At 66.2% G+C, this 48,121-nt stretch carries 41 protein-coding genes and 2 tRNA genes; 22 read left to right on the forward strand and 21 right to left on the reverse strand.

The annotated features are described in order from the left end of the window. The 5 genes from Q0W90_RS04215 to pknB all read left to right on the forward strand — a co-directional run. Positions 1–1,267: protein phosphatase 2C domain-containing protein (locus Q0W90_RS04215; protein ID WP_297773279.1), on the forward strand; the 1,267-nt coding region annotated here is incomplete at its 5' end. Beyond that, positions 1,264–2,673 (forward strand): FtsW/RodA/SpoVE family cell cycle protein, encoded by a 1,410-nt coding sequence (locus Q0W90_RS04220; RefSeq protein ID WP_297773283.1) that lies wholly within the window; start codon positions 1,264–1,266, stop codon positions 2,671–2,673. The genes Q0W90_RS04215 and Q0W90_RS04220, both read left to right, overlap by 4 nt. Then, entirely contained in the window at positions 2,670–4,148 is a 1,479-nt protein-coding gene (pbpA, locus tag Q0W90_RS04225; protein WP_297698741.1) for a D,D-transpeptidase PbpA, read from the forward strand. Before Q0W90_RS04220 ends, pbpA begins: the two co-directional genes overlap by 4 nt. Next, the gene (locus Q0W90_RS04230; protein WP_297595809.1) at positions 4,145–5,425 is read left to right on the forward strand and encodes a serine/threonine-protein kinase; all 1,281 of its coding nucleotides are present in this window, start codon (positions 4,145–4,147) and stop codon (positions 5,423–5,425) included. The genes pbpA and Q0W90_RS04230 overlap by 4 nt, the downstream gene beginning before the upstream one ends. Then, a complete protein-coding gene (gene pknB, locus Q0W90_RS04235; RefSeq protein WP_297595808.1) occupies positions 5,422–7,302 on the forward strand; it encodes a Stk1 family PASTA domain-containing Ser/Thr kinase in 1,881 nt (626 codons plus the stop codon). Before Q0W90_RS04230 ends, pknB begins: the two co-directional genes overlap by 4 nt. Here the strand turns inward: pknB and Q0W90_RS04240 are convergent. Then, positions 7,280–7,966 carry an aminodeoxychorismate/anthranilate synthase component II gene (locus Q0W90_RS04240; protein WP_297595807.1) on the reverse strand — a complete coding sequence of 229 codons (687 nt, stop codon included), beginning with the start codon at positions 7,964–7,966 and terminating at the stop codon, positions 7,280–7,282. The two genes, pknB and Q0W90_RS04240, sit on opposite strands and share 23 nt — an antisense overlap. Before the next feature lie 47 nt (positions 7,967–8,013). After that, complete coding sequence (locus Q0W90_RS04245) at positions 8,014–8,757, reverse strand: DUF881 domain-containing protein (RefSeq protein WP_297595806.1); 744 nt, start codon at positions 8,755–8,757, stop codon at positions 8,014–8,016. A gap of 129 nt (positions 8,758–8,886) precedes the next feature. On the opposite strand from Q0W90_RS04245, the gene crgA reads away from it, so the two are divergent. Continuing rightward, the gene (crgA, locus tag Q0W90_RS04250; protein ID WP_225329889.1) at positions 8,887–9,168 is read left to right on the forward strand and encodes a cell division protein CrgA; all 282 of its coding nucleotides are present in this window, start codon (positions 8,887–8,889) and stop codon (positions 9,166–9,168) included. A gap of 155 nt (positions 9,169–9,323) precedes the next feature. Continuing rightward, positions 9,324–9,749 carry a PH domain-containing protein gene (locus Q0W90_RS04255; RefSeq protein WP_297773286.1) on the forward strand — a complete coding sequence of 142 codons (426 nt, stop codon included), beginning with the start codon at positions 9,324–9,326 and terminating at the stop codon, positions 9,747–9,749. 22 nt (positions 9,750–9,771) lie between these two features. Here the strand turns inward: Q0W90_RS04255 and Q0W90_RS04260 are convergent, their stop codons facing one another. Next, positions 9,772–10,320: a peptidylprolyl isomerase gene (locus Q0W90_RS04260; protein WP_297595804.1), complete on the reverse strand. Its 549-nt coding sequence runs from the start codon at positions 10,318–10,320 to the stop codon at positions 9,772–9,774. Positions 10,321–10,492: 172 nt separating this feature from the next. Here Q0W90_RS04260 and cwsA point away from each other — a divergent pair, with 172 nt between their 5' ends. Next, complete coding sequence (cwsA, locus tag Q0W90_RS04265; protein ID WP_297595803.1) at positions 10,493–10,927, forward strand: cell wall synthesis protein CwsA; 435 nt, start codon at positions 10,493–10,495, stop codon at positions 10,925–10,927. A gap of 2 nt (positions 10,928–10,929) precedes the next feature. Here the strand turns inward: cwsA and Q0W90_RS04270 are convergent, their stop codons facing one another. Beyond that, a complete protein-coding gene (locus Q0W90_RS04270; protein ID WP_297595802.1) occupies positions 10,930–12,144 on the reverse strand; it encodes a cytochrome P450 in 1,215 nt (404 codons plus the stop codon). 195 nt (positions 12,145–12,339) lie between these two features. On the opposite strand from Q0W90_RS04270, the gene Q0W90_RS04275 reads away from it, so the two are divergent. Next, positions 12,340–12,894 (forward strand): TetR/AcrR family transcriptional regulator, encoded by a 555-nt coding sequence (locus Q0W90_RS04275; protein ID WP_297698744.1) that lies wholly within the window; start codon positions 12,340–12,342, stop codon positions 12,892–12,894. 24 nt (positions 12,895–12,918) lie between these two features. Here Q0W90_RS04275 and Q0W90_RS04280 read toward each other — a convergent pair. The 9 genes from Q0W90_RS04280 to dnaA form a co-directional block, all read right to left on the reverse strand. Beyond that, positions 12,919–12,991 (reverse strand) — tRNA-Ala (locus tag Q0W90_RS04280). Positions 12,992–13,139: 148 nt separating this feature from the next. Further along, positions 13,140–13,213: transfer RNA gene (locus Q0W90_RS04285), tRNA-Ile, on the reverse strand. Positions 13,214–13,283: 70 nt separating this feature from the next. After that, positions 13,284–14,168 carry a DUF3566 domain-containing protein gene (locus Q0W90_RS04290; protein ID WP_297595800.1) on the reverse strand — a complete coding sequence of 295 codons (885 nt, stop codon included), beginning with the start codon at positions 14,166–14,168 and terminating at the stop codon, positions 13,284–13,286. 144 nt (positions 14,169–14,312) lie between these two features. Then, positions 14,313–18,092 (reverse strand): intein-containing DNA gyrase subunit A, encoded by a 3,780-nt coding sequence (gene gyrA / locus Q0W90_RS04295; protein WP_297773288.1) that lies wholly within the window; start codon positions 18,090–18,092, stop codon positions 14,313–14,315. Between the two features lie 37 nt (positions 18,093–18,129). Beyond that, a complete protein-coding gene (gyrB, locus tag Q0W90_RS04300; RefSeq protein ID WP_297595530.1) occupies positions 18,130–20,163 on the reverse strand; it encodes a DNA topoisomerase (ATP-hydrolyzing) subunit B in 2,034 nt (677 codons plus the stop codon). 254 nt (positions 20,164–20,417) lie between these two features. Continuing rightward, complete coding sequence (locus Q0W90_RS04305; RefSeq protein ID WP_297595532.1) at positions 20,418–20,981, reverse strand: DUF721 family protein; 564 nt, start codon at positions 20,979–20,981, stop codon at positions 20,418–20,420. Continuing rightward, complete coding sequence (gene recF, locus Q0W90_RS04310; RefSeq protein ID WP_297595534.1) at positions 20,978–22,135, reverse strand: DNA replication/repair protein RecF; 1,158 nt, start codon at positions 22,133–22,135, stop codon at positions 20,978–20,980. Before recF ends, Q0W90_RS04305 begins: the two co-directional genes overlap by 4 nt. Next, on the reverse strand, positions 22,136–23,335 hold the full coding sequence (dnaN, locus tag Q0W90_RS04315) for a DNA polymerase III subunit beta (RefSeq protein WP_297773291.1): 1,200 nt from the start codon (positions 23,333–23,335) through the stop codon (positions 22,136–22,138). A gap of 534 nt (positions 23,336–23,869) precedes the next feature. Continuing rightward, positions 23,870–25,384 carry a chromosomal replication initiator protein DnaA gene (dnaA, locus tag Q0W90_RS04320; RefSeq protein ID WP_297698750.1) on the reverse strand — a complete coding sequence of 505 codons (1,515 nt, stop codon included), beginning with the start codon at positions 25,382–25,384 and terminating at the stop codon, positions 23,870–23,872. 602 nt (positions 25,385–25,986) lie between these two features. On the opposite strand from dnaA, the gene rpmH reads away from it, so the two are divergent. From rpmH to Q0W90_RS04365, 9 genes are all read left to right on the forward strand, one after another. Beyond that, entirely contained in the window at positions 25,987–26,130 is a 144-nt protein-coding gene (rpmH, locus tag Q0W90_RS04325) for a 50S ribosomal protein L34 (protein WP_003874369.1), read from the forward strand. 22 nt (positions 26,131–26,152) lie between these two features. Further along, a complete protein-coding gene (rnpA, locus tag Q0W90_RS04330) occupies positions 26,153–26,503 on the forward strand; it encodes a ribonuclease P protein component (protein WP_297595537.1) in 351 nt (116 codons plus the stop codon). Beyond that, entirely contained in the window at positions 26,500–26,850 is a 351-nt protein-coding gene (gene yidD, locus Q0W90_RS04335) for a membrane protein insertion efficiency factor YidD (RefSeq protein WP_297595538.1), read from the forward strand. The genes rnpA and yidD overlap by 4 nt, the downstream gene beginning before the upstream one ends. Further along, positions 26,831–27,922, forward strand: a complete 1,092-nt coding sequence (gene yidC / locus Q0W90_RS04340) for a membrane protein insertase YidC (RefSeq protein ID WP_297698754.1) — start codon at positions 26,831–26,833, stop codon at positions 27,920–27,922. The genes yidD and yidC overlap by 20 nt, the downstream gene beginning before the upstream one ends. Positions 27,923–28,004: 82 nt before the next feature. Further along, positions 28,005–28,571, forward strand: a complete 567-nt coding sequence (locus Q0W90_RS04345; RefSeq protein ID WP_297595540.1) for a R3H domain-containing nucleic acid-binding protein — start codon at positions 28,005–28,007, stop codon at positions 28,569–28,571. Positions 28,572–28,649: 78 nt separating this feature from the next. Continuing rightward, complete coding sequence (gene rsmG, locus Q0W90_RS04350) at positions 28,650–29,384, forward strand: 16S rRNA (guanine(527)-N(7))-methyltransferase RsmG (RefSeq protein WP_297773294.1); 735 nt, start codon at positions 28,650–28,652, stop codon at positions 29,382–29,384. Between the two features lie 20 nt (positions 29,385–29,404). Beyond that, positions 29,405–30,397 carry a ParA family protein gene (locus Q0W90_RS04355; protein WP_297773296.1) on the forward strand — a complete coding sequence of 331 codons (993 nt, stop codon included), beginning with the start codon at positions 29,405–29,407 and terminating at the stop codon, positions 30,395–30,397. 23 nt (positions 30,398–30,420) lie between these two features. Continuing rightward, complete coding sequence (locus tag Q0W90_RS04360) at positions 30,421–31,407, forward strand: ParB/RepB/Spo0J family partition protein (RefSeq protein ID WP_297595543.1); 987 nt, start codon at positions 30,421–30,423, stop codon at positions 31,405–31,407. 264 nt (positions 31,408–31,671) lie between these two features. Beyond that, on the forward strand, positions 31,672–32,436 hold the full coding sequence (locus Q0W90_RS04365; RefSeq protein ID WP_297595544.1) for an acetyltransferase: 765 nt from the start codon (positions 31,672–31,674) through the stop codon (positions 32,434–32,436). Here Q0W90_RS04365 and Q0W90_RS04370 read toward each other — a convergent pair. From Q0W90_RS04370 to Q0W90_RS04405, 8 genes are all read right to left on the reverse strand, one after another. After that, positions 32,433–33,653: an N-acetylmuramoyl-L-alanine amidase gene (locus tag Q0W90_RS04370; protein ID WP_297595545.1), complete on the reverse strand. Its 1,221-nt coding sequence runs from the start codon at positions 33,651–33,653 to the stop codon at positions 32,433–32,435. The genes Q0W90_RS04365 and Q0W90_RS04370 overlap by 4 nt on opposite strands. Before the next feature lie 132 nt (positions 33,654–33,785). After that, positions 33,786–34,139, reverse strand: coding sequence for a thioredoxin (gene trxA, locus Q0W90_RS04375; protein ID WP_297595546.1), 354 nt, complete (start codon positions 34,137–34,139; stop codon positions 33,786–33,788). Next, on the reverse strand, positions 34,136–35,146 hold the full coding sequence (trxB, locus tag Q0W90_RS04380) for a thioredoxin-disulfide reductase (protein WP_297595547.1): 1,011 nt from the start codon (positions 35,144–35,146) through the stop codon (positions 34,136–34,138). The genes trxA and trxB overlap by 4 nt, the downstream gene beginning before the upstream one ends. A gap of 103 nt (positions 35,147–35,249) precedes the next feature. Then, a complete protein-coding gene (locus tag Q0W90_RS04385) occupies positions 35,250–36,032 on the reverse strand; it encodes a hypothetical protein (protein ID WP_297773300.1) in 783 nt (260 codons plus the stop codon). Between the two features lie 60 nt (positions 36,033–36,092). Then, positions 36,093–36,680 carry an RNA polymerase sigma factor SigM gene (gene sigM, locus Q0W90_RS04390; protein ID WP_297595549.1) on the reverse strand — a complete coding sequence of 196 codons (588 nt, stop codon included), beginning with the start codon at positions 36,678–36,680 and terminating at the stop codon, positions 36,093–36,095. 79 nt (positions 36,681–36,759) lie between these two features. Beyond that, positions 36,760–40,341: a lipid II flippase MurJ gene (locus Q0W90_RS04395; RefSeq protein WP_297773315.1), complete on the reverse strand. Its 3,582-nt coding sequence runs from the start codon at positions 40,339–40,341 to the stop codon at positions 36,760–36,762. A gap of 65 nt (positions 40,342–40,406) precedes the next feature. Beyond that, positions 40,407–42,791 carry a hypothetical protein gene (locus tag Q0W90_RS04400; RefSeq protein WP_297773302.1) on the reverse strand — a complete coding sequence of 795 codons (2,385 nt, stop codon included), beginning with the start codon at positions 42,789–42,791 and terminating at the stop codon, positions 40,407–40,409. Next, positions 42,788–43,522, reverse strand: coding sequence for an NUDIX hydrolase (locus Q0W90_RS04405; protein WP_297773304.1), 735 nt, complete (start codon positions 43,520–43,522; stop codon positions 42,788–42,790). Before Q0W90_RS04405 ends, Q0W90_RS04400 begins: the two co-directional genes overlap by 4 nt. A gap of 196 nt (positions 43,523–43,718) precedes the next feature. On the opposite strand from Q0W90_RS04405, the gene Q0W90_RS04410 reads away from it, so the two are divergent. From Q0W90_RS04410 to Q0W90_RS04425, 4 genes are all read left to right on the forward strand, one after another. Continuing rightward, positions 43,719–45,161, forward strand: coding sequence for a CCA tRNA nucleotidyltransferase (locus tag Q0W90_RS04410; RefSeq protein ID WP_297595553.1), 1,443 nt, complete (start codon positions 43,719–43,721; stop codon positions 45,159–45,161). Positions 45,162–45,185: 24 nt separating this feature from the next. After that, positions 45,186–45,695: a pullulanase gene (locus Q0W90_RS04415; protein WP_297773307.1), complete on the forward strand. Its 510-nt coding sequence runs from the start codon at positions 45,186–45,188 to the stop codon at positions 45,693–45,695. 38 nt (positions 45,696–45,733) lie between these two features. Continuing rightward, the gene (locus tag Q0W90_RS04420) at positions 45,734–47,713 is read left to right on the forward strand and encodes an alpha/beta hydrolase (protein WP_297773309.1); all 1,980 of its coding nucleotides are present in this window, start codon (positions 45,734–45,736) and stop codon (positions 47,711–47,713) included. Between the two features lie 141 nt (positions 47,714–47,854). Continuing rightward, positions 47,855–48,121: DUF2563 family protein (locus Q0W90_RS04425; RefSeq protein WP_297773311.1), on the forward strand; the 267-nt coding region annotated here is incomplete at its 3' end.

Consider the following 48,121-nt stretch of genomic DNA (forward strand, 5'->3'; position numbering starts at 1 on the left):
CGCACAGGTCGAAGCGGAGCCGGAACTCGAGGGGATGGGCACCACGCTTACCGCAATCCTGTTCGCGGGCGACCGAATTGGATTGGTGCACATCGGCGATTCGCGTGGCTACCTGCTGCGCGACGGCGAACTGACCCAAATTACCAAGGACGACACGTTCGTTCAGACTCTGGTCGACGAAGGCCGGATCACCCGGGAAGAGGCCCACAGCCACCCACAGCGATCGTTGATCATGCGGGCGCTCACCGGCCACGAGGTCGAGCCGACGTTGACCATGCGAGAAGCGCGCGCCGGTGATCGCTATCTGCTTTGTTCCGACGGGCTATCGGACCCGGTGAGCGACGAGACCATCCTCGAGGCGTTGCAGATTCCCGACGTCGCCGAGGCCGCCTACCGTCTCATCGAATTGGCGCTGCGCGGTGGCGGTCCGGACAACGTCACCGTGGTCGTCGCCGACGTCGTGGACTACGACTACGGCCAGACCCAGCCGATCCTGGCCGGCGCGGTGTCAGGTGACGAGGATCAAATGACGCTGCCCAACACCTCGGCCGGGCGCGCATCGGCGATCAGACCGCGCGACGAGTCCGCCAAACGTGTTGCACCGCAACCGGAAACACCTCATCGGCCGCGGTGGTCTCGCCGACGGACGTTCGTCGTCGCCGCCTTGGCGGTGCTGCTGGTCTTCGCGGGCCTCACCGTCGGGTGGTGGGTCATCCAGCGCAACTATTACGTCGCCGAATACAGCGGCCGTGTCTCCATCGTTCGGGGGATCCAGGGAACGCTGCTGGGTGTTCCATTGCAACGGCCCTACCTAGTGGGCTGCATCAACGCCCGCAACGAGCTGTCGCTGGTCAGCTATGGGCAATCCGGCGGCCACTCCAATTGCCAACTGATAACGCTGCAAGACCTGCGCCGCCCCGGACAGGTCCAGGTCCAAACCGGGCTGCCGGGCGGCAGCCTGGACCAGGCCGAATCGCAGCTGCGCCAATTGTTGGCCGAATACCTGCTGCCGATCTGTCCGCCACCGCGTGCCACGTCGCCGCCCGGGTCGCCGTCCGCCGGTGGCGGAACACCCGAATCCAGCACCACCGCACCGCCAGCATCGCCCCCCACCAGCTCCACCAGCATCAGCCCCCCACCGAGCACGAGCGCCTCCAGCGGCCCCGCGAACTCATCACCGGCAGGTCCGAGCACCATGTCGCAAACGGTGACCGCACTCCCCGGGCCCCCCCTCCAACCGGGCATCGACTGCCGGACGGTGGCATGACAACACAGCTTCAGCCGCCAGTCGCGGTCAAGCCTCCTCTGCCTACCCGGCGCAACGCCGAGTTGTTGCTGCTGGGCTTCGCCGCGGTGATCACCGTCGCCGCGCTGCTGATAGTTGAGGCCAATCAAACCCGCGACCTGCACTGGAACGCGGTCAACTACGGTCTGGTGTTTCTCGTCGTGTTCGGGTCAGCGCACATGGCCATCAGGCGCTTCGCGCCCTATACCGATCCGCTGCTGTTGCCAATCGTGGCATTACTCAACGGACTTGGCCTGGTGATGATCCACCGGCTCGATCTGGTGACCAACCAGCTCAGCGGCCGCCACCACCCCAGCGCGACCCAGCAGATGCTGTGGACCCTGGTCGGTGTGGTGACCTTTGCGTTGGTGGTCACCTTCCTGAAAGACCATCGACAACTGGCGCGCTACGGCTACATCTGCGGACTCTTCGGTCTGATCTTCCTGGTGATTCCCGCCCTGTTGCCGGCATCACTGTCCGAACAGAACGGCGCCAAGATCTGGATTCGCTTGCCCGGCTTCTCAATTCAGCCCGCCGAATTCTCCAAAATTCTGCTCCTGATCTTCTTCTCCGCGGTGCTGATCGCCAAACGCGGCCTGTTCACCAGCGTCGGCAAGCACTTCATGGGCTTGACCCTGCCCCGCCCCCGCGACCTCGCACCGCTGCTGGCGGCCTGGGTGATCTCGGTCGGAGTGATGGCCTTCGAAAAGGACCTTGGCACTTCACTATTGCTGTACACGTCATTTTTGGTGGTGGTCTACCTCGCCACCCAGCGCTTCAGCTGGGTGGGGATCGGCCTGGTGCTGTTCGCCGCGGGAAGCGTTGTCGCGTACTTCGTTTTCAGCCACGTCCGGGTCCGGGTGCGGATGTGGTGGGACCCTTTCTCCGACCCCGACGGCAGCGGCTATCAGATTGTGCAGTCGCTCTTCAGCTTCGCCACCGGCGGGATCTTCGGCACCGGGCTCGGCAACGGTCAACCCGACACCGTGCCGGCCGCATCGACCGACTTCATCATCGCGGCGTTCGGCGAAGAGCTGGGGTTGGTGGGCCTGGCGAGCATCTTGATGCTCTACACCATCGTCATCGTGCGAGGAATGCGCACGGCGATCGCGACCCGGGATAGCTTCGGCAAGCTGCTGGCGGCGGGCTTGGCGTCCACGCTGGCCCTTCAGCTGTTCATCGTCGTCGGCGGGGTAACCCAGCTCATTCCCCTGACCGGGTTGACCACCCCGTGGATGTCTTACGGCGGCTCGTCGTTGCTGGCGAACTATGTGCTGTTGGCCATCCTGGCGCGTATCTCACACAGCGCCCGTCGTCCCTTGCGCACCCCCGCACGTCACGAGCCGCCAATCGCGGCGGCCGGTACCGAGGTGATCGAGAAAGTATGAACGCCTCCCTGCGCCGGATCTCGGTGACCGTGATGGCGTTGATCGTGCTGCTGTTGATCAACGCCACGGTGACGCAGGTCTTCGCCGCCGACTCGCTGCGCTCCGACCCGCGCAATCAGCGGGTCCTGCTCGACGAGTATTCGCGCCAGCGCGGTCAGATCGTGGCGGGCGGACAGCTGTTGGCCTATTCCGTCGCCACCGATAACCGCTTCCGCTTCCTGCGGGTCTATCCCAACCCCGCGGCATACGCGCCGGTCACCGGGTTTTACTCGTTGCGCTATTCCAGCACTGGTCTGGAACGGGCCGAGGATCCGCTGTTGAACGGCTCCGACGAGCGGCTGTTCGGGCGCCGGCTGGCGGACTTCTTCACCGGCCGCGACCCCCGCGGGGCCAACGTCGACACCACGATCAAGCCGCGGGTCCAGCAGGCCGCCTGGGACGGGATGCAGCAGGGCTGCGGCGGCCCGCCGTGCAAGGGCGCCGTCGTTGCCCTCGAGCCGTCCACCGGCAAGATTTTGGCAATGGTGTCCTCCCCGTCCTATGACCCCAATCAGCTGTCGTCGCACGATCCCGAGGTGCAGGCGCAGGCCTGGCAGCGGCTGCGCGACGATCCCAACGACCCGATGACCAACCGCGCCATCGCCGAGACCTACCCACCCGGCTCCACCTTCAAGGTCATCACCACCGCGGCCGCGCTGCAGGCCGGCGCCTCCGACAGCGAGCAGCTGACCGCCGCCCCCTCGATTCCGCTGCCCAATAGCTCCGCAACTCTGGAGAACTACGGTGGGCAGGCGTGTGGCAACGAGCCGACCGTGTCGTTGCAGAAGGCCTTCGCCCTGTCCTGCAACACGGCATTCGTCCAGCTCGGCATCCTCACCGGAGCCGACGCGCTGCGCAGCATGGGGCGCTCATTCGGCCTGGACACCACCCCCAGCGTCATCCCGCTGCAGGTCGCCGAATCGACCATCGGGATCATCCCGGACGCCGCGGCCCTGGGAATGTCGAGCATTGGCCAGAAGGATGTCGCTATGACACCCCTTCAGAACGCCGAGATCGCCGCGACCATCGCGAACGGCGGGGTGACGATGCAGCCCTATCTGATCGACAGCCTCAAGGGGCCGGACCTGACCACCATTAGCACCACCGCACCCTATGAGCAGCGGCGCGCGGTGTCGCCGCAGGTCGCCGCTAAGCTGACAGAGCTGATGGTCGGCGCCGAGAAGGTCGCACAGCAGAAAGGGGCCATTCCCGGCGTGCAGATCGCATCCAAGACGGGTACCGCAGAGCATGGCACCGATCCGCGGCACACACCGCCGCACGCGTGGTATATCGCTTTCGCGCCCGCTCCGACCCCGAGAGTCGCCGTAGCGGTGTTGGTGGAGAATGGCGCCGACCGCCTGTCCGCGACTGGGGGTGCACTCGCCGCGCCGATCGGACGGGCTGTGATCCAGGCCGCGCTACAGGGAGGACCATGAGCCCGCGAGTTGGTGTGACGCTGTCAGGCAGATACCGCCTGCAGCGGCTGATCGCCACCGGCGGCATGGGCCAGGTCTGGGAGGCGGTGGACAGCCGCCTGGGCCGGCGCGTCGCGGTCAAGGTGCTCAAGCAGGAGTTCTCCCAGGACCCCGAGTTCATCGAGCGCTTCCGCGCTGAAGCGCGGACCACGGCGATGCTCAACCACCCCGGGATCGCGGCGGTCCACGACTACGGCGAGAGCCAGCTGGACGGGGAAGGCCGAACCGCCTATCTGGTGATGGAGCTGGTCAACGGCGAGCCGCTGAACTCGGTGCTCAAACGCACCGGCCGGCTGTCGCTGCGGCACGCGCTGGACATGCTCGAGCAGACCGGTCGCGCGCTGCAGGTCGCGCACGCCGCCGGTTTGGTCCACCGCGACGTCAAGCCGGGCAACATCCTGATCACCCCCACCGGCCAGGTAAAGATCACCGACTTCGGTATCGCCAAGGCCGTCGACGCCGCGCCGGTGACCCAGACCGGAATGGTGATGGGGACCGCCCAATACATCGCACCCGAACAGGCCCTCGGTCACGACGCCACCCCGTCCAGCGACGTGTATTCGCTGGGAGTCGTTGGCTACGAGGTTGTCTCGGGTAAGCGGCCGTTTACCGGTGACGGTGCACTGACCGTGGCGATGAAGCACATCAAGGAACCGCCGCCGCCGCTGCCCGCGGAGCTGCCGCCCAACGTGCGCGAACTCATCGAGATCACACTGGTCAAGAACCCGGCGATGCGGTACCGCAGCGGGGGGCCCTTCGCCGACGCCGTGTCAGCGGTGCGCGCCGGTCGTCGTCCGCCGCGGCCCAGCGCGACCCCGCCTGCCGGCCGGGCATCGCCGGCGGCCATTCCGTCCAGCCCGACGACCAGGGCGGCCGCGGTGGCCCCGCGCACCGCTGCGCCGCGTCGTTCCCGCCCGACCACCGGCGGGCACCGTCCGCCCCCGGCCCGGCGCACCTTTTCGTCGGGGCAGCGGGCGCTGCTGTGGGCCGCCGGGGTGCTCGGCGCGCTGGCGATCATCATCGCGGTGCTCATCGTCATCAATTCCCGGGGGGACCAGCAGCAATCGCCCCCGACGGTCACCGACACCGGCACCCCACCGGCATCGGCGCCGCCACCGAGCAACACATCGAGCGGTTCCGCGAACCACCCCGGCATGCGACTCACTTGGCCGGATGACGGCACGATAGGGACGGCGGGATTCCGCCACGGACCGGCCCGACACGGGACATCACAATGACCACCCCCCAGCACCTGTCCGACCGTTACGAAGTGGGCGAGATCCTCGGCTTCGGCGGTATGTCCGAGGTTCACCTGGCCCGCGACGTCCGTTTACATCGCGACGTCGCGGTCAAGGTGCTGCGCGCGGACCTGGCCCGCGATCCCAGCTTCTACCTACGCTTCCGGCGCGAGGCGCAAAACGCCGCCGCGTTGAATCACCCGTCCATCGTCGCCGTGTACGACACCGGTGAGGCAGAGACGTCCACCGGGCCGCTGCCCTACATCGTCATGGAGTACGTCGACGGGGTCACCCTGCGCGACATCGTGCACACCGACGGCCCGTTGCCGCCGCGGCGGGCCATCGAGATCATCGCCGACGCGTGCCAGGCGCTGAACTTCAGTCATCAGGCCGGCATCATCCACCGCGACGTCAAGCCGGCCAACATCATGATCAGCACCACCAACGCGGTCAAGGTGATGGATTTCGGTATCGCCCGCGCGATCGCCGACAGCGGCAACAGCGTCACCCAGACCGCCGCGGTGATCGGGACCGCGCAGTACCTGTCGCCCGAGCAGGCCCGCGGCGAGACCGTCGACGCCCGTTCCGATGTGTATTCGCTGGGTTGCGTACTGTACGAAATCCTCACGGGCGAACCACCTTTCGTCGGAGACTCGCCGGTCGCGGTTGCCTACCAACATGTCCGTGAAGACCCGGTCCCGCCGTCGCAGCGCCACGAAGGCATCTCCGCCGACCTCGACGCCGTTGTTCTCAAGGCGCTCGCCAAAAATCCGGAGAATCGCTATCAGACCGCAGCGGAGATGCGCGCCGACCTGGTCCGGGTGCACAACGGCGAGAAGCCCGAAGCGCCCAAGGTTTTCACCGACGCGGACCGAAGCTCGATGTTGTCGTCCAACGCCGGCGGCGCGGGCCCGCCACGGACCGATCCGTTGCCTCGACAGGTTCTCGCGGCCGCCGGCGAGGACCGCGCCGTTGGTTCGGTCAGTCGCTGGATCGTCGCGGTGGCCGCACTGACCGTCCTGACGATCGTCGTGGTCATCGCTTTCAACACCTTCGGCGGCGGGGCCCGTGATGTTCAGGTGCCCGACGTGCGGGGGCAGGTATCCGCCGATGCCATTGCCGCGCTGCAAAACCGCGGTTTCAGAACACGCACGCTGCAGAAGCCGGATTCGATCATCCCGCCCGATCACGTCATCGGCACCGACCCCGCCGCCAACGCCTCGGTCGGTGCGGGCGATGAGATCACCGTCAACGTCTCCACCGGCCCGGAACAGCGCGAGGTACCCGACGTCTCCTCGTTGAGTTACACCGACGCGGTCGCCAAGCTCAAAGCCGCGGGATTCACCAAGTTCAAGCAGGCCAATTCGCCGTCGACACCGGAGCTGCTGGGCAAGGTGATCGGGACCAACCCGCCGGCCAACCAGACGTCGGCGATCACCAACGTCATCGTCGTCATCGTCGGCTCCGGGCCGGAGACCAAGCAGGTTCCCGACATCGCGGGACAAACCGTGGACATCGCGCAACGGAACATGACGGTCTACGGCTTCAGCAAAGTCACCCAGGTCCAAGTGGATAGCCCGCGTCCGGCCGGTGAGGTCATCGGGACCAATCCGCCCAAGGGACAGATGGTGCCGGTGGACTCGGTGATCGAGGTCCAGGTGTCCAAGGGCAATCAGTTCGTCATGCCCGACCTCAGTGGGATGTTCTGGACGGACGCCGAACCACGGCTACGTGCGCTGGGCTGGACGGGCATCCTGGACAAGGGCGCCGACGTCGACGCCGGTGGCTCCCAGGCCCACCGGGTGGTGTATCAGAACCCGCCGGCCGGCGCCGGGGTCAACCGGGACGGGATCATCACGCTGAAGTTCGGTCAGTAGCCGCCGGATCGGCCGGGAAATACGGCCGCACCGCGGCGTGCACGTCATTCTCGAGTCGACGAACCAGCGTGTCATTGCGCACCAACCCGCACTCGGCGAGCCAGTTCGCCAGCATGCGATGGCCGCCCTCGGTCAGGATCGACTCCGGGTGGAACTGCACGCCGTGAATCGGGAATTCGGCGTGACGCACCGCCATGATCACGCCGCTGTCCGTGTAGGCGGTGACCTCGAGCACCGAGGGCAGCGACTCGGGCACGATGGTCAGCGAGTGGTAACGGGTCGCCGTGAAGGGATCCGGGAGTCCTTGCAACACACCCACATTGGTGTGATGGACGCTGCTGGTCTTACCGTGCAGCAGCTCGGGAGCGCGGTCGACGGTGGCGCCGAATGCGACGCCGATCGCCTGGTGGCCGAGGCAGACCCCGAGCAACGGAATTTTCTCGGCGGCACACGCGAGAACCATCCCGATCGAAGCGCCCGCGCGCTCCGGCGTGCCCGGCCCCGGACTGAGCAGGACGCCGTCGAACTGCCGCACGGCGGCGGTCTCGTCGGAGAGCCGGGCGTCGTCATTGCGCCAGACATCGGCGTCCACACCCAGCTGGCCGAGGTACTGCACCAGGTTGAACACGAAGCTGTCGTAGTTGTCGACAACCAGGATCCGCATCGTGCCAGGTTACCGCCGAGGCCGCGCGCGCTGCTGGTCAGCCGCCCTCAGTAGCCGATCGGGCCGTTGGGCTGCGCAAAGTGCAGCCGGTCGGGCTCGGAATGACCGACGACCTGCACATCGGCCTTCACCTCTTCGCGGTAGCCGAGCCCGAACCGGACCACGTACTGCTTGTAGAGGGTCACCAGGGGAGCGGCCGCCAGGGCGGCTTGCATCGCCGCGGAGTTACCGATCGCGGTGATCGTGTACGGCGGGCTGTAGGTGCGCCCGTTGAGCAGCAGCGTATTGCCCACACAGCGGGCAACCGAGGTGGCGATGAGCCGTTGATCTTGCATCTGGATCGCCTCGGCACCGGCGGTCCACAACGCGTTGAGCACGGCCTGGATGTCTTGCTGGTGCACCACCAAATCGTCGGGGGACGCGTCGCGCGGGAAGCGGCCGTTGGCGTCGCGCTGCGCGTCCTCGAGGGTGACCACCAGACCCGGGCCGTGCACCGGGTTCATATCCGCGTCGCCGGCGAGCTGGGCGGAGCGTCGCAGCATCGCGGCCAACGCGGCGTCCGAAGAGCGCCCGTGCGCCGCGTCGATCTTGCCCGCCAGTTCCTCCCGTTCGGCGTTGAGGCGGTTCACCGACGACTGGGTCTCACGGACCAGGTCCACCAACCGTGGGGCATCGCTACCGCGGATCTCGGCGCCACCGGATACCCCGTGTGTGGCGGCGAGCAGCAATCCGGCCAGCACACAAACCGCCGGGACGCCGAAGCGCCATGGCGACCGGCGCGTCTGGATCATCGAGTCTCCATTTCCTGGTCACCGTCCCAGGTGAGTTAGTCTCGTAGCCAAGCTATGGGTGCAGCTGCCGTGTTTATCGTTGCACCCCGTCCCGCTCACCGTGTTGTTGAGGTAATCCGCGAGGTAATCATGCCCAAGTCCAAGGTCCGTAAGAAGAACGACTTCACCGTCAGCGCGGTGAGCCGCACCCCGGTGAAAGTCAAAGTCGGACCGTCCAGCGTGTGGTTCGTCGCGCTGTTCATCGGTCTCATGCTGATCGGGCTCGTCTGGCTGATGGTATTTCAATTGGCCGCGGTCGGAACCCAGGCGCCAACCGCCCTGAATTGGATGGCGCAGCTAGGTCCCTGGAACTATGCCATCGCGTTCGCTTTCATGATCACCGGATTGTTGCTCACGATGCGCTGGCACTGAGCACGGCAGCCGGCGGAATGAATTCATTTTTGGACTGATTTGTCACCGCGTCAGCAACTTTCCTACCACCCAATCACACGCGTGTGATTTATCCCCACTGTTGATAGAGATTGTGGATAACTGCATCAACCGTGGTGGGAGGGGTTAAGGACCGCATGCAGCAAACACAATGGGAGCCGCACACGGCGGGAATCGCTGGTTGTGGAGTCGCGGGTGTTCTGATGGCTATCGCCGCTGTGACCCTAGTCACAGACCTACCGGGGCGAGTTCTGGCCGGCGTTGCCGCAGTGGGTCTGATCTTGTTTGCGGGGATGTCGTGGCTCGCACGCCCGAAGCTGGCAATCACGCCCGAAGGGCTGGCGCTGCGCGGCTGGTTCCGGACGCAGATATTGCAGCAATCCGACATCAAGATCATCCGCATCATGGAGTTCCGCCGCTATGGACGCAGAGTGCGGTTGCTGGAGATCGAAAAGGCCGACGCCGACCTGGTGCTGTTCTCCCGCTGGGACCTCGGGGTCGACCCGGTGCAGGTGCTCGATGCGCTCACGGCAGCCGGCTACGCGGGCCCTTCGCGGCGCTGAGCGGCCCGCGCGGGCGGAATGGCTACGAGATGGTGATCGACTCGATGACGACCGCCTCGGAGGGACGGTCGTTGCCGTCGGTGCCCGTCGTCGCGATCGCCTCAACCACCTTCTGTGACTCCGGGTCGGTCACTTCGCCGAAGATCGTGTGGCGCCGGTTCAGGTGCGGGGTCTTGTCGACCGTGATGAAGAACTGCGAGCCGTTGGTCCCCGGACCCGCGTTCGCCATCGCCAGCAGGTAGGGCTTGTCGAATTGCAGCTCGGGGTGGAATTCGTCGGCGAACTTGTACCCCGGACCGCCGCGGCCAGTCCCGGTCGGGTCGCCGCCCTGGATCATGAAGCCCCGGATCACCCGGTGAAAGACCGCGCCATCGTAGAACGGGCCTGAGGACCCTCCCGATGCGTTCTGGGTCGAGTACTCCTTGGTGCCCTGCGCCAGGCCAACGAAGTTGGCGACGGTCTTGGGGGCGTGGTTCCCGAACAAGGCGACCTTGATGTCGCCGCGGTTGGTGTGGAGCGTGGCGGTAGCAGTCTGAAAGGGGCTGTTAGTCACGGCACCAGAGTCTGCCACTACCCGCGGGCGTGCCCGCACGCGGTGTCACCCAATTCGGGCCGCTGCCCAAAACCCGGCGCAGGCACACCGCGGCCGCCGACGTCCCTATGCTGGCAGTCTGTTCAGATATCGGACTAGCCGTGGCCTCGTTTTCACGGAAAGCTTTACCAGCGGGATAGAAGGGCGGCAGATGAGTGCGAAGACGGAATCCCGGCTGACTCCGCGGCAGCGGCTGGCCCGAGGCCTGACCTATTCGGCACAGGGACCGGTGGACGTCACTCGGGGAGTGGTCGGCCTCAGTGTTCAGTCCGCGCAGTCGACCGCATCGCAGCTGCGCCGGAGGTATTCGGAGGGGCGGCTGGCGCGGGACATCGCGGCGGCCCAAGAAGCCCTCGCCCAGGAGCTGGCCGCCGCGCAGGAAGTGGTCACCAGCCTGCCCCAAGCGCTGCAGGATGCGCGGCGCGCACAGCGTCGCGGCAAGCGCCCGTGGGTGATTGCGGGAGTAGCCGTGGCGGTCCTCGCCGGCGGCGCCGCGGCGTTCAGCATCGCCCGGCGCTCAGTGCGGGCGAAACCTCAAGAGCCACAGTCACGGCCGCCCAGTGTGGATGTTCAGCAGCGTCCCTGAGCTCACTGCACGGTGAGGCGCAGTCGTTCGCGGCGCCGCACCAGAATGCTCGGCAGCCAATCTCCGACCTCGGCCGCGCCGATCCAGGTGGTGCGCTCGAGCAGCATCCGTAACACGATGTGGGCTTCCAAACGTGCCAGTGCAGCCCCCACGCAGAAGTGCACGCCCTTGCCGAAGCTCACGTGACTTTTGCCCGCGACGCGGTCGAGGCGGAAGTCGTTCGGGGCCTCAAAGTGCGCCGGGTCGCGGTTGGCCGCTCCCCACATCAACAGCAAATGTGAGTCGGCCGGCACCGCGACCCCACCGAGGGTGGTGTCGTGCCACACGTGCCGGTAATGACCCCGAAACGGCGCCTCGAAACGCAACGTCTCTTCGATGAAAGCGCCTAGTAATTCCGGCCTTTCGCGGAGCCCCTGTTGGATCGCGGGGCGATCGGTGAGGATCCACGCCGCACTACCCAACAGAGAAGCGGTCGACTCGCCGGCCGCGCTGAAGAGAGTGAGCATGATCCCCAGCGCCGGCAGTTGCTCTAGTTCACCCGAGGCGTAGCGGGCGGCCAGGTCGGCGATCAGGCCGGATTCACCGCTGGCGCTTGACTTTTCGAAATACTCCATGACATACCCCGATAGTTCCATCGCCGCCATCCCGGCTTGCTCGAGACGCTCGGGAGTCACGATCCCGTCAAGCAGTGTGGTGGTGGCGTAGCCGAGCCGGATGAGGTTGTCGACATCGTCATCGGGGAGACCCAGGAGCTTGCAGACCACCATCATCGGCAGCCGATTGGCGATGCTGCTCATCCATTCGATCTGACCGTCGCGCAGGTTCTGCGCCCACAAGTCGTCGGCGGTCTGGGCGGCAAACTCTTCGATGATCCGGATCCGCCTGGCCGACAGGTGTGGCAACAGAATCTTGCGGTGCATCGCGTGCACGGGGTCATCCGCCGTGGCCAATACGTGCATCGGGGATCCCGGCTGGCCCATATCGAACGGCGTGACAGTGCCGTCCTCGTGAAAGACCATGGTCGCCGTGAGGTTCGACGAAAAATCCTCGACCCGATCGACGGCCTCTTGCACTGCGTCCCAACCACACACGGCGTAGAAGGCGGAGTCACCGATACGGTGCACCGGCGCCTCGGCCCGCATCCGGTCATACAGCGGGTAGGGATCTTGGATCGCCGCGCTACCGAAGAACCGGGTCGCACTGTCCAAGACCGTCATGTGTTCAGGCTCGATGCAACCCACCGCGAGGTCAATGGATCGCGGGAAACTTGAGGAGCTCTCGCGGCCGACGACGAGGGTGGATGGCCGCGTCGACCGCTCACCAGCAGCACGTTCGTCTGAGAGAGACTGTCTGTAATTTCTCATGCTGCGAGAGGTATTTCGGTATCCCGCAGCGTAGGGGAGCATGGATGAATGCCGCGTGATGACTGGTTGGTGGGCCGCGATCGCGGTAGCGAAGCCGCCGAGCGGATCTACGCCGCGGCGGCCGACCTCATCGCTCGCCGGGGATACGAAGGGTTCACGATCGAGGCCTTGGCCGACCGGGTTCACTGCTCGCCCGCGACGATCTACCGACACGCCGGCGGCAAGGCGACCATCCGCGACGCCGTCGTCGGTATTCACGCGGCTCGCATCGTCGACACCACACGGGAAGCCATCAAGGACCTTCGCGGGCCGGATCGGGTCGTGGCCGCCACGATCATCGCCTTACAACGCCTGCGGTCTGATCCACTGGCCCAGCTCATGCGGTCGATCCACGCGGCTCCGGTCAGCGACTGGGTGATCAGCTCGCCCACCGTGACTAGCTTGGCCGCCGAAATGCTGGGGTCCGACAGCGATGATCCGCTGGCCGCTCAGTGGCTGATTCGCGTCTTCCTGTCGCTGTGGAGTTGGCCGCTCAAAGACCCGGCCGCGGAACGCGCTTTGGTGGAGCGCTTCCTCGGGTCGTCCAGTACCTCGAGGGATTAGGCAGTGCAAAAAAGGCCGGAAGTGTGGAGCCTAGGGGAATCGAACCCCTGACACCCGCCTTGCAAAGGCGGTGCTCTACCAACTGAGCTAAGGCCCCTCATCGTGACTGGGTGGTTGACCGGAGCCATCCACAGCCACGTGCCAGACCTCGACTCCACGTCGTGACCACGCCACCGCGGCCAATACGACGATCAGTCCCAGTGGTAGCGCGAGTCGTACGCAACGTCTTGACGGGCACATGGTTGTGGGCCTAGGAGGACTCGAACCTCCGACCTCTTCGTTATCAGCGAAGCGCTCTAACCGCCTGAGCTATAGGCCCGTACTCGCGTACGGCCGAGCGACGAGATTACCGCAATAGCCGCCCGACTCCCAAAAGCGCAGCACCCACGCTAGTCGCGATCCGCCAGCGTCACCTCGATGCCGCCGATCAGATCGGTGGTCAGGTTGTAGACGAACGCGGCGATGGTCGCCATCGCGGTCAGCAGCACAATGTTGACCAGGCCGACCAGGACGGCGCCGCCGAAAATCGTGCCGCTGGACACCAGTTCGCCGCTGCTGCCGCTGGTGTTGTTCAGCAGGTCACCGACGTTGCTGTTCAACTTCGACCACACGCCCATGCCGCCGAGCACGAGGTAGAGGAACGCGACCGCGATCATCCACACGAAGAACAACGCCACCGAAAGCAGCAGCGACACCTTCAGCGTGCTCCACGGATCAACCCGGCGGATCTGCATGCTGGCACGAACCGGGCCTCGCGTTCGCCGTGAGACCTGCACGCGGTCGCGGTTTTCCCGGCCCTCCCGGCTTTCCGCGGTCGCCGGACGGCCGGCTCCCGATGAGCTCTCCGAGGGCCGCTCGGGTGCGGGCTTGCGGTGCGGGCCGCGGGGCACCGGGCCGGACAGATCCGGCAATTCGCTGGCATAGGCCTCAGCGGGGGATCCCTCGCCGCGGGCCGGCGCGGCGTCCGCGTCTTTCGAATGCGCCGTGGCGCCGGCTCCCGGCGCCGCGGTGCCGGAGATGAAGCGGTTCAGCCGGGCCTCAACCCCGCTGGCCTGGCCCGATGGCCGCTTTTCGGTGGGCGGCTCGTTCTGGCGAGGCGGCGGCTGCGGGGGCCGGACCCCGCCGCGCTGCCAGGGCGGTCCGTCCCCGGCCTCCTGGGCATGGCCACCCGGTGCGGGAGGCGCCGCGCGGCGCACACCGGCACGCTCGGCCGAACCATCCCCGTTGGGGACGTCCCCCTTTTTGGGGGCGCCCGGCTCGTTCGGTGAAGTCACCCCGACTCCTTAGGTCTCTAACCTGGCCGCGCAGCGGTGGCAGTCGCGTCATGTCTGGTCGGGCTGAGTCTAAATGCCCGATTCCTCCGCGGGCCGCGCCGCGGCCCGCATCGTCATCGGGCCGAGTCTAGTGGCTCGGTACAACTAGCTGTCCGACTCCGCAGCACCCTCGGTTTCCTCGGCTGCTTCGTCTGCGCTTTCCTCGGCGTTGCGGGCAATGGCCAGCAGCGTGTTTTCTTCACCCAGGTTCATCAGCCGCACGCCCTTGGTCTGCCGCCCCGCCTTACGGACCTGGCGCGCCGCGGTGCGGATCACGCCGCCGCCGGAGGTGATCGCATACAACTCGCTGTTGTCGTCGACAATCAGCGCACCGACCAGCCTGCCGCGCCGACGGTCGTACTGGACGGTCAGGACGCCCTTACCGCCGCGGCCCTGCACCGGGTACTCCTCGATCGCGGTGCGTTTGGCATAGCCACCTGCCGTGGCCACCAGCAGGAAGGTGCCTTCCTGGATCACGTTCAGCGACAGCAGCCGATCGTCCTCGTTGAACCGCATGCCCTGCACGCCGGACGTGGCGCGTCCCATCGGTCGCAGCGCCTCGTCGGTCGCCGAGAACCTGATGGATTGCCCGTTGGCCGAGACCAGGAGCAGGTCCTCCTCGGCCGAGCACAGCACCGCCCCGACGAGCTCATCGTTGTCTCGCAGGTTGATCGCCACGATTCCACCCGAGCGGTTGGAGTCGAAGTCGGTCAGCTTGGACTTTTTGACCAGCCCGTTTTTGGTGGCCAGCACCAGGTACGGCGCATCCTCGTAACCGCGGATCTGGATGACCTGCGCGATGCGTTCCTCGGGTTGGAAGGCCAGCAGGTTGGCGACATGCTGACCGCGCGCGGTGCGCGAGGCCTCCGGTAGGTCGTAGGCCTTGGCCCGGTACACCCGGCCCTGGGTGGTGAAGAACAGGATCCAGTCATGGGTCGAGCACACGAAGAAGTGCGCGACGATGTCGTCCTGTTTGAGGCCTGCTCCCTGCACACCCTTACCGCCGCGCTTCTGACTGCGGTAGAGGTCGGACTTGGTCCGCTTTGCATAGCCGGTCTCGGTGATGGTGACGACGACCTCTTCGCGGGCGATCAGGTCCTCGTCCGCGACATCGCCGTCGGCGGGAATGATCCGCGTGCGCCTGTCGTCGCCGTACTTCTCGACGAGTTCGGCGAGTTCGTCGTGCACGATGGCGCGCTGCCGCTCGGGCTTTGCCAGGATGTCCTCGAGGTCGGCGATCTCGGCCTCGATCTTGGCCAGATCGTCGACGATGCGCTGGCGCTCCAGCGCGGCCAGCCGGCGCAGCTGCATATCCAGGATGGCTTGGGCCTGGATGTCGTCGATGTCCAGCAGCTCTATCAGGCCGGCCCGGGCGATGTCGACAGTCTGTGACGCCCGGATCAACGCGATGACCTCGTCGAGCGCGTCGAGCGCCTTGACCAGGCCGCGCAAGATATGGGCCCGCTCGTTGGCCTTGCGCAACCGGTAGGTGGTACGCCGCACGATGACGTCCAACTGATGCACCACGTAGTAGCGGATCAGCTGGTCGAGACGCAGCGTGCGGGGGACACCGTCGACGATCGAGAGCATGTTCGCACCGAAGCTGGCCTGCAGTTGGGTGTGCTTATAGAGGTTGTTCAGCACCACCTTCGCGACCGCGTCGCGCTTGATCTCCACGGCGATGCGCAAGCCAACCCGGTCACTGCTCTGGTCCTCGATGTTGGAGATGCCGGCCAGCTTGCCGTCACGAACCTGCTCGGCGATCGAGGTGATGAAGTTGTCGTGGTTGACCTGATAGGGCAGCTCGGTGATGACCAGCAGGGTGCGGCCCCGCGAGTCTTCTTCGATCTCCACGACACCGCGCATCCGGATCGAGCCGCGGCCGGTGGTGTAGGCGTCGTGGATGCCTTGCGATCCGACGATCAGGCCATAGGTGGGGAAGTCCGGTCCCTTGACCCGCTCGCAGACCGCGGCCAGCGTGGCCTCTTCATCGGCGTCGTGATTCTCCAGGCACCAGAACACCGCCTCAGCCAGCTCGCGCAGGTTGTGCGGCGGCATATTGGTGGCCATGCCGACCGCGATACCGCCCGAGCCGTTGGCCAGCAGGTTGGGGAACCGGCTGGGAAGAACCGTCGGCTCTTGCACCCGCCCGTCATAGTTTGGGATGAAATCGACTGTCTCCTCGTCGATTTCGCGTAGCATCTCCATCGCCAGGGGCGTCAGCCGCGCCTCTGTGTTGTGGCTGACGAAGCCATTGGTGAGGAAGGCGTGGTCGTCGGTGTCGACCCGCAGGCTGTAGACCGGTTGGACGCCGGCGTCGCCGACACCGGCGACCTTGGCGTAATAGAAGCGTCCGTCGGTGAGGTCCGTTGCGATAGCCCGAACATCGGGATCGGCGATGTGCGAGAGGATCTCCGCGCCGCGAGTACGCCAGCGCTCGATGCGGTCGACGTTATGGCGATTGAGCCAGTCCTTGTCGACCCAACGGCTGCCGCAATGGTTGCGAATAAACCGCCCCAGCCCTGGAACGTGATCGCCATCCATGCCAGCGCACGGCGGCATGGTCGACAGGATGTCGACCAGCTTCCCCTGCTTGACGCCCCCGAAGCCGACCCGGCTTGCGAACAGTTCGGCTTGCGCGCGGTTGGTGATGACGACCTTGTACTCGCCGACGGCGCGGCGGTAGCGGCGGCAGACAATACCGAACTCCAGCAGCATTTGCTGCACGTCTTTGGCCAGTCGCTCGCTAATTGTATTGTAGGAGATCTGAATTGTGTTGCGTGGCAAGGCAGAGCAGGAGCCGTCGCCCTCGAACAGCGCTTGCAGGAATACGCGCTTGACCGCGGCGGGGGAGTGCCAGAGCCATTCCGGTACCAGCTTGTCCGCCGATCGCTGACCGCACAGGCCGCCGAGTCGTGTGTTCCTGAGCTCGCTGAGGTTATGGATGTCCAGTTCATGCAGCGTGGACCCTGAGGCGATTGACCGGGAAGATACATAACGACGGCCGCCAACAACCGCGTCGTACGCGCCGACGACCATATCGAAATAGTCGCGGTCGAGGTTATTGAATCCGGCGCGCTTCGCAGATACAAAACCTTCGCTGATGAAAGCGCCCAGCAACAGCGCTTCCATCACGTCATGCCACTCCGCAGGCCCGAACTCCACCGGCGGGGTTCGCTGCAAGACAACATGGTCGTCGGGTCGGATCTCTTCGATGAGCTTCCACAACAGCGTCGGCACACCGCCGACATCGACGAGACACAACAGCGGATGGTTCGCTGTGCCAGTGACTTCGTAACCTTCTGCGGTGCGCACGGTGTAGGTCTGGTGGTCGCCCGAATGAAACAGGTGATCGGCGACGACGGGGTCCCCGTGCCGATCGAGAACTTTCAACTCGACCTCGTTGTCCGTATCCGGCGTTGCACCCGGAACGACATCGCCGATCCGCACGGATTGTCCGAACGGCAACCGCACCAAGGCATCCCCGGTGAGGCAGTACCTCATCGCGGCCGGCGGATCATTACCCGGCGAACCGAAGTTGCCCTGACCATCGACCAGCGGGTAGCGCAGCGACCACGGCTGGGCCATCCGCACCAGGGTGTCGTAGATCGATGAGTCGCCGTGCGGGTGATAGTTGCCCATCGTCTCGGCGACCGAACGCGCCGACTTCGCGTGGCCGCGGTCGGGCCGGAAGCCGGAGTCGAACATCGCGTACAGCACCCGGCGGTGCACCGGCTTGAGGCCATCGCGCACCTCCGGAAGGGCGCGCCCGACGATCACGCTCATCGCGTAGTCGATGTAGCTGCGCTGCATCTCCTGCTGGATGTCGACCGGTTCGACCCGGTCGCCGGCTTCGTCGCCCGGTGGCAGCGTGGTGTCAGTCATCTGTTCCTCTGATCGCTAGAACTGGCCATCTTGACGTCTAAACGTCAAGGAAGCGGACGTCTTTGGCATTGCGGGTGATGAAGCTGCGGCGGGCCTCAACGTCCTCGCCCATCAGGATGGAGAAGAGTTCGTCGGCAGCCGCGGCGTCGTCGAGGGTGATCTGGCGAAGCACCCGCACCGTTGGGTCCATCGTGGTTTCCCACAGCTCCTTGGCGTCCATCTCACCCAGACCCTTGTAGCGCTGGATGCCGTCTTCCTTGTTGATCTTCTTGCCGGCCTTCTGCCCCGCCTCCAGCAGGCCGTCACGCTCGCGGTCGGAGTAGGCGAACTCCGGGTCGGTGCGCTGCCACTTCAACTTGTACAGCGGTGGCTGCGCCAAGAACACGTGCCCGTGTTCGATGAGTGGCCGCATGAAGCGGAACAACAACGTCAACAGCAGTGTCGAGATGTGCTGGCCGTCGACGTCGGCGTCGGCCATCAACACGATCTTGTGATAGCGCAGTTTGGCGATGTCGAATTCGTCGTGGATGCCGGTGCCCAGCGCCGTGATGATCGCCTGGACTTCGGTGTTTTTCAGAACGCGATCGATACGTGCCTTCTCGACGTTGATGATCTTGCCTCGCAGCGGAAGGATCGCCTGAAACATCGAGTCGCGGCCACTCTTTGCCGAGCCACCAGCCGAATCACCCTCAACCACATACAGTTCCGACTTCCGCGGATCGGTGGACCGGCAGTCGGCCAGCTTGCCGGGCAGGCCGCCGATATCGGTGGCGCTCTTGCGGCGCACCAACTCTCGCGCCTTGCGTGCGGCGATACGCGCTTGTGCCGAAGACACCGCTTTATTCACAACAACTTTGGCATCCGCGGGGTTGGCCTCGAACCAGTGCGTCAGTTGCTCGTTGCAGACCTTCTGCACAAACGACTTGACTTCGGTGTTGCCCAGTTTGGTCTTGGTCTGGCCCTCGAACTGCGGTTCGCTGACCTTGACCGAGATCACCGCGGCCAGGCCCTCCCGAATGTCATCGCCGGTCAGATTGGCGTCTTTGTCTTTCAGCAGCTTCTTGTCTTTGGCGTACTTGTTCACCACCGACGTCAGCGCACTGCGGAAGCCTTCCTCGTGGGTACCGCCCTCGTGGGTGTTGATCGTATTGGCGAACGTGTGCACCGACTCCGAATATCCGCCGTTCCACTGCATCGCGATCTCGACCTCGTGGCCGGTGCCCTTGCCTTCGAAATCGATGATGCTTTGCTGAATTGGGCTCTTGGTCCGGTTGATGTGCTTGACGAAATCGACCAGCCCGCCCGGGTAGTGAAACGTCCGGTGCTTGACCTTGTGTGAGGTCTTCGACTCGGCCTCCTTTTCTTCGGCGGACTTGGGCGCCTCGGCGGTGTCACTGACGACGTCGTCGACGACCTCCTCCTTGGTCACCCGCTCGTCGGTCAGGTTGATGGTCAATCCCTTGTTGAGGAAGGCCATTTCCTGCAACCGGCGCGCGACCGTCTCGAAGTCGTAGTCCGTGGTCTCGAAGATGTCGGAGTCGGCCCAGAACCTGATCGTGGTGCCCGTCCGCTTGGTGGCCTCGCCCTGTTTGAGGGTTCCGGGCACGGCGCGGTCGTAGTACTGCGACCACTCGTGGCCGTCGCGGGCGATGTCCACCTCGAGCCGCCTTGACAGCGCGTTGACCACTGACACGCCGACGCCGTGCAGACCACCACTGACGTTGTAACCGCTGTTCTCACCGCCGAACTTGCCGCCGGCGTGCAGTTGCGTCATCACCACGTCGACGGTGGGGGCGCCGGTCGCGTGCATCGCGACCGGGATGCCGCGCCCGTTGTCGGCGACCTCGACACTCCCGTCGTCGAGAATGCGCACATCGACTTTGTTGGCATAACCGGCCATCGCCTCGTCGACCGAGTTGTCGACCACCTCCCAGATGAGATGGTGCAGACCCCGCTCGCCGGTGGACCCGATGTACATGCCGGGGCGTTTGCGGACGGCCTCGAGGCCTTCGAGCACGGTGATCGCTGAAGCGCCGTATTCGTCTTGCGCCTTCTTCTTCTGGGCAGCCACGGTCGGAATGCTCTCCTTGGGGTTTCATGCGGGCGGTTCCAATCACCGCGACAGTCGCATACAGCCAGTCTAACGTCATCAGCCGTCCGCACCGATTTTCTGGGGGCGTTTCTACCCAGCTAACCGCGCCGTGCGGGCGATTTCTTTATTCTTGCCGCGTCCCGACGTGCATTAAGGGTGTCTACGTGATCCTGGCCGATTTCAGCGGCCTGTGGATAACGTCTGCCTGGGGATCATGAGACGCCGCAACCGCCCTACCCGTACGTGTCGCGCGGGCCCCTCCCGGCGATGTGACGCGGCCCCTTACGCCAGGACGGCGCGGACGGGCCGGTGATTTTCAATGATGTCACCACACCGTTGCCGACCGCCGCGGCGATCTTGGCCAACAACTGCGCCTGGATCATCCGCAACTGGGTGGCCCACGCTGTCGATTCGGCGGCCACGCTCAGCACGCCGTCATTGAGGGCAGTGGGGGCCGCGTGGTCGGCGATCTGGTGGCCGACCACCGACGTCCAGTTGCCCAGCACGGTGCCCTCGGCGACTTGCGCGGACCAACCCCGCTTTTTCGCCAGATCGCGAGTCAGCCTGCCCAACGGTTGTGGGTCACGAACGTCGGGGCCCGGCCCCGACCAGCTTCGCCGCCGGCCCGCCACCCGCCGGGGCATGGGCGGCACCGCCCGACCGCGGCCGGCATCTTTTCCCTGAGCCCGCGCCGCCGCCCGGGCCTCTTCGAGGGTGCGCCTGACCAAGTCGATCCCGGTCAGCTCGCTCGACGGCCCTCCGGAGTCGGGACGCGGACCTTCACCCGTGCCGGTCATGTCCGCATTTCCGATACCCGGCCCGAGTCGCTGTCGCGTAAATCGACATAGACCTGTCGCACGTCCCAGCCCGCCGGAATGTCTTCGACCACCGCCGCGGTAACCAGCACCTGCTCGGCCGATTCGGCCACCGTGGCCAGCGCGCGGCGCCGCGCGGCGTCAAGTTCGGCGAACACGTCGTCGAGCAACAACACCGGATCGCTTTCGTCGGCGCGTAGCAGCTCGTAAGCGGCCAGGCGCAGGGCCAGTGCGAACGACCACGACTCCCCGTGGCTGGCAAAGCCTTTGGCCGGTTGATCACCGAGCCACAATTCCAAGTCGTCGCGGTGGGGGCCGACCAGACACATGCCGCGCTCAAGCTCCGCGTCGCGGCGCGCCGATAAGGCCGCCAACAAGGCGGCCTGAAGGAATTCCCGGTCACCGCCGGCGATGTCCGCCGCGGCGTCGGCACCCAGACTGGATCGATAAGTGATGGCCGCCGCCCGTGATCCCGGAGCCAACAGCTGATAGGCCTTCTCGACCTCGGGTGCCAACTGGTTCACCAAATCGATACGGGCGGCCATCAATTGGGCACCGTGTTCGGCAAGACGACTATCCCATACATCGAGGGTGTCCAGCGCACTTTGATCGCCTCGGTACCGCGCCCCGGACAGGGATTTCAACAGCGCGGTGCGCTGCCGCAGAACTTTTTCGTAATCAGCGCGCACCGCCGCCACCACCGGCCGCCGCACCGTCGCCAAGTCGTCGAGGTAACGCCGTCGCTCCGACGGGTCTCCGCGCACCAATGCCAAATCCTCGGGAGCGAAGAGCACCGCCCGCAGGACGCCGATAACCTCGCGGGTGCTACGCACCGGTGACCGATTCAGTCGCGCCTTATTCGCCCGCCCCGCAGCGATTTCCAGATCGACAGCGCATTCCCTGCCCTCGTTGACCACGATCGTCGAGACCACCGCGCGGGCGGCGCCGGCCCGGATCAACGGCGCGTCCGTTCCCACCCGGTGTGAACCCAAGGTGCTCGAATACCACAGCGCCTCAAGTAGATTCGTCTTCCCAAAACCGTTGGAACCAATGAAGACCGTCCGACCCGGCTGCAATTCGAGGTCGGCGTGTGCCCAGGACCGGAAGTCGCGCAGTCCCAAATGCCGGACGTACACCTAGCCAGGCAACCGGACGGGCATCAACAGGTAGACATAATCGGTCGGTAGGGCGCCGAAGGGCCCCGTGCCGGTCGGGTGACTGTCCTCGTCCAATGCCGGGCGCAACAACGCGGGCTTGCCCGGAGTCGTGAAACCAAACGACACCCGCTCGGAATGAACCGATCCCAGTCCGTCGGTCAGATACGTCGGGTTGAAGGCGATCGTCAACGGCTCACCGGCGAAATCGATCGTCAGGTCTTCTTCGGCCCGGCCGACGTCGTCGGCGCCCGCGGACAGCCGCAGCGATCCCTCGCTGAATTCCATCCGCACCTGGGCACCCCGGTCGGCGACCAACGCCACCAGCTTGATGGCCTCGGTCAGCTCCGACACGTTGATGGTGGCGACCGCCGTGTGCTCGGCCGGCAACAGCTGGCGAAACTTCGGGAATTCGGCGTCGAGTAGGCGCGTGGTGCTGCGCTTGCCATTGCCGCTGATGCCGAGCAGCCCGTCTTTTCCGACACCCGCGCCCGCACCCAACGACAAACGAACCTCAGCACCGTCGGTGCCGGCCCGCGCGGCTTCGGCCAGTGTCTTGGCCGGCACCAGGACCGCGGCTTCGATGTCGGGTGAGGCCGCCGACCAGGTCAACTCGCGAACCGCCAGCCGGAACCTGTCGGTGGCGGCCAAGACCACCGTGTCGCCCGAAATCTCCACCCTGATCCCGGTCAGCATCGGCAATGTGTCATCACGGCCGGCCGCGATCGCCACCTGACTGATCGCCTCCGCGAACAGATCGGCGGGCAGCATTCCGGTCTCGTCCGGCAGGGCGGGCAGCGTCGGGTAATCCTCGACCGCCATCGTCGGCAACGAAAACCTTGCGTTCCCGCAGTTCAGGGCGACCCGATTCCCGTCGACGTAGAAGTCGACGGGCTTGTTGGGCAGCGCCCGAACGATGTCTGACAATAGCCGCCCGGATACCAAAACACTTCCCGGAGAGGCGATTTCGGCGGCCACCTGCGCTTCCGCGGAAACCTCGTAATCGAATCCGGAGATCGTGAGGCCGTCATCAGTCCCGGCCAGCAGCACACCGGAAAGTACCGGCACCGCGGGCCTGGACGGCAGGTTCTTCGCCACCCACGACACCGCGTCGGCGAAAGACTCCCGCGCCAAACGAAACTTCAAGTCGCTGAGGCCAGCCGTTGTCGTCGCCGCGTCCATAGCGTCCCTTCACCTTCAGCGTTTTCGAATCCATTTTGGCTAGCCTCCCCCCGCTAGCACGGGGCCCCGCCACGAACGCCGGTGACGCGATGCGCCGACGACGACCGAAACGGCAGTCGAAGAACAACCGTAGATCCTCCGGGGCCATCTTGAAAGCTAATCGCAAAGGCCGACAAACCGATCTGATGACGGGTTGGACCGCGGGTGTGCAGCCAGCGTCCCCAGGGCTGTATTTCAAAGAAGAACCGATGAAGAGATCTCAGTAACAGTATTAAGGCCTGTGCATTCTGGGGACAGCGCCGTCCCGCTGCAGCTAGCGCGATGATCGTGATGTGGATCGTGGCGTTGGCGCCTGTGAGTCTTGTGTTGGCCCGATGGGGACGAACGGTGGGTGTGTGCGGAACGGCCGGTACTACACCGATGTTTAATTGCTCTGTGCACAGGGCTGCGCACATGCCCTGGGTGTGGCCGGTGTGACGGACGCGCGGGAAGTTTCTCGAAAAATTACGCGCGCGGACCCCGAAAACGTGGGATTCAGCGCTTGGAGCGCTGACGGATGCGAGTGGTGAGCTCCTTGACGTGATCAAAAACCTCACGCCGCTCGGCCATCTCGGACAAAATCTTGCGCTGCGCGTACATGACCGTGGTGTGGTCACGGCCGAAGGCCTGCCCGATCTTGGGCAAGGACAGATCGGTGAGTTCACGGCAGAGATACATCGCGATCTGGCGTGATTGGGCCAGTGCTCGAGTCTTGCCCGGGCCGCGGAGTTCCTCGACGGTGGTGTCGAAGTATTCGGCGGTGGCGGCCATGATGGTGGCCGCGCTGATCTGCATGGTGCTGGCATCGGCGATCAAATCGCGAAGCACGATTTCCGCCAGCGCCTTGTCGATCGGCGTTTTGTTCAGCGAGGCGAACGCGGTCACCCGGATCAGGGCGCCTTCGAGCTCGCGAATGTTGCGCTCGATGCTGCTGGCGATGAGTTCCAGGACGTCGTCGGGGACCGCCAGCCGCTCCATCTGAGCTTTCTTGCGCAAGATGGCGATCCGGGTTTCCAGCTCCGGGGGCTGCACGTCGGTGATCAGGCCCCACTCGAAGCGCGTCCTGAGCCGGTCTTCCAGGGTGGCCAGCTGTTTGGGCGGCCGGTCAGACGAGATGACGATCTGCTTGTTGGCGTTGTGCAATGTGTTGAAGGTGTGGAAGAACTCCTCTTGGATACCTTCCTTGCCCTCGATGAACTGAATGTCATCGACCAGCAGCACGTCGACGTCGCGATAGCTGCGCTTGAAGGCAACCTTGCGGTCGTCGCGGAGCGAGTTGATGAAGTCGTTGGTGAATTCCTCGGTGGAGACGTACTTGACTCGCATCCCCGGGAACAGACGCTGCGCGTAATTGCCGGCGGCGTGCAGCAAGTGGGTCTTGCCGAGACCGGACTCTCCCCAGATGAAGAGGGGGTTGTAAGCGCGGGCCGGCGCCTCGGCGATCGCCAGGGCTGCGGCATGCGCGAACCGGTTGGAGGCGCCGATGACGAAAGTGTCGAAGGTGTAGCGGCGGTTGAGGCTCGTTCCGGCGGCGACGGCGGGGTCGATGGCGTGCGGCCGCTCAGTGAAGTAATTCGGCCAGCCCGGCTGGGCGTTGTCGACGGTCTCGTCGTTGTCGATGGTGGTGTCGTCGGCCGGGAAAGCGTCGGATCCCGGGAAGGGTTCCGCCGGTGGGATGAGGGCGTCCTCGACATCGTCGGAGGGGGGAGCGATGCGGACTCCCAATTGGATCTGTTGTCCGAGCCGGCGACTGAGCGCATCGGTGATCGGGGCGCGCAGGTGACGTTCGATCTCGTTTTGGACGAAGCTGCTCGGCACAGACAGCAGAGCAAATCCCTCGACGATCGTCAGCGGCCGGACAAGATTCAGCCAGGCCCTTTGCTGCGGGGTGAGGGGTGTGACCAGGGTGGTGCGGTTGGCGGTGACGCCGTCCGCGGTGGGATCACCGTTGAGCTCGGAAACGACCGCATTCCACACCGTCGTGAAGCCTGAACCGGGGTCATCGGTCAACGACGCATCTCCCTGGTTCTCGAACGTCCCGGGTCGAAGTGCAACTCACGCTTGGCGACAAAACAGCTGTCCACATAGTTATACACAGGTGTGGACAGGATGACCGTATGCGAGCCGCAACCTACCGGCGACGGCTCGCGATCTCCGCGCTGGAAGAAAACCTTGGAAGGCTGTCTAGGCAGCTAGTCGATCCACCATCCTCGCTTCGTTATCGAGCGCTGCTTCAGTCTAAAACGACTTGGGCAGAAGCTAACAGTTTTCCGTGCGGCTGCCAACCGTTCTGCTGCATTCCAATCGGGTCGTTTAGGGTAAGTGGGGCCTTGGTTCGGCTCGTTAGCGTAGTCACGCCGACGCCGAGTGTGACCGGAATGGAAAATCTTGCACCGGGTCCGCGCGGCTCCGTTGCAACAAGCCAGGTTTGACCAGGCGAAGGCTCGTCAGTACCCTCAAACAGTCGCCCGAAAGTCGGCGATACGGCTGCGACCCAGAACCACAGGGGGACCGCGCCGGCCAGTAGCAGCAAGACCACCTCAGGTCGGAACGCAGACGAGCCCGAAGCGAAACGTCTGAGCGGCCGGATGGCAAACAACGAGGAGAACGTCGTGGCCAAGGGCAAGCGGACCTTCCAGCCGAATAACCGGCGCCGAGCCCGCGTGCACGGCTTCCGCTTGCGGATGCGCACTCGTGCGGGACGCGCGATCGTGTCCGGCCGGCGCCGCAAGGGCCGCCGCGCGTTATCTGCCTGATCGCGGGTCAGGTCTTCCGTCGGTGCTTCCCGCGCGCAACCGCATGACGCGGTCAATTGAGTTTGACGCGACGGTGAAGCACGGGATTCGTATGGCACAGCCCGACATCGTCGTTCACTTCCTGAGGGGCGACGGCGAGACAGCGCCACACGTGGGACTGGTTGTCGGTAAGCCCGTCGGGTCGGCCGTGGAACGTCACCGGGTCGCCCGTCGGCTGCGGCACGTGGCCCGCTCGATTCTGGGTGAACTCGAGCAATCCGACCGATTGGTGATCCGGGCGCTGCCCGGTAGCCGCACCGCGTCGTCGGCCCGGTTGGAGCAGGAGCTGCGGCGGTGTGTGCGGCGTATGCCGGCGGCGGGAATCGCACCGTGACGGGACGGTCTCCGGTGGGTGCGTTCATCCGCACGGCGGGAAAGTCTGTGGCGCGGGGATTGATTTTCCTCATCCAGCTCTATCGGCATATGGTGTCGCCGCTGCGTCCGGCGACGTGTCGCTTCGTTCCGACCTGTAGCCAGTACGCGGTCGATGCGCTGAACGAGTACGGGTTGATTCGGGGGAGCTGGTTGGCTGCGACCAGACTCGCCAAGTGCGGACCATGGCACGAGGGCGGATGGGACCCGATACCGGATCGTCCCGGCTGCCAAGGGAATTGCCAATATGCCAGCGACGCTTGGGCGGTCCGAGCGACGCGACGGGAGAGTGAGTCTTTTGTCCTTTGACCTTTTCAGCCTCGACTTCGTCTACTACCCGGTGTCGTGGATCATGTGGGTTTGGTACAAGTTGTTTGCCTCGATGTTGGGGCCGTCGAACTTCTTCGCCTGGGCGCTGTCGGTGATGTTCTTGGTCTTCAGCCTGCGCGCGCTGCTCTACAAGCCCTTCGTGCGACAGATCCGCACCACCCGCCAGATGCAGGAGTTGCAACCGCAGATCAAGGCGCTGCAGAAGAAATACGGCAAGGACCGCCAGCGGATGGCACTCGAGATGCAAAAGCTGCAGCGCGAACACGGCTTCAACCCGATCCTCGGCTGCCTGCCGATGCTGGCGCAGATCCCGGTGTTCATCGGTCTGTATCACGTGTTGCGTTCGTTCAACCGAACCACCGGCGGGTTCGGTCAACCGCACCTGTCGGTGGCCGAGAACCGGCTCACCGGAAACTACGTGTTCACCCCGACGGACGTCGCCCACTTCCTGGATGCCAACCTGTTCGGCGCACCGATCGGCGCCTTCATGACACAGCGCACCGGCCTGGACGCGTTCACCTTCTTCAGCCGGCCGGCCGTGATCGCCGTTGGCCTGCCGGTGATGATCCTGGCCGGGGTTGCGACGTACTTCAACAGTCGGGCGTCGGTGGCGAGGCAGAGCCCGGAGGCGGCGGCCAACCCGCAGACCGCGATGATGAACAAGCTTGCGCTGTATGTGTTTCCGCTCGGCGTGGTCGTCGGAGGGCCGTTCCTTCCACTCGCGATCATCTTGTACTGGTTCGCGAACAACATCTGGACCTTCGGTCAGCAGCACTACGTCTTCGGGATGATCGAAAAAGAGGACGAAGCCAAAAAGCAGGAAGTGATCGAACGCCGGGCGGCCAACGCCCCCGCGCCGGGAGCCAAGCCCAAGCGGAACCCCAAGACGGCGCCGCCGGGCGGGAACGGTTCGGCGAAGGCCGATGCCGATGCGCCCAATCCCGCGGAGACGGATTCCGATGTGGCCGACGGGCCGGCAACAGGAGCAGACGACGGGTCGAGCAATCGGACCCCGCGGCCCGGGGCGCGACCGAAAAAACGCAAACGCTGAAACGGCCGGAGAAGCTATCGGGGCGACCCTGGGCAGGGGGACCCCAATTGGGCTCAGACCCATGGATGAGGGAGAGAAAGACATGACAGACGCCGACACCACCGAGCGCGACGTTGATACGGAACTCGAGGCACCGGTACCGGTCGATGACACTGCCCAGGGCGGTGCCGAGGAAGCCGACGACCTGGAGGAGCGACTGGTCGCCGAGGGCGAGATCGCCGGCGACTACCTCGAGGAGCTACTGGACCTGTTGGACTTCGACGGCGACATCGACCTGGACGTCGAAGGGAGCCGCGCCGTCGTGAGCATCGATGGCAGCGACGACTTGAACAAGTTGGTGGGGCGCGGCGGCGAGGCGCTCGACGCACTGCAGGAACTCACCCGACTGGCGGTGCACCAGAAGACCGGAGTGCGGAGCCGGTTGATGCTCGACGTCGCGGGTTGGCGCCGGCGGCGCCGCGAAGAATTGGCGGCGCTTGGTGACAAGGTCGCGCAGCGCGTGCTCGAATCGGGGGAGCGCGAAGAGCTGGCGCCGATGACGCCGTTCGAGCGCAAGATCGTCCACGACGCGGTCGCCGCGGTGTCCGGGGTCCACAGTGAGAGCGAGGGCGTCGAGCCGTCGCGCCGCGTGGTGGTTCTGCACGACTGACGTTCCGGAGTTACAGCGATGTAGTTCGTCTGGCCCGAAGGGCGTCCGAAGGTTGAAAGTGCACGCGCCAACTAGAGGATGTTTCACGTGAAACATGTCGGTTCGGTCGAGCCTGCGGGGGAGCCTTCGGGCCGAGACCCCGGTGCCGCACCCGATTCGGCCGCGGAGATCTTCGGCGAACGGCTCGGTATCGCACGGCGGTACGCCACGCTGCTGGCGGGCGCGGGTGTGGAGCGCGGGCTGCTCGGGCCGCGGGAAGTGGACCGCATCTGGGACCGCCACGTATTGAATAGTGCCGCGGCCGCCGAACTGCTCGGCGCGGGCGAGCGCATCATCGACATCGGGAGTGGGGCAGGCCTGCCGGGGATCCCGCTGGCGATCGTGCGGCCCGATCTCGAGGTCGTGTTGCTCGAACCCCTCCTGCGCCGCAGCGAATTTCTCAACGAGGTCGTCAACGAACTAGGGTTGGCCGTCGAGGTGGTCCGCGGCCGTGCGGAAGAGCCGGGAGTGCGTGACCGGTTCGGGGAGAGGGATGCGGCAGTGTCACGAGCGGTTGCAGCGTTGGACAAACTGACGAAGTGGAGCATGCCGTTGTTACGCCCGGGCGGCCGAATGCTCGCCATCAAGGGGGAGCGGGCATCCGAGGAAGTTGAACAATTCCGGCGTGTGATGGCAGCATCGGGCGCCGCTGATGTCAGGGTGGTGACATGTGGCGCGAACTATTTGCGTCCCCCCGCAATCGTAGTTTCAGCGCGACGCGGACAGCCGTCACACCACAAGTCGGCACGGACCCGGAAGGCCGGAACCCGATGACCTCATCAGGAGATAGGCCGGTGACTCCGCAGGCTCCGGAGGGCGTTGCGGAAGCGGGCGTTACGGCATCGGTGGAGACGCACGCGGCGGTGCCACCGCCCCAATCGTCGTCGGCTCCGCCCGCCGCGCAGCCGAATGTTTCACGTGAAACAGCGGCAGAATTCGACACCCCGATCGGCGCCGCCGCCGAGCGTGCCATGCGAGTTCTGCACACTACGTATCCGCCACTGCGCCGTCCTGCCCGTCGCCGAGTCTTCACCGTCGCGAACCAGAAAGGCGGCGTGGGCAAGACCACTACCGCGGTCAACCTGGCCGCCGCGCTCGCGCTGCAAGGGCTCAAGACCCTCGTCATCGATCTCGACCCCCAGGGCAATGCGAGCACGGCGCTCGGTATCACCGACCGCAAATCGGGGACGCCGTCGTCATACGAGGTGCTGCTCGGCGAGGTTTCCGTGTACGACGCCCTGCGGCAGAGCCCACACAACGAGCGGCTGTTCTGCATCCCGGCGACGATCGACCTGGCGGGTGCCGAGATCGAATTGGTGAGCATGGTGGCGCGCGAGAACCGGCTGCGCACCGCGTTGGCCGACCTCGACAGCCTCGACTTCGACTGCGTCTTCATCGACTGCCCGCCCTCGCTCGGGCTGCTGACCATCAACGCGCTCGTCGCCGCACCGGAAGTCCTGATCCCGATCCAGTGCGAGTACTACGCCCTGGAGGGTGTCTCGCAGTTGATGCGCAACATCGAGATGGTGAAGGCCCACCTCAATCCGAAGCTCGAGGTGAGCACCGTGGTGCTGACCATGTACGACGGCCGCACCAAGCTCGCGGATCAAGTCGCGGAAGAGGTACGCCGCTACTTCGGGAGCAAGGTGCTGCGGACGGTGATTCCGCGCAGCGTGAAGGTTTCCGAGGCACCGGGCTACAGCATGACCATTATCGATTACGACCCCGGCTCCCGCGGGGCGATGAGCTATCTTGACGCGAGCCGCGAACTCGCCGAGCGCGATTGACCACCATTCGTGAAGGGACGACTATGACGCAGCCGTTACGCAAAAAGGGTGGCCTCGGCCGGGGCCTGGCTTCGCTCATTCCTACCGGTCCCGCCGAGGGCGATTCCGGACCGGCGACCCTCGGTCCGCGGATGGGGGACGCGGCCGCCGACGTCTTGATCGGGGGACCGCCACCGCAGGACGCCTCACCGATGGGCGCCGTCTACCGCGAAATCGCGCCGGCCGACATCGAGCGCAACCCACGTCAGCCCCGACAGGTCTTCGACGAGGAAGCGCTGGCCGAACTGGTGCACTCCATCCGCGAATTCGGACTCTTGCAGCCCATCGTGGTACGGGCCGTCAAGGATTCGGCCACGGGCGCGCGCTACCAGATCGTGATGGGGGAGCGGCGCTGGCGCGCGGCTCAAGAGGCCGGGCTGGCGACCATCCCGGCGATCGTGCGCGAGACCGGCGACGACAACCTGCTGCGCGACGCGCTGTTGGAGAACATCCACCGGGTGCAGCTGAACCCGTTGGAAGAGGCGGCCGCTTACCAGCAGCTGCTCGACGAGTTCGGTGTCACCCACGACGAACTGGCGGCCCGCATCGGACGGTCGCGGCCGTTGATCACCAATATGATCCGGTTGCTCAAGCTGCCGATCGCGGTGCAGCGGCGCGTGGCCGCCGGGGTACTGTCCGCCGGCCACGCTCGTGCGCTGCTGTCGCTGGAGGGCGGTCCCGAGGCGCAGGAGGAACTGGCCACCCGCATCGTGGCCGAGGGGCTGTCGGTGCGGGCCACCGAGGAGGCCGTCACATTGGCCAACCGGGCCGGCGCGACCACGCCCGCGCCGCCGCGCCGCAAGCCGATGCAGATGCCCGGGCTGCAAGATGTTGCTGACCGACTCTCGAACACCTTCGATACGCGGGTGACGGTCAGCCTGGGCAAACGTAAGGGCAAGATCGTGGTCGAGTTCGGCTCGGTGGACGATCTACAGCGAATCATCGACGTTATGACGCCGCCCAAGGCATGATCTAGGACACGGTGTAATTACGTCACTGTGACACCGGGCCCGGTTCCGCCGAAAATTCCCGCGTCCGCGGTGCTGCAGCTCGACGAAACGGTATGGGCGGCAACGACTTTCGGAAATCGATGCACCGCCACCGCACCGTGTCGGCGAACCGGGCGCACCAACCAGCGGAGCCAGGCTAAAGCTGGCCCGATCGCGACCACCTCTCCTATCCTGGAGGGGTTGTCGGTGCAGATGGCTGCAGTACCGCACAGGAGCAGGAGGCTAGTGTCCGCTCGAATCATGCCGCTGCGTCTCGAGGCCTTCGAGCAGCTTCCCAAGCACGCGCGTAGGTGCGTCTTCTGGGAGGTCGATCCGGCGACCCTCGGCAACCAGGATCACCTCGCCGACCCCGAATTCGAAAAAGAAGCGTGGTTGTCGATGGTGATGCTGGAGTGGGGCTCATGCGGTCAGGTGGCCACCGCGGTCCCGGACGAGCGAAGTCACGCCGAGCCGCCGTGCCTGGGCTATGTGTTCTACGCCCCACCGCGGGCGGTGCCCCGGGCTCAGCGATTTCCGACCGGGCCGGTTTCCGCGGACGCGGTGCTGTTGACGTCGATGGGCATCGAACCCGGACCGGCCGCCGACGACCTACAGCACGGCTTGATCGCCCGGGTCATCGACGAGTTGGTTCGACGTGGCGTGCGGGCGCTCGAAGCGTTCGGCCGCACCCCGGCGGCTTCGGAATTGCAGGACCCGCGACTGGTCGGCCCCGATGTGCGGCCGGTGTTGGAAGCCGTCGGCGATTGCTCGGTGGACCGCTGCGTGATGGACGCGGAATTCTTGCAAGACGTGGGTTTCGTTGTGGTGGCACCACATACGTATTTCCCGCGACTGCGACTCGAGCTCGACAAGGGTCTCGGATGGAAGGCCGAAGTCGAGGCGGCCCTGGAGCGTCTGCTGGAGAGCGCGCATCTGGAGCAGCCGGTCGGGGCCGGGTCGACGGCAGCGAATGCGTTGGGGACCCACCCCGGCCGGTTAGCGGGTGGTTAGGAACCGCCCAGCTGGCTGGTGCGCTCCACCGACAATTCGTGGGCCAGTAACTCGGCGAAAGTGAATGTGCCCGTGGGTCGGTCGTTCTTGCCCAACAGGTACAGCCGCTTGACCGCGGCCAGGATTCCCTCGGCGACGGCATCGCGGGTCTGGGTTGAGACCAACATCGCGCGGTCGCGCGGGTTGGTGATGTAGCCGATGTCGACCTGGACCGTGGGCATCCGGGTCAGACGCAGCAGATCCCACGTTCGGCCGTGCGTACGGCAATCACGTAAACCGGTGCGGGCCACTACTTCTCGCTGGATGAAGTCGGCGAGATTACGGCCGATGGTGGACACCGAACCATGCGAGTTTCCGAAGTGAAAGGACGCCACCCCGTTGGCCGCGGCGCTGAGCTGATTCTCGCAGCGCAGGCTGATCATCAGGTCGGCGCCGACATTGTTGGCGGTGGCCGCGCGTTCAGCGTCGAGGGGGCTGCGGTTGACCGGCCGCGACAGGAAGGTCTCCATCCCGATCGCGGTCATGCGCCCCTCGAGTCGGCTCGCCAAGTCCCACAACACATCTGCTTCGCTGACCGGACCCGAAGATCCGTGCACGATCAGGCCGTGGTCCGCGCCGCCGCGGCCCGGATCGATGATGATCCGCTTGCCCGACAGTTTGGGACCCGAGCGGCGAACCAACTCTTCTTCGCGAAGCGCGTGGGGTGACCCGCCGGTGACCCGCGAACTCAGAAAATACAAGGACCGCAACGTTTCCGGCCCGCAGATACCGTCGGCGGACAGCCCGTATTCACGCTGATACGACATCAAAGCGTTGTGGGTCTGCAACCCGAAGTAACCGTCGACCATGCCGGTATAAAAGCCGAGATCCTGCAGCCGCGCCTGCAGCGTGGCGACGTCGTCACCGAACAGCGGGGCGCCGAATTGGTGATATAACGTGCGCGCGCCGAGCCGGTACGACGCCTCCTTGAGCGCCCGGTAGGTCGCCTCCCCGACAATGCCGTCCACGAGCAGACCGCGATGCTGTTGAAAGGCGCGAACCGCCTGGTCAAGTTCGGTGTCGAAAAGTTCCAGGGCCACCTGCCGCCCGGTGCTGAGATCGTCGTCGGAGCCTTCCAGCAGCCCCAATGAGGCCAGCGTCGCCCGGATCTCGGTCACGGCAGCGCTGCGGTCGCCACAACGCAGCGCGTCGCCGTATTCGCGGCGCGGACTCGACATACCGAGGGCCCTCCGGGACAAACTGACAGGCTCAGATAACGGGCAATAGCTACCGTATTGTCGCAGACGCTTCGTAAATTCGGGAAAACCCCAGGCTATGCGCGGGGTGTGGTGCGGCGAATCAAGTGAAGATCAGCTGAGATTGGGGACCGCGTCGGAAAGCTCGCGCAGCAGTGCCGCCTTGCCCTTGGCGCCGACGATCCGCTTCACGGGTTGGCCGTCTTTGAACAAGATCATCGTGGGGATGGAGACGACCTGAAAGTTCTGGGCGGTTTCCGGGTTCGCGTCGACGTCGAGCTTGGCGACGGTGAGTTGATCGCCGCGCTCGCTGGCGATCTCCTCGAGGACCGGCGCAACCATCTTGCAGGGCCCGCACCATGTCGCCCAAAAGTCAACCAGCACAGGCTTATTGCTGGACAACACGTCCGTCGAGAAGGACGCATCAGAGACTGCTATTGTGGCCCCGGCCTTTTCGGCGTCGGTCATTGTGGTGCTCCAATCAATGTGTCGGTACTGCCCGGAAATTCGGTGGCGTCACCTTGTGCGGGGGTGCTGGACCCTTCATTGTCGGCGAGCCAGCGTTCGGCGTCGATGGCGGCCGCGCAGCCGCTGCCGGCGGCGGTCACGGCCTGGCGGTAGGTGCGATCCACCAAATCCCCGGCGGCGAATACGCCCTCGATCGAGGTCGCCGTGGTGCGGCCCTGCACCAACACATACCCGTCCGGGTCGGTGTCGACCAGCTCGCGCACCAACTCCGAGCGCGGATCATGCCCGATCGCCACGAACACCCCGCTCACCGCCAACACCGACTCCGCACCGCTGAGCGTGTCACGCAACCGCACCCCCGTCACCGTCTCGGCACCCTCCACCGCCACCACCGCCTTATTGGTGAGGAACGTGATCTTCTCATTGGCCCGAGCCCGCTCCAGCATGATCCGTGAGGCCCGGAACTCCTCACGGCGATGCACCAAGGTCACACTGCGGGCAAAACGGGTCAAAAACGTGGCCTCCTCCATCGCCGAATCCCCACCACCGATCACCGCGATGTCTTGATCCTTGAAAAAGAACCCATCACAGGTCGCACACGAGGACACCCCACGACCCAGCAACTCCTGCTCCCCGGGCACCCCCAAATACCGGGCGGCGGCCCCCATCGCCAAAATCACCGCCCGCGCGCGCACCGTCTCCCCCTCGGCCGTGGTCACCGACTTCACCGCACCGCCTAGCGACACCGACTCGACATCTTCCATCCGCAGATCAGCACCAAAACGCAACGCCTGCTCACGCATCTGATCCATCAACTCCGGACCCATGATCGCGTCACGAAACCCCGGATAATTCTCCACCTCGGTCGTGGTCATCAACGCCCCACCAAACGACGTCCCCTCAAACACCACCGGCGCCAACTGCGCCCGCGCGCTATACAACGCCGCGGTATACCCCGCAGGACCCGAACCAACGATGATCACGTCATGCACAGTGTCGGCGGTCATGAAAACCTTTCGAGCGATCGTCTCTGAACTCGTGTAAACGCCAGCCTAGGCACGGCTGTTCCCTGGTGTTTGGAACAACACAGGCGGCGCCCATGGCACCACATTAGGGGCGGGGTACCTGGGTATTGGCCAACAGTCCGGTATCGGCGGCGCTGCAGTTCGGCGACACCGCGTAGACAGCCAGGACGTGCGGGGTGTCGCCGGGTATCAGCAGAACGATGCCGGGGCGGGCGTTGATCTCGACCGGACGCGCACCCAGGACCGGTGTGGCCGCCGGATAGCCGAGGCCGGCGAGGCAGGACGCACGCCGCGCGGGGTCGCTGAGCGAGCCACCGGAAGGGCCGAAGTCGGGAGCGCGGTCGAGCAGGCCGAGGATTTCATGCTCGGAGAGCGGGATCTCCATCGGCGGCGTCGACACCGTGATGTGCTCGATGTCGCCCGGGGTGCTCGGAGCGGGCTCGGGAGCGTTCAGCAGGGCGACCGTGCCGAAGCCGATCGCGGCCAGCACCGCGCACAGACCGCTGACCGCCGCGATGGTGCGGCCCGGCCGGAGGCGGGGACGCGCGGAGTGAGCGGGCTGTCCTGCTGCGCCACCGGACGCCGGATCGGCGGCCCGCAGCGCCGCGGCGACGCGGGCGGAAACCTGCGGGGGCGGGTCGGGAGCCGACGTTGGATCGGCGCCGTCGGCGGCGACATCGCGACGGACCTTGTTCAGGGCGTCCAGCACGCCCGCGGCCCGGGGGTCGGCGCGGACTTGGCGGCGGACGCGGGCGGCGGCCTCGTCGTCGAGCACGCCGGCCTGCAGGTCGGCGAGGAGTTCCACGGTCAGCGGGGGTGCTGATTCCGCGTTGCGGTGATCCGCCCCATCGTTCGCCGCCGCATCCATCGGACCCAGTGTCCGTCATGCACCGGCGGATGGCCACGGATGCCCCCGCGTGGTGACTGGTCAGGCCTGGCCGGCGGCGCCCTCCGGTGTGGCGCGGGCCCCGGCGTTGAGGTAACCGAGCAGCTCGGCGAGGCGGACCCGGGCGCGGGCGCACCGGCTCTTGATCGTGCCTTCGGCGACGCCGAGTAGCCGCGCGGTGTCGGCCACCGAGTAGCCCTGCATATCGACGGCCACCACCGCCGCCCGTTGCTCGACGGGAAGCCGCATCAAGGCGCGCTGCACCGCCATCGTTGTCTCGACCTGGGCCGTGCGATCGGCAACCGGGTAGACGTCCTCCAGCGGGACGGTCGGGTGGGCCTTGGTGCGGCGCAGCCGGTCCAGGCAGGCGTTGACCACGATGCGGTGCAGCCAGCTGCCGACGGCGGCGTCGTGCCGGAACGCACCCGCGCCGCGGTGCGCGGAGAGCATGGCGTCCTGCAGTGCGTCTTCCGCGTCCTCGGGGGTGCGGGTGGTGAGCCGGGCAAGCCGATGCAGGTGGCGTTGATGACGAAGAAAGAGCTCACTGAAGGCGTAGCGGTCACCCGCCACGTGGGCTGCCAGCAGTTCGGCGTCACTGCGGTCGTGCTTGACGTTTCCCCCGAAGCCCACGGCCGGACACTAACCAATCCGGTATCGGGCGGCACTTCACTCGGAAGCGCTCATGTGAGTTTGCGGAACGCGCCGCGGATCAGGACGCGGCCTGGACCGTGATCTCGAAAAAGCCGGCCTGACTCTTGCCGTTGGTGGTCCCCAGCGTGGAAATCCACACCAGCACATTCGACGTCGGGGAACCGGCTCTGACCGGGATGACATTGTGGCCGGGTTTGAGCGTGAAGCCCTGAGCCAGCACGGTGGTGTCGTTGAGGGAGGCCGGCGCCGACGAGGACGCCGCGCGGATGTCGACCTTGGTCCCGGTGCTGGGCGTGTCGATGGTGACCTGGCCGACGACGGTGGGGCTGGGCAATTGCAGTATCAGGCCCTCGCCCTGTTTGAAGCTGGGGAAGGGGACGGCGTCGGTGTAGACCTCGGTCGCCCAGGCGGTTGAGGGGTCCCCGTCGATCGCCTGTCCAGCTGTGCCCGGGTTGTCGGCCTCGCCGTCGGGGGAGTAAACGCTCGCCCTGGTGGGTTTGACGACGCTGCCGGCGGCGGCGGATGTGGTGGTCGACGAGGCCGAGGCGGACGAGGAGGGGCCGTTGAGTCCGAGTTCGTCCTTGTTGAGGCCGCCGCCGACGTTGCCGAAGATCTTGCTCACCACCGACGCCAGCACCAGCAGGGCCACCACGATGACGGCCAGGCCGGCGCCGGCGCCGATGAGCACGTTGCGCCGCCGGCGCGCGAAGGCCGCCTGCTCCTGACCGGCTGAGATGAGCGCCGTTGACGGCGAGGGCGAATCGTCGATCGGGCCGAGCACCTCGGTGCGGTCGGCGACCGCGGTGGCCTGCTGAAGCAGGTTCAAAAGTGTTGAAGCGCTGCGTATTCCGCCGTCTTCCTGGACCGCCCGGATGGCCACGGCGGAGATCTGGAACGGGATGTCGCGATCGACGGCCATGGGTTCGACGGGATTGCCCGAGGAGTCGCGTTCGGCCTGCGCGAGCCCGCTGCGCACCCCGCTCTCCCGCAAGGGCCACCGGTTCACGAGTAGGGCATACAGCGCGGCCCCGATGCCCCGGATGTCGTCTTGGGGGTTGGCGTCGGGCATGGTCGCCGGGTAGGCCAGCACCACATCGCCCTCGATGCTGACCCGCACCCGGCTGGGGTGGTCGATCGACAGGGCGACGCCGGCGCGGTGGGCCGCGTCGGCGGCGGCGGCCAGCGATTGCATGGCCCGCACCGCGCCCACCGGTGACGGTGCGGTGTCGGCCACCTCCTGCAACGAACCGCCCCGAACCCATTCCGAGACCACTAGGCCGCCGGAGCCCGTATGCACCACGTCGAGCACGCGGGCGATACCCGGTTTGTCGATGCGGCTGAGCCGCAAAGTGCGGGACAGAATCTCCTGCAGCACCTCGTCGGGCAGGGCGCCGTCCGGGTCGACGAAGGTCAGCGCGACCTGCCGGTCGAGCGCGGTGTCCAGCGCCTGCCAGAACTGCAACGGTGGTGCGCCGCCGTGGAACACCAGCAAGCGATACCGGCCGCCGGCGATCCGGGCTCCGGGAACCAAATGGACGTCGTCGGCTGACGAGTCCGCGGCGCGCTCGCGAGGTGCATCGAAAGGGGTTGGCCCACGTCGGGATTCGCTTGCGATGTCGCCGTTGGCCGGGTCGGGGAGGTGTTGGCCGGGCGGGCGTGACGCCGACCGTGGGGGCTCGTCGGCGGGAATGTCGGGTTGGAAGTCGTCGGCGACCGGCCGCGGAGTCCCTGAGCCTGTGCCGGGCCCGGCGCTGGATGCGGGGCTCTCCATCGGGCGGTCGGTCACCTCCGGTCCTTTCGCTAGCCGGGCTCGGTTTGCCCGCTCCGGAGGCCTGCGCGGGATCGGCTCCTGGACCGCATTTACCCCAGGCGGGGACGAATTCCTCTGCTCAGAGTACGTGACGGGGCGCCGGTGAGACGATCGATCCGCTGCCTTCGGTTTGCGCGGCCGCGGCCCCCGGCCCGTGATGCGGAACCGCAGGACGTCCAGTGCTGCCCGGGCTTCGGGAACCTGCGCGCGGAGCATCACCGCGGCCGTGATCGGCAGCATGATGAGCCCCAGCACCAACAGGCGAAGGAGGGAGCCGGCGCCGCCGTGGTCGGTGAGGCGGTCCAGCCCGCACAGCCGATCGGCGACGTGGGCGATCAATCCGGCGAGCATCGATGCGGTGAGCGTCACCAGGATCGTTCGCACTTCCCCGACGCCGATCAGGTGGCCGCCGGCGGGCAGCAGCGTGCGTCGCAGGAGGAGATAGCCGATGACCGCCCCGGCGAGAAAGCCGACGCCGTTGGCCGACCCCAGAAAGCCGGCCACCAGCTTGGGGTCGTCGGTGAGGTGTGGCGCCAGCACCGAACCCAGGATCTTGACGGCCGTGATGACGAGGATGATCACGATCGGCGTCCACGGCCGTTCGCGCGCGTAGAACACCCGCAGCTGCAAGAGCACCAGGCCGTAGGGGATGAGCGTGAACGCCGAGAGGGCGATCGCGGCGCCGAGGTATCCGGCGTCGACGTTTCCGAAATGGCCGTAGGCGAACAGCGCGCTGCCCATCGCCGGGCCGCCGACGGTCATGAACACGACGATCGGGATCAGCGTGATCAACGTCAGCCGGGTGGCCAGCGACAGGTCGGCGAGCACGGCCTTGGTGTCGTTGGCGGCCGCGTTGCGGCTCAGCCGCGGCATCACCACCGTCAGCACCGTCACCCCGATCATGCCGAACGGCAGCATGAGGACCATCCAGGTGTAGTTGTAGATCGCGGGGCCGGATGCCGCGGCGGTGCTGGCGATTTGGTTGCCGACCACGAGGCCGAGCTGGCTGATCAGGACGTAGAGCACCATGGCGGCGGCCATGGTGCCGAAGCGTTTGAGGCGTTCGTCGATTCCCCACAGCGGGCGCAGGTCGACGCGTTGTCGTCGCAGCGCGATCAGCAGCACCCCGGTCTGTACGAAGACGCCCAGCGTGGTGCCGATGGCGAGCACCAGCAGCTTGGCGTTGCCCATCCGGACGGGATCGAGCGACAGCTCACCGGGAACGACCGCATAGAGCGCCAGCGTGGCCAGTGCGACGACGTTGTTGGCGACCGGCGCCCACGCCGTGGGCCCAAACACGTTGCGGGTGTTCAGGATCGCCATGAACACCGAGGTGAGGCCGTAGGCGAGGACCTGGGGGAGAAGGAGGTAGGCGAAGGCGATGGTCAGCGGCTCGTTGACCTGCGGGGTGCGGCCCAGCATCAGCCGCACCAGCAGCGGTGCGGCCAGCACCGACGCGGCGGTGGTGAAGACCAGCAGCGCCGTCGTCAGCGTGACCAGGCGCCGCACGAACGCCGCGCCACCGTCGGGGTCCCCCTGCTCGGCCCGCGCCAGCACCGGCACGAAGATCGCGGTGAACGTCGCCTCCAGCACGAGGGCCGCCACCAGGTTGGGCAGCTGATTGGCCACCGAGAACGCGCTGGACAACGCGGCGCCCAGGATCGCGGCGAGCAGCACCACCCGGGCGAAACCGGTGAGCCGGCTGATCAACGTCGCGAAGGCCATCGCCCACGACCGCGACACCAGCGCGGCGTCCGACAGCTCCGGGCGTCGACGATCGATCCCGGCGGGCACGGGCGGCAGCGGCCCGGTCGGCGGCGAGCCCTGCATCCGGGAACGCCGCGGCGGCTCTGGCAGGCGGTGGTGGTGCGACGGGGCCTGCCGGTAGGCGGGGCTCATACTCGGTGCTTCTGTTCGATCCGCTGGTCGCCGGGCTCGGCGGCGTGCCGGGTATCGGGCGGGTCGGGGCGGTCGAGGTCGGCGGGATCGGGCTGGCCGCGGAAACGGTGCCACAGTCGCCGCCCCGCGAGCAGCACCAACACCGCCGCGGCGGACAGCGTGATCGCGAACAGGACCTTGCCGTAAGCGTTGGAATGCACGGACAACCGCACCGGCTCACCCAGCCGCAGACCGTCCGACGTCCGCAGCGTCACGTCGACGGCGACCCGTTGGGTGAAGTTCACTTCGATCGGAATCCGCAACGGAAGATAACCGGGCGGTAGTTCGATCTGACCGACGTCGGTGACGTTCATCCCCGGCGGGGCGTCCACATGCACCCGCACCCGAATCGGAACTGCCAGGCCGTTGCGCAGCGCCAACGGTAGCGGGCTGTGCTCGGTGGCCAGCGTGTACGAGCCACCGGGGTTCACGATCGTGACGGCGCCGAACAAGTCGTTGATTGTCTTTCCGACCACCTCGAGGCGCTGCTGAGCCAACCCATTGCGGGAATCGGGCGGTTCGGACTGGCTCAACGCGCGCAGCATGTCCTCGCGCAGCGGCGCGGTGTACTGGACGCCGGTGAGCCCGGTGCGGTCGTCGGTCATCAGCGCGGACGTCAGACCCCACAACCGGCCGACCTGACCGGCGATCCCGGCGGTGACGTCGTCGCTGAACTGCCCGCGCGCGGAGGTGGCGGCGCCGACCCGCTCCGCTGGTTCGGTGCGGGACGACGCCTCGGCGATGACGGCCGGCAGTGGGCGCGGTACCGCCAGACCGGAGCGGATGCTGGTGCTCAGCGCGGTGAGCATGACCTGCGCGTCGTCGGCCTGCAGATTCCAGGTCGCCGGCGGGACCAGGATCTGGGTGCGCGGTGTGGTGTCGTGCCGGAGCGCGTGCCAGAAGATGGAGCCCAAGGCGTCCTGGCGGCGCGCGGTCACCGAATCGTGCGCCAGCCGGACCGTCAGGGACGGGTCCAGGTAGGTGGGTACCTCGGGGGTGTTTCCGGCCCCGGCGAGTGCGGCCCCGACGGCCGGATCGAACGGCGCGATCGTGACTTTCGGCGACACCCGCCGGGGCGTGGTGTCGACGCTGGTCTCCGAGGAGCCCTGCGCGTCGGCGGCCGACAGGTCGGCGGCGGCGATCGCGACGGTGCCCTCATTGGCGGTGAGCAGGTTGACCGCCCGGGGGGTCAGCGCGGCGTCGGGCACCAGCGTCGCGCCGCGGGTGGACGCGACGTCCAGGATCCTGTCGACGATGCTGTTGCCGCTGGTGGTGGCGGTGGCGCTGAGGCCGGCGTCGTTGACGCGCTGTAACGCATCCAGATCGGCTTGGGCGTAGGGCAGCGGCGCCACGCAGGTTCGATGTGTGAGCGCGCGCAGGCGGTTGAGCCATTCGGTCGCGGTGCCCTGCCCCGTGCCCGGGTGGGTCGGGGTCCCGGGGAGTTGAGCTGGACCGTCAGGGGAATTGGACACGACATAGCCGGCGGTCATCGCGTTGACGGTGACCAGCAGATCGGGATCGATCGCCAGACACAGCGCGCGGCTGACGGCGCCGTCGGGGTCGACGTCGTGACTGGTGGCGACCTCGGCTGCCGACAGCAGGATGTCGAGCCGGCCGCCGCTGGCCAACGAGGTGGCCAGGTCGTCGTCGACCAGTCGGACCGGGACCGTCCCGCCGGGCACGCCGGGCGCCAGCCGTGGCCGGTCGGCCAGCGGCCACAACATGGTGATCCACACAGGTTTGGACGTATCGGGCGCGACGGCGGAGCCCACGTCGTCGGCGCTGTCGGGCGGTACCCCCACCACGGGCAGCAGGAAGCGCGCGTTATCGAGGCGGGCGGGTGCGCCATAGTCGGGCGTGCCGTTGACGTTGACCAGGACCGGGTAGATGCCGGGCTTTTCCACTTCCAGCGACTGTTTGGTCAACGCGCGCAGCGGGGCCGACAGGGTGAAGCCGACTTTTTGCCCGCGCCGCAGTTCGGGAGCCACCGTCAGGAAATCGGCAGCCGGCTGGTACTCGTCGGTGTCGCCGTCCAACGTGGTGCGCAAGCCCGCGGATGCGGAGATCGCGCCGGCGTGCTCGAGCCGGACCATGACGTCCCGGACGGGGCGGTCGCCGATGTTGATCACCATGCCGCTGACCGTTACGACGGGCGGACTGGTCGTGGTGACCACATCCGGGGTGACTTGATCGATGCGCACCCGGACGAACGGCGTCACCCCCGGTTCACCTGCGGCCGCGGGCGGAACCACCGGCCCGGCGAGTACCGCGAGTCCGGCCACGATGCCGAGCACGGCGGTGATACGCAACAAGCCGGCCCAACAGACAAGCGGTACGGTCACGGCCCCGGTCCGTGGCCGTTCTTCCGGCCCCTGGCCCGTTTGTCCGAATGCCGAGTCCGCGAATGCGTCTGCGGACGGCGCCGCGGGGAGCTGGGCGGCAGTGGAGGAAGCGCGGCCGGGCCGTCGCTTTGCAGCTTGTCGATCAGCTCGTCGGCCACGCGGGCCAGGCGGCGTTCGTCGGCGTAGGTCAGTCGGGACGGCAGTTCTTGCATGGGAACCCAGGCCACCTCGGCGACCTCGAGGTCCTCGTCGGACAGCTCCCCGCCGGAGAAACGCATTAGATAGTGATGGACGGTTTTGTGCACGCGACGGCCGTCGGTGACGAACCAATAGTCGATGCGCCCGAGCGCGGCCAGCACGCTGCCCCGGATGCCGGTCTCTTCGGCTACTTCTCTAATAGCGGTCTGTTCGGCGGTCTCACCGAGTTCGATGTGGCCTTTGGGCAGCGACCACAGCATCCGACCGCGCCGGTCGATGCGACCGATCAGGGCGGCGACCTGCGAGTCGCGGGGCCCGTCGAGCCCGTCGATGACCAGTCCGCCGGCAGACGTTTCGTGCACCGTGCGCAGCTGCTCAGGCCCGCGGCGGGAAGCGCGGGATCGGTGCGGTTTGGTGGCGGTCGAATCGCCGGTGACGTGACCGTTGATCTGCTTCTCGGACGAAGCCGCAGCGCCACGTCCGCGGCGCCGCCCCCGGCGCCGACGTGGTTTGCCTTGTTCGCCGTCCGACACCCAAGCGATAGTAGCTGGCACGGCATGCTCTCCTGGACATACTCGCCGCTGGGCGAGCGCGTGAACGTCATGACGGAATGCGTTTCGTCGGATCGGGCCTATCGCATGCGTTACTGCCCACGCCGCGCCGAGGATGAGAAGCGGCTGACCCGGCCACCCCGGGTTTTTCGCTCCGGCCCGACTAGGCTGATCGAACGTGCCTGACGCCGCCCAGGATGCCGACCTGCTCACCGCCGCCGCGGTAGCCCTCAATCGGCATGCGCCCATGCTGGCCGAGCTGGGCTCCGCGTTCGACGTGGCGGGCCACCAGCTCTATCTCGTCGGCGGTTCGGTACGGGATGCCTTGTTGGGCAGGTTGAGTCCCGACCTCGACTTCACCACCGATGCGCGCCCCGAACAGGTGCAAAACATCCTGCGGCGATGGGCCGACAACCTGTGGGACACCGGGATCGAATTCGGCACCGTCGGCGTCGGCAAAGACGGCCATCGCTTGGAGATCACCACCTTCCGCGCCGACACCTACGACCAGGTGTCGCGCAATCCCGACGTGCGCTTCGGCGAGCGCCTCGAGGACGACCTGGTGCGCCGCGACTTCACGGCCAACGCGATGGCCGTGCGCATCACGCCGGAGGGGCCGGGCGAATTCCTCGATCCGTTAGGCGGTTTGACGGCGCTGCGTGAGCGGGTGTTGGACACCCCGGCCGCGCCGGAGGTGTCTTTCGGCGACGATCCGCTGCGGATGCTGCGCGCGGCGCGGTTCGCCTCGCAGCTCGGCTTCACCGTCGCCCCGCGGGTGCGCGAGGCCATCGAACAGATGGCCCCGCAGCTGGCCCGGATCAGCGCCGAACGGGTGGGCGCCGAGCTGGACAAACTGGTGCTCGGCGACGATCCGACGGCCGGGATCGATCTGCTGGTGCACACGGGGATGGGCGAGGTGGTGTTGCCCGAGGTCGGCGGCATGCAGATGGCCATCGACGAACACCACCAGCACAAGGACGTCTACCAGCACTCGCTGACCGTGCTGCGCCAGGCGATCGCCCTCGAAGACGACGGACCGGATTTGGTGTTGCGCTGGGCCGCGTTGCTCCATGACATCGGCAAGCCGGCCACCCGGCGCCACGAAGCCAACGGCGGGGTGAGTTTCCACCACCACGAGGTCATCGGCGCCAAGATGGTCCGAAAGCGGTTGCGGGCGTTGAAGTATTCCAAGCAGATGATCGAGGACATCTCGCAGCTGGTGTATCTGCATCTGCGGTTCCACGGCTACGGCGACGGCAAGTGGACCGATTCCGCGGTGCGCCGCTACGTCACCGACGCCGGTCCGCTGCTGCCACGGCTGCACAAGTTGGTGCGCGCCGATTGCACGACCCGCAACAAGCGCCGGGCGGCGCGGCTGCAGGCCAGCTATGACCGGCTCGAGACGCGGATCGCCGAGCTGGCCGCCCAAGAGGATTTGGCTCGAGTGCGTCCCGACCTGGACGGCAACCAAATCATGGAGCTGCTCGGCATCCCGGCCGGCCCGCAAGTCGGCGAGGCCTGGCGGTTTCTGAAAGAACTGCGGCTGGAACGCGGGCCGCTGGACACCGACGAGGCGACCGCCGAGCTGCTGACGTGGTGGCAGTCTCGGGGGAACGCCTAGCGGCGATGTTGCGTCCGAATACTCGTGGACTATTGCATGGCTGGCGACGATGGCGCTGCCGCCATCTGGCACGGCGAACCCGACCTCGACCTTGACGGCGACGGCCACTTCGAATCGATCGGGCTGGATTTCGACCACGACGGGCTGCGCGACGACGCACTCGCCGATCTCGACGGCGATGGCCTCGTCGATCACGCCGTGCTCGACCTCGACAACGACGGCACTCTCGAGGCCTACTTCACCGACGACGGATCCGGGACATGGGCGGTGGCCATGGACCGCGGCGGCCAACTGCGCTGGTTCGGCCTCGACGGTGTCGAGCACACCGGCGGTCCGCTGGTCGACTTCGACGGCCACGGACGTCCCGATGACCGGCTCCTCGATACCGACGGGAACGGGCTGGCCGACCGGGTGCTGCGCTCTGACGACAACGGCGTGACCGGATACGTCGACACCGACGGTGACGGCAAGTGGAACGTCCGGCTGACCGACAGCGACGGCGACGGACTCGCCGACGGCGCGAGTGCCCTATGAGGTTGCTGGCGTAGCGATTCGTTTCGACGGCCGCTGCGATGGAACTCCGCTACATATCCATTCCATTTCTCGTCGCTGAGGCCGGCGGCGATCCGTGGGCGATCGACGCCAGTGTGCAATCCGGCCGTCCGGCGCTGATCTCCGATTTGGCGCAGGCCTTCCGCGACGCGGGGGCGAGCACTAGCGAGGCCGCCGCCGCTTTCGACACAGCACGGCGTCGGTTCGAGGCGTCATGGGATCACCGATACGGTGAGCATCCGATCAACGCCGCCGACGAGGTGCTACGGGTGACGCGGGCGCTCGGTCTGCAGGCCGAGCAATTACCCAAGATCGCAACCGATTTGGAGAACATCGCCGCCGCGCTGGCCGAAGCCCAACGGACCTCCACGTGGTACATCGCCGCGTTGGAATACGACCTCGAAAACATCGACGACGAAATCTGCGACTCCCTCGCCGACGGCGACCACCGCGCCGCCGACGACCTGCGCGCAGATGCCGTCGTCGAGACGAGGGCAATCATGTTTGTCCTCAGCGACCTTCGCGGCCAGTATTCGATGGTTCTTCGGGCCGCGCTGGGTTCTCTGCAAACAGACGGGGCCGACCCGGCGGAGCTCGAAGGCGTCGACCAAATGCTGATCCCGACCGAGGGCAGCCACCCTGAGCAAGTGAAGCACTGGTGGGATTCGTTGAGCCCCAACCAAAAACTCCTGCTGACAGATCAACATCCGCGCGAGTTAGGCAACCTCAACGGCATTCCGGCCGACGTGCGTGACTCGGTGAACCAAGCGGCGATGAACGACGACCTGCTGAGGGTTGAAGACGTCGCCCGTCAACGTGGGCTAGTGCCAGAGACGCTGCGCGACAACGCGCTCAACAACCGGAATGCCGATGTCTTCACCAACCCGGCAATGTATGGACTATGCGCCACCGACATCACCAGATACCAGAACGCTGTCAAGACCAACGATTTCCTCACGCGCGACAAGGGTTCCGATCCCGATCACGGGCTCCCGACCATGCTGTGGGCCTACGACCCGTTGGCGTTCAATGGCAAGGGCAGGGCGGCCATCGCGATCGGGAACCCGGACAAGGCCCGGAACACGGCCGTCATGGTGCCGGGGACCAACAGCAGCGTCAGGGGAGGGTGGATGTCCGACGGACCAGACGATGCCATCAACCTCTACGAGCAATCGTTGAAGGCCGATCCCCACCGCTCCACCGCGGTGCTGGCCTGGATGGGTTACGACGCACCCGAATTCGACCACCCGCATTGGGAGCAGGCGCTCACCGACCCGGCCGAACTGGAAGAGGTCGGAACTCCCTGGAGGGCGCGACAGGCGGGTGTGCTCCTGGCCGCCGATGTCAACGGCCTTACGGCAACCCATGATGGGTTGACACCGAGCCATGTCACCGTCCTCGGGCATTCTTACGGGGCCACGACCGTGGCGGACGCGTTCGTCAACAGCGGTATGAGCGCCAACGATGCGGTGTTAACCGGTTGCCCGGGCACCGATTTGGCGCGCAGCGCCGCCGACTTCCATCTCGACGGCGGCAGGTTGTATGTGGGCGCGGCATCGACCGATGCGATCAGCTGGATCGGAGAGTCGGGCAGCGGGCTTCCGAATGGGCTCAACGAGACGCTCGGTGGGCCGCTGGGCCCGTGGGCCGGGTTGGGCGCCGACCCGGCCCATGCCGGTTTCGGGGCGGTACGCTTTCGCGCTGAAGTCGCGGGGTCGAACAGCCTCACGCCGTGGTTCACCGACCACGCGCACTATTACGACGTGGGCAGCGAAGCGCTGCACAACATGACCGAAATCGTCACCGGGCATGGGGATCGTTTGGCACCCGACGGCATGTTGGCGCCCGACCGAGCCCAGCCGCGGATCGCGATCCCCCGCCAGGTGCACACCCCGTTGGGAACGGTCTCGCTGCCGCATGTCGCGATTCAGATGCCCATTTCCGTCGACCCCGAATGGGATCGGCCGGCGCGCACCGTCACCAATGGCCATGGGTTCTAAGAGCGATCACTAGGTGCGGTGAAGTTTGATTCGCCGAGTGGATTGCGGGTGAATTGACCGCTAGCCATGTTGCTTTTAGCCTGGTCAAAAGGCGGCAAGGCCGCTAGGGACCGTGTCAGTTGAAGTGTGGAAGGAGTGCCGATGTTCGTCGATACGGAGCTTTTGCACTCCGGAGGCAACCAGTCGCACCGCGCCGGCGGGCACGCCCAAGAAGGGGCCGACCACCTGGCGGAAGGAACCGTGGCATCGGGGATGTTCGGGGACTTCGCCGCGGCCGACACCTTTCACAATGCAGTCACCGCCGCACACGGGCAGCACGTGAAAAACCTGCGGGGACACGGCGAGACGCTGACCGGTGTCGGCACGAAGGCGCACCACGCGGCCAACGGGTTCACCAACATGGATCAG

The organism is Mycobacterium sp. (assembly GCF_025933915.1).
Lineage (GTDB): Bacteria > Actinomycetota > Actinomycetes > Mycobacteriales > Mycobacteriaceae > Mycobacterium.

Coding starts and splice junctions, on each gene's coding strand:
- Q0W90_RS04305 (WP_297595532.1), bottom strand. CDS start 20,981: ATGACCGGCACGGGTGAAGGTCCGCGTCCCGACTCCGGAGGGCCGTCG.
- rsmG (WP_297773294.1), top strand. CDS start 28,650: ATGTTTCACGTGAAACATGTCGGTTCGGTCGAGCCTGCGGGGGAGCCT.
- dnaN (WP_297773291.1), bottom strand. CDS start 23,335: ATGGACGCGGCGACGACAACGGCTGGCCTCAGCGACTTGAAGTTTCGT.
- Q0W90_RS04270 (WP_297595802.1), bottom strand. CDS start 12,144: ATGACGGTCTTGGACAGTGCGACCCGGTTCTTCGGTAGCGCGGCGATC.
- Q0W90_RS04240 (WP_297595807.1), bottom strand. CDS start 7,966: ATGCGGATCCTGGTTGTCGACAACTACGACAGCTTCGTGTTCAACCTG.
- Q0W90_RS04275 (WP_297698744.1), top strand. CDS start 12,340: ATGCCGCGTGATGACTGGTTGGTGGGCCGCGATCGCGGTAGCGAAGCC.
- trxA (WP_297595546.1), bottom strand. CDS start 34,139: ATGACCGACGCCGAAAAGGCCGGGGCCACAATAGCAGTCTCTGATGCG.
- Q0W90_RS04370 (WP_297595545.1), bottom strand. CDS start 33,653: ATGTCGAGTCCGCGCCGCGAATACGGCGACGCGCTGCGTTGTGGCGAC.
- pknB (WP_297595808.1), top strand. CDS start 5,422: ATGACCACCCCCCAGCACCTGTCCGACCGTTACGAAGTGGGCGAGATC.
- crgA (WP_225329889.1), top strand. CDS start 8,887: ATGCCCAAGTCCAAGGTCCGTAAGAAGAACGACTTCACCGTCAGCGCG.
- pbpA (WP_297698741.1), top strand. CDS start 2,670: ATGAACGCCTCCCTGCGCCGGATCTCGGTGACCGTGATGGCGTTGATC.
- cwsA (WP_297595803.1), top strand. CDS start 10,493: ATGAGTGCGAAGACGGAATCCCGGCTGACTCCGCGGCAGCGGCTGGCC.
- Q0W90_RS04360 (WP_297595543.1), top strand. CDS start 30,421: ATGACGCAGCCGTTACGCAAAAAGGGTGGCCTCGGCCGGGGCCTGGCT.
- Q0W90_RS04395 (WP_297773315.1), bottom strand. CDS start 40,341: ATGCAGGGCTCGCCGCCGACCGGGCCGCTGCCGCCCGTGCCCGCCGGG.
- gyrA (WP_297773288.1), bottom strand. CDS start 18,092: ATGACTGACACCACGCTGCCACCGGGCGACGAAGCCGGCGACCGGGTC.
- Q0W90_RS04345 (WP_297595540.1), top strand. CDS start 28,005: ATGACAGACGCCGACACCACCGAGCGCGACGTTGATACGGAACTCGAG.
- trxB (WP_297595547.1), bottom strand. CDS start 35,146: ATGACCGCCGACACTGTGCATGACGTGATCATCGTTGGTTCGGGTCCT.
- Q0W90_RS04245 (WP_297595806.1), bottom strand. CDS start 8,757: ATGATCCAGACGCGCCGGTCGCCATGGCGCTTCGGCGTCCCGGCGGTT.
- Q0W90_RS04220 (WP_297773283.1), top strand. CDS start 1,264: ATGACAACACAGCTTCAGCCGCCAGTCGCGGTCAAGCCTCCTCTGCCT.
- Q0W90_RS04255 (WP_297773286.1), top strand. CDS start 9,324: ATGCAGCAAACACAATGGGAGCCGCACACGGCGGGAATCGCTGGTTGT.
- Q0W90_RS04385 (WP_297773300.1), bottom strand. CDS start 36,032: ATGGATGCGGCGGCGAACGATGGGGCGGATCACCGCAACGCGGAATCA.
- Q0W90_RS04420 (WP_297773309.1), top strand. CDS start 45,734: ATGGAACTCCGCTACATATCCATTCCATTTCTCGTCGCTGAGGCCGGC.
- Q0W90_RS04230 (WP_297595809.1), top strand. CDS start 4,145: ATGAGCCCGCGAGTTGGTGTGACGCTGTCAGGCAGATACCGCCTGCAG.